The 57,484-nt window shown below is 64.5% G+C and carries 47 protein-coding genes and 1 riboswitch (1 of these 48 running past the window's edge); of the genes, 20 read left to right on the top strand and 27 right to left on the bottom strand.

What is annotated here, in order from left to right:
- Both BM382_RS03600 and BM382_RS03605 read right to left on the bottom strand, forming a co-directional pair.
- Positions 1 to 725, bottom strand: the 5' portion of a protein-coding gene (locus BM382_RS03600; protein WP_015635589.1) for a bifunctional glycoside hydrolase/polysaccharide deacetylase family protein. 2,086 nt of this gene lie to the left of the window's left edge; 725 of the gene's 2,811 nt are visible here — the first part of the coding sequence; the start codon lies at positions 723 to 725; its stop codon lies beyond the left edge, outside the window.
- Between the two features lie 80 nt (positions 726 to 805).
- Complete coding sequence (locus tag BM382_RS03605; RefSeq protein WP_072441871.1) at positions 806 to 1,738, bottom strand: NAD-dependent epimerase/dehydratase family protein; 933 nt, start codon at positions 1,736 to 1,738, stop codon at positions 806 to 808.
- A gap of 362 nt (positions 1,739 to 2,100) precedes the next feature.
- Positions 2,101 to 2,306: riboswitch (cobalamin riboswitch) on the top strand.
- Between the two features lie 109 nt (positions 2,307 to 2,415).
- Here BM382_RS03605 and BM382_RS03610 point away from each other — a divergent pair.
- A complete protein-coding gene (locus BM382_RS03610) occupies positions 2,416 to 4,566 on the top strand; it encodes a TonB-dependent receptor (protein ID WP_083541064.1) in 2,151 nt (716 codons plus the stop codon).
- A gap of 165 nt (positions 4,567 to 4,731) precedes the next feature.
- On the top strand, positions 4,732 to 5,031 hold the full coding sequence (locus BM382_RS03615; protein WP_011061257.1) for a DUF7693 family protein: 300 nt from the start codon (positions 4,732 to 4,734) through the stop codon (positions 5,029 to 5,031).
- Positions 5,032 to 5,040: 9 nt separating this feature from the next.
- Here BM382_RS03615 and BM382_RS03620 read toward each other — a convergent pair whose 3' ends face one another.
- Entirely contained in the window at positions 5,041 to 5,382 is a 342-nt protein-coding gene (locus BM382_RS03620; RefSeq protein WP_015635586.1) for a lipoprotein, read from the bottom strand.
- 218 nt (positions 5,383 to 5,600) lie between these two features.
- Here BM382_RS03620 and BM382_RS03625 point away from each other — a divergent pair, with 218 nt between their 5' ends.
- Together BM382_RS03625 and BM382_RS03630 are read left to right on the top strand one after the other, a co-directional pair.
- Positions 5,601 to 5,864, top strand: a complete 264-nt coding sequence (locus BM382_RS03625; RefSeq protein WP_019095540.1) for a hypothetical protein — start codon at positions 5,601 to 5,603, stop codon at positions 5,862 to 5,864.
- Between the two features lie 127 nt (positions 5,865 to 5,991).
- On the top strand, positions 5,992 to 6,552 hold the full coding sequence (locus BM382_RS03630; RefSeq protein WP_047336765.1) for a TetR/AcrR family transcriptional regulator: 561 nt from the start codon (positions 5,992 to 5,994) through the stop codon (positions 6,550 to 6,552).
- Between the two features lie 108 nt (positions 6,553 to 6,660).
- On the opposite strand, the gene BM382_RS03635 is transcribed toward BM382_RS03630, so the two are convergent.
- Genes BM382_RS03635 through BM382_RS03645 form a run of 3 tightly spaced genes read right to left on the bottom strand, consistent with a single transcriptional unit; the run spans position 6,661 to position 12,377 of the window.
- Positions 6,661 to 8,067, bottom strand: coding sequence for an efflux transporter outer membrane subunit (locus tag BM382_RS03635; protein WP_072441875.1), 1,407 nt, complete (start codon positions 8,065 to 8,067; stop codon positions 6,661 to 6,663).
- Between the two features lie 5 nt (positions 8,068 to 8,072).
- Positions 8,073 to 11,204: an efflux RND transporter permease subunit gene (locus BM382_RS03640; RefSeq protein WP_072441877.1), complete on the bottom strand. Its 3,132-nt coding sequence runs from the start codon at positions 11,202 to 11,204 to the stop codon at positions 8,073 to 8,075.
- Between the two features lie 27 nt (positions 11,205 to 11,231).
- A complete protein-coding gene (locus BM382_RS03645) occupies positions 11,232 to 12,377 on the bottom strand; it encodes a MexC family multidrug efflux RND transporter periplasmic adaptor subunit (RefSeq protein WP_072441884.1) in 1,146 nt (381 codons plus the stop codon).
- Positions 12,378 to 12,626: 249 nt separating this feature from the next.
- Here BM382_RS03645 and BM382_RS03650 point away from each other — a divergent pair, with 249 nt between their 5' ends.
- On the top strand, positions 12,627 to 13,007 hold the full coding sequence (locus BM382_RS03650; RefSeq protein WP_015635583.1) for a RidA family protein: 381 nt from the start codon (positions 12,627 to 12,629) through the stop codon (positions 13,005 to 13,007).
- A gap of 123 nt (positions 13,008 to 13,130) precedes the next feature.
- A complete protein-coding gene (locus tag BM382_RS03655; RefSeq protein WP_011061249.1) occupies positions 13,131 to 15,131 on the top strand; it encodes a peptidase U32 family protein in 2,001 nt (666 codons plus the stop codon).
- Positions 15,132 to 15,246: 115 nt separating this feature from the next.
- Here the strand turns inward: BM382_RS03655 and BM382_RS03660 are convergent, their stop codons facing one another.
- Together BM382_RS03660 and BM382_RS03665 are read right to left on the bottom strand one after the other, a co-directional pair.
- Positions 15,247 to 15,783 carry a hypothetical protein gene (locus tag BM382_RS03660; RefSeq protein WP_011061248.1) on the bottom strand — a complete coding sequence of 179 codons (537 nt, stop codon included), beginning with the start codon at positions 15,781 to 15,783 and terminating at the stop codon, positions 15,247 to 15,249.
- 37 nt (positions 15,784 to 15,820) lie between these two features.
- Positions 15,821 to 16,039, bottom strand: a complete 219-nt coding sequence (locus BM382_RS03665; RefSeq protein ID WP_015635581.1) for a PLDc N-terminal domain-containing protein — start codon at positions 16,037 to 16,039, stop codon at positions 15,821 to 15,823.
- Positions 16,040 to 16,285: 246 nt separating this feature from the next.
- Between BM382_RS03665 and BM382_RS03670 the strand changes: the two genes are divergently transcribed.
- On the top strand, positions 16,286 to 16,981 hold the full coding sequence (locus BM382_RS03670) for a peptidoglycan DD-metalloendopeptidase family protein (RefSeq protein ID WP_026020258.1): 696 nt from the start codon (positions 16,286 to 16,288) through the stop codon (positions 16,979 to 16,981).
- A gap of 220 nt (positions 16,982 to 17,201) precedes the next feature.
- Here the strand turns inward: BM382_RS03670 and BM382_RS03675 are convergent, their stop codons facing one another.
- Positions 17,202 to 17,957, bottom strand: coding sequence for a response regulator transcription factor (locus BM382_RS03675; RefSeq protein WP_011061246.1), 756 nt, complete (start codon positions 17,955 to 17,957; stop codon positions 17,202 to 17,204).
- Positions 17,958 to 18,179: 222 nt separating this feature from the next.
- Positions 18,180 to 18,605, bottom strand: a complete 426-nt coding sequence (locus BM382_RS03680) for a response regulator transcription factor (protein WP_072441886.1) — start codon at positions 18,603 to 18,605, stop codon at positions 18,180 to 18,182.
- 435 nt (positions 18,606 to 19,040) lie between these two features.
- Between BM382_RS03680 and BM382_RS03685 the strand changes: the two genes are divergently transcribed.
- The gene (locus BM382_RS03685; RefSeq protein WP_011061244.1) at positions 19,041 to 19,667 is read left to right on the top strand and encodes a response regulator transcription factor; all 627 of its coding nucleotides are present in this window, start codon (positions 19,041 to 19,043) and stop codon (positions 19,665 to 19,667) included.
- Between the two features lie 85 nt (positions 19,668 to 19,752).
- Positions 19,753 to 22,884 (top strand): ATP-binding protein, encoded by a 3,132-nt coding sequence (locus BM382_RS03690; protein ID WP_239690385.1) that lies wholly within the window; start codon positions 19,753 to 19,755, stop codon positions 22,882 to 22,884.
- A 30-nt stretch (positions 22,885 to 22,914) separates the two neighbouring features.
- Here the strand turns inward: BM382_RS03690 and BM382_RS03695 are convergent, their stop codons facing one another.
- A complete protein-coding gene (locus tag BM382_RS03695) occupies positions 22,915 to 23,829 on the bottom strand; it encodes a helix-turn-helix domain-containing protein (RefSeq protein ID WP_011061242.1) in 915 nt (304 codons plus the stop codon).
- A 163-nt stretch (positions 23,830 to 23,992) separates the two neighbouring features.
- On the opposite strand from BM382_RS03695, the gene BM382_RS03700 reads away from it, so the two are divergent.
- From BM382_RS03700 to BM382_RS03710, 3 genes are read left to right on the top strand one after another with little or no spacing between them, the layout of a single operon-like run.
- Positions 23,993 to 25,351, top strand: a complete 1,359-nt coding sequence (locus tag BM382_RS03700; protein ID WP_011061241.1) for a glutamine synthetase family protein — start codon at positions 23,993 to 23,995, stop codon at positions 25,349 to 25,351.
- Between the two features lie 47 nt (positions 25,352 to 25,398).
- Entirely contained in the window at positions 25,399 to 26,487 is a 1,089-nt protein-coding gene (locus BM382_RS03705) for a polyamine ABC transporter substrate-binding protein (RefSeq protein WP_015635574.1), read from the top strand.
- A complete protein-coding gene (locus BM382_RS03710) occupies positions 26,484 to 27,797 on the top strand; it encodes an NAD(P)/FAD-dependent oxidoreductase (RefSeq protein WP_065364021.1) in 1,314 nt (437 codons plus the stop codon). The genes BM382_RS03705 and BM382_RS03710 overlap by 4 nt, the downstream gene beginning before the upstream one ends.
- 118 nt (positions 27,798 to 27,915) lie before the next feature.
- Here the strand turns inward: BM382_RS03710 and BM382_RS03715 are convergent, their stop codons facing one another.
- Positions 27,916 to 28,863, bottom strand: coding sequence for an alpha/beta fold hydrolase (locus tag BM382_RS03715; RefSeq protein WP_065364020.1), 948 nt, complete (start codon positions 28,861 to 28,863; stop codon positions 27,916 to 27,918).
- A 122-nt stretch (positions 28,864 to 28,985) separates the two neighbouring features.
- Positions 28,986 to 29,729, bottom strand: a complete 744-nt coding sequence (locus tag BM382_RS03720) for a TetR/AcrR family transcriptional regulator (protein WP_011061237.1) — start codon at positions 29,727 to 29,729, stop codon at positions 28,986 to 28,988.
- A gap of 355 nt (positions 29,730 to 30,084) precedes the next feature.
- Here BM382_RS03720 and BM382_RS03725 point away from each other — a divergent pair, with 355 nt between their 5' ends.
- The 4 genes from BM382_RS03725 to BM382_RS03740 are packed head-to-tail and all read left to right on the top strand — an operon-like array spanning position 30,085 to position 34,753.
- Entirely contained in the window at positions 30,085 to 30,789 is a 705-nt protein-coding gene (locus tag BM382_RS03725) for an ABC transporter ATP-binding protein (protein ID WP_011061236.1), read from the top strand.
- Entirely contained in the window at positions 30,786 to 31,985 is a 1,200-nt protein-coding gene (locus tag BM382_RS03730) for an ABC transporter permease (protein WP_072441890.1), read from the top strand. The genes BM382_RS03725 and BM382_RS03730 overlap by 4 nt, the downstream gene beginning before the upstream one ends.
- Positions 31,978 to 33,468, top strand: a complete 1,491-nt coding sequence (locus BM382_RS03735; protein WP_011061234.1) for a TolC family protein — start codon at positions 31,978 to 31,980, stop codon at positions 33,466 to 33,468. The genes BM382_RS03730 and BM382_RS03735 overlap by 8 nt, the downstream gene beginning before the upstream one ends.
- Positions 33,458 to 34,753, top strand: a complete 1,296-nt coding sequence (locus BM382_RS03740; RefSeq protein WP_015635570.1) for an efflux RND transporter periplasmic adaptor subunit — start codon at positions 33,458 to 33,460, stop codon at positions 34,751 to 34,753. Before BM382_RS03735 ends, BM382_RS03740 begins: the two co-directional genes overlap by 11 nt.
- A gap of 81 nt (positions 34,754 to 34,834) precedes the next feature.
- On the opposite strand, the gene BM382_RS03745 is transcribed toward BM382_RS03740, so the two are convergent.
- The 10 genes from BM382_RS03745 to BM382_RS03790 form a co-directional block, all read right to left on the bottom strand.
- Positions 34,835 to 36,538, bottom strand: a complete 1,704-nt coding sequence (locus BM382_RS03745; protein ID WP_015635569.1) for a long-chain-fatty-acid--CoA ligase — start codon at positions 36,536 to 36,538, stop codon at positions 34,835 to 34,837.
- A gap of 19 nt (positions 36,539 to 36,557) precedes the next feature.
- The gene (locus BM382_RS03750) at positions 36,558 to 37,856 is read right to left on the bottom strand and encodes an acetyl-CoA C-acetyltransferase (protein ID WP_011061231.1); all 1,299 of its coding nucleotides are present in this window, start codon (positions 37,854 to 37,856) and stop codon (positions 36,558 to 36,560) included.
- Positions 37,856 to 38,746, bottom strand: a complete 891-nt coding sequence (locus BM382_RS03755) for a MaoC family dehydratase (RefSeq protein ID WP_011061230.1) — start codon at positions 38,744 to 38,746, stop codon at positions 37,856 to 37,858. Before BM382_RS03755 ends, BM382_RS03750 begins: the two co-directional genes overlap by 1 nt.
- Positions 38,747 to 38,749: 3 nt before the next feature.
- Positions 38,750 to 40,102: a 3-oxoacyl-ACP reductase gene (locus tag BM382_RS03760; RefSeq protein WP_011061229.1), complete on the bottom strand. Its 1,353-nt coding sequence runs from the start codon at positions 40,100 to 40,102 to the stop codon at positions 38,750 to 38,752.
- Positions 40,103 to 40,132: 30 nt separating this feature from the next.
- Positions 40,133 to 42,682, bottom strand: a complete 2,550-nt coding sequence (locus BM382_RS03765; protein WP_072441892.1) for an acyl-CoA dehydrogenase — start codon at positions 42,680 to 42,682, stop codon at positions 40,133 to 40,135.
- A 278-nt stretch (positions 42,683 to 42,960) separates the two neighbouring features.
- Positions 42,961 to 44,409 carry an outer membrane protein transport protein gene (locus BM382_RS03770; protein WP_072441894.1) on the bottom strand — a complete coding sequence of 483 codons (1,449 nt, stop codon included), beginning with the start codon at positions 44,407 to 44,409 and terminating at the stop codon, positions 42,961 to 42,963.
- Between the two features lie 122 nt (positions 44,410 to 44,531).
- Entirely contained in the window at positions 44,532 to 45,038 is a 507-nt protein-coding gene (gene praB, locus BM382_RS03775) for an alkane oxidation protein activator PraB (protein ID WP_011061226.1), read from the bottom strand.
- A 132-nt stretch (positions 45,039 to 45,170) separates the two neighbouring features.
- Entirely contained in the window at positions 45,171 to 45,662 is a 492-nt protein-coding gene (gene praA / locus BM382_RS03780; protein ID WP_015635562.1) for an alkane oxidation protein activator PraA, read from the bottom strand.
- 141 nt (positions 45,663 to 45,803) lie between these two features.
- The gene (locus BM382_RS03785; protein WP_072441896.1) at positions 45,804 to 47,096 is read right to left on the bottom strand and encodes an alkane 1-monooxygenase; all 1,293 of its coding nucleotides are present in this window, start codon (positions 47,094 to 47,096) and stop codon (positions 45,804 to 45,806) included.
- Positions 47,097 to 47,391: 295 nt separating this feature from the next.
- On the bottom strand, positions 47,392 to 48,387 hold the full coding sequence (locus BM382_RS03790) for an alpha/beta fold hydrolase (RefSeq protein WP_072441899.1): 996 nt from the start codon (positions 48,385 to 48,387) through the stop codon (positions 47,392 to 47,394).
- 268 nt (positions 48,388 to 48,655) lie between these two features.
- Here BM382_RS03790 and BM382_RS03795 point away from each other — a divergent pair, with 268 nt between their 5' ends.
- From BM382_RS03795 to BM382_RS03810, 4 genes are all read left to right on the top strand, one after another.
- Positions 48,656 to 50,224, top strand: coding sequence for a flavin-containing monooxygenase (locus BM382_RS03795; protein WP_072441901.1), 1,569 nt, complete (start codon positions 48,656 to 48,658; stop codon positions 50,222 to 50,224).
- On the top strand, positions 50,211 to 51,110 hold the full coding sequence (locus tag BM382_RS03800; RefSeq protein WP_011061221.1) for an SDR family NAD(P)-dependent oxidoreductase: 900 nt from the start codon (positions 50,211 to 50,213) through the stop codon (positions 51,108 to 51,110). Before BM382_RS03795 ends, BM382_RS03800 begins: the two co-directional genes overlap by 14 nt.
- Before the next feature lie 39 nt (positions 51,111 to 51,149).
- A complete protein-coding gene (locus BM382_RS03805; protein WP_019095520.1) occupies positions 51,150 to 51,989 on the top strand; it encodes a metal-dependent hydrolase in 840 nt (279 codons plus the stop codon).
- A 90-nt stretch (positions 51,990 to 52,079) separates the two neighbouring features.
- Positions 52,080 to 52,865 carry a type 1 glutamine amidotransferase domain-containing protein gene (locus tag BM382_RS03810; protein WP_019095519.1) on the top strand — a complete coding sequence of 262 codons (786 nt, stop codon included), beginning with the start codon at positions 52,080 to 52,082 and terminating at the stop codon, positions 52,863 to 52,865.
- Here the strand turns inward: BM382_RS03810 and BM382_RS03815 are convergent.
- From BM382_RS03815 to BM382_RS03830, 4 genes are all read right to left on the bottom strand, one after another.
- On the bottom strand, positions 52,841 to 54,043 hold the full coding sequence (locus BM382_RS03815) for an MFS transporter (RefSeq protein ID WP_065364012.1): 1,203 nt from the start codon (positions 54,041 to 54,043) through the stop codon (positions 52,841 to 52,843). The two genes, BM382_RS03810 and BM382_RS03815, sit on opposite strands and share 25 nt — an antisense overlap.
- A 357-nt stretch (positions 54,044 to 54,400) precedes the next feature.
- Positions 54,401 to 55,261, bottom strand: coding sequence for an NAD(P)-dependent oxidoreductase (locus BM382_RS03820; RefSeq protein ID WP_015635555.1), 861 nt, complete (start codon positions 55,259 to 55,261; stop codon positions 54,401 to 54,403).
- 149 nt (positions 55,262 to 55,410) lie between these two features.
- Positions 55,411 to 55,992, bottom strand: coding sequence for a TetR/AcrR family transcriptional regulator (locus BM382_RS03825; protein WP_011061216.1), 582 nt, complete (start codon positions 55,990 to 55,992; stop codon positions 55,411 to 55,413).
- A 164-nt stretch (positions 55,993 to 56,156) separates the two neighbouring features.
- The gene (locus tag BM382_RS03830; protein ID WP_011061215.1) at positions 56,157 to 57,233 is read right to left on the bottom strand and encodes a sigma-54 interaction domain-containing protein; all 1,077 of its coding nucleotides are present in this window, start codon (positions 57,231 to 57,233) and stop codon (positions 56,157 to 56,159) included.
- Positions 57,234 to 57,484 lie beyond the last annotated feature (251 nt).

Below are 57,484 nucleotides of genomic sequence, written 5' to 3' on the forward strand. Positions count from 1 at the left end.
ATGTTGCGTGCGCGCAGCGGCTTGAGTTCGCCTTCAAGCCAGGTGCGGTCGGCTTCGGAAACCGGGCGGTAACGCTTGGCCGAGGCATCCCAGCCGGCGTGGATGGATTCCACCGCCACGGCCGAGGCGACGCCATCGAGCTCGCCCAGTACCTCGAAGCCCCGGTTGAAGAACAGCTTGAGGTTGGGCAGCCGGCTGTGCAGTTCCCGCAGGAACGAGGCCAGGGCCTTGCGTTGCGGTTCGCGATCGGCCTCGGGGAGCAACTGGAAACTGTCCAGGGTGTCCAGGAACAGGCCGGCGTAGCCCTGGTCCTGCAGCGCCTTGGCACGCTTGAACAGGTGTTCGCGCCAGGCCGGGGTGGCGATGTCCATCACCTGGCTGTCCCAGGCCTTGTTGCGCACGGGGCTCGCGCCCTGGGCCAGGGCCTGCTTGGCCAGGGCAGCGCGGTTGCCGTCGAACTCCCCTACCGACAGGTAGGCGAACGGCTGGCTGCCGAGCTTGCGCAAGGTGGCGACATCGGCGCTGGCCATATGGCCGGGCTCGACCACTGCCCATTCGAACTGCGCCAGCTCCTGCAAGGGTGGCTGCTCGGCGTACCAGAACCCGACACTGGCGGGCGCCGCGGGCGCGGCCTGCACCAGGGTGTTGGTGGCACACAAGGCCAATGCGGTAAACAGGCGTCGAACCACTTTGCAGACATGCCCCCTGCGAAACTCGATATCCATAACTCACTCTTCAGTAGATCAATCTGCACAACATCAGGCTCTAGGGCAGCCGCCATGGCGGGCGCCCCTAAGGCAACGAACTAAAGGCTGCGGTAAAGCCGTTCCAGGCCCTCGGCCAGGCTGCTGGGCGTGCTCAGGTCGAAGCGCTCGCGCAAGCGGCGGTTGTCGGCCTTGGAATGGCGGATATCCCCGGAGCGGGTCGCGCCGTGGCTCACCTGCAGCGGCTTGCCGCTGATCTGCTGCAGGGCGCCAATCAGATCGTTGAGGGTGGTCACCCCGCCGAGCCCGACATTGGTGGCATCGGCTGCCGGCGCGGGGCATTCCAGGCCCTGCACCAGGATCTTCACCAGGTCCGCGACATAGACGAAGTCGCGGGTCTGCCCGCCATCGCCGAACAGGGTGATGGGCCGCCCGGCCTTGGCCCGCTCGCTGAAAATGCTGATCACCCCGGAGTACGGCGATGAAGGGTCCTGGCGCGGGCCGAAGATATTGAAAAAGCGCAGGATCACCGGTTCCAGCCCATGCTGGCGGCGGTAGAAGTCCAGGTAGTACTCGCTGGCGAGCTTGTCCGCCGCGTAGGGCGTGAGGGGAGATTTGGGGGTGTCTTCGGCAATCGGCGTGCCCTCGCCGTTATTGCCATAGACCGCCGCACTGGAGGCGAACACCACGCGGCGGATACCGGCCGCGGTCATCGCCTCGCACAGGCGCAGGGTGGCGATGAAATTGCTCTGGTGGGTGGCCACCGGGTCTTCGACCGAAGCCTGGACCGACGCCACAGCAGCCAGATGCACCACGGCATCGCAGCCCTGAACGGCATCCGCCAGGAGTGCCGCATCGGCGGCATCCCCCACCAGCAGTTCCAGGCCAGCATCGCCCATGGGCAGATTGCCGACCTTGCCCGTGGAAAGGTCGTCCAGAACCCGCACCGCATAACCCTTGGCCAGCAGTGCATCCACGAGGTGAGAACCGATAAAACCAGCGCCCCCAGTAACCAGTATCCGTTCGGCAGACATAGATCATTCCAAAGAGAAATATCGCGGCTACGCCGTCTGAAGCCAGCACAGCCAACGGATCAGCCCTGGCTACTTGCCATCCTGGCCGTCATGTTTTTAGTGGCTGCTCTGCGCCATAGGCTGTTTCGCCTATTTTCGGAGCAGAGTTCAGCGCTTTGGCGTCAAAAAAAACTCAAGATAATCAATCGCTCAGCGCCGACATACTGGGTCAGAAAAGCAAAATCGTCAATAATGCGTCGATATTTGTTGATTATTTAAGCGCCAGGAAAAATAGGTCAATATATTGACTTGCCTGGCATAAAGCGCTGAAACCGCCGCCGTAGCTGGCCACATGCCATTGACGCAAGGGCTCGGCAGTGCTCATATGCGCGCCAGTTTCAGGTGTCCCATGCCGCCGTGCATGGGGTTAAACGGGAAGCCGGTGCGTCATTTCGATGATCAGTCCGGCGCTGCCCCCGCAACGGTAAGCGAGCGAAGCATTCGACAGACCACTGTGCCAAGGCATGGGAAGGTGAATGCCTCATGACCCTCGCAAGCCCGGAGACCGGCCTGCAACTTCGTTTGACAACCCCGCGGTGGGCGGGCGCAGTCCGGTTTTCGTGGGCGCGGCTGCCCGCGATTCCCTATGCGTTGTTCCCTCCGGGATTCATTCATTCCTTACAAGTAGTAGGAATCGCATGTCCCGCACCTCCTTGCTGCAACACCTGGCGAGCCCCTCGCTGTGTTTCACCCTCCTGCCTTGCATGACCTACCCGGCCCTGGCACTGGCTGACCAGAAAACCTCCCTGGTCTTGCCCGAGGCCCAAGTGAGCGGAGTCTCCAGCGCCCCGCAAACCTCTCTGGACACGCCCCTGCCCGCCGGCTCGCGGCTGAACCTCACGGCCCTGGAGACTCCGGCCAGCACCAGCAGCCTGGGCAACGACGCCATCAGCAACCGCAACAACCTCACGGTGCAGGATGCCGTCACCCGCTCCCCCGGCATCACCAGCATCGCCACCCCGGGCAACGGCAATACCGCACTGTCGGCCCGCGGCTTTACTGGGCACTCCTCGGTGATGACCCTGTTCGACGGCGCGCGCCTGTACACCGGCGCCGGCAGCCAGACCTTCCCGGTGGACCCGTGGATGGTCGAGCGCATCGACGTGATCCGCGGCCCGGCCTCGGTGCTGTACGGGGAAGGCGCCACCGGCGCGGTGATCAACGTGATTGCCAAGAAGCCCTTCGACGGTGAGATCCACAACCGCCTGCGCCTGGGCTATGGCTCCCATGATCGCCAGCAACTGGGCCTGGACAGCGGCGGCTCGCTGACCGACACCCTGAGCTACCGCCTGACCCTGAACCAGCAGCAGAGCAATGGCTGGGTCGACCAGGGCCAGTCACGCAGCCTGGCACTCAGCGCGGCGCTACGCTGGCAAGCCACCGACGACCTCGGTTTCACCCTGGCCCATGAACGCGGTGAAAGCGAACCCGCCAGCTATTTCGGCACGCCGCTGATTGCCGGCCAATACCGCGACAGCCTGCGGGACAAGAACTACAACCTGCGCAACGCCGTGCAGCGCTACAACGACGAATGGACCCGGCTCAACACCGACTGGACCCTGAGCGACAACCTCAGCGCCAGCAACCAGCTCTACTACATCAAGAGCCGCCGCCACTGGCGCAACGCCGAAGCCTACAACTGGGTCAGCTCCCGGGAGCAGTTGCTGCGCGGCGACTACCTGGAGATCAAGCACGATCAGGAGCAGATCGGCGATCGCCAGAGCTTCACCTTCAACCACTCGCTGTTCGGCCTGGACAGCAGGACCGTGATCGGCCTGGAGTACAACAGGATTCGCTTCGGCGTGGCCAACAACTCGCCCTACAAGGATATCGGTAGCGACTATATCGACCCGTGGAACCCTGCACCGGGCTACTTCCAGAGCCGCTCGCCCTTCTCGCCCCAGACCGACAGCAGCACCCGCACTTTCGCCCTGTTTGCGGAAAACCGCCTGCAACTGTCGGAGCGCTGGTCGCTGGTGACCGGCATCCGCCGCGACCAGAACCATATCGATCGCAGTGATCTGCGCGCCGGCACCCGCACCGATCGCAGCCTCACCGGCGGCAACTGGCGCGCCGGCCTGGTGTTCGCGGTCACCGATCAACTGTCGCTGTACGGCCAGTACTCCACCAGTGAAGACGGGGTCAGCAACCTGATCAGCCTCAATCCGAGCCAGTTACAGATGGACCTGACCGAAGCCAAGCAGACCGAGTTCGGGCTCAAGCAGCAGTTCTGGAACGGCCGTGGCGAATGGACCCTGGCGGCCTACCACATCGTCAAGAAAAAGCTCTTGACCACCGATCCGGTGACCCGCCTGGCGCAGCAGGTCGGCCAGCAATCCGCCGACGGCCTGGAAACCTCACTGGAGCTGGCCCTGGATCACGGCTGGCAAGTCTCGGCCAACGCCTCGGTGGTGCGCGCCGAGTACGACGACTTCGATGAGGTGGTCTCTGGCAAAGCGGTGTCCCGGGCCGGCAATCGCCCCACCAACGTGCCGCGACGCACCGCCAACCTGTGGCTGAACAAGGCCCTGGCCCCGAGCCTGGAAGCCGGCATGGGCCTGCGCTACGTCGATGCGCGTTATGCCAACACCGCCAATAGCGTCGATGTACCCGGCTACACGGTGCTGGATGCCAACCTCGGCTGGCAGGCCCTGCCCGACGTGCGCCTGGGCCTGCAGGTGAACAACCTGCTGGACCGGCGTTATGCCGCGGCGCAACAGAACAGCGGCCAGCAATGGCTGATGGGTGAACCGCGCTCGTTGTTCGTCACCGCCGACTACAGCTTCTGATCGAGGGGTTGCCGCAAGGCCCTGGGCTTTGCGGCGCCATTTCAGGCGTGCAGTGAGTTCGCCAGCCACTGGCCCGGGCCAGCACAGCGACCAATCGGCACTTGCACCCACGCAGTCGATGGATATCCTGAGCGCCTTTGTCCCTGCACTGCCCGCGAGAGCCCCATGCCCTGCCTGAATGCCCGAGATGTCTGCCAGCGCCTGCGCGATGCCGCCCTTGGCGTTTACCCTCTACAGCCCGGCGCAAGCTATTCGGGCGCTGGCCAGGTGCAGGTGGATATCGAGGGTTGGCAGTTGCTGCTGGATTTCGATGGCCGGCATCTGCATCACTGCCAGAGCTGCCGCAGCGCCGAAGGCGATGTCTGGCAGCTCGATACGCGGCAACGCTTCGGCACCGACCCGGTGAGCCTGCTCAGTACCTGGGAGCTGGCGCAGATCGAAAAGTTACTGAAAGAGGCGGTTTAACACGGCTGGCTACAGGCATTCCTGGGCCGCGCGTTCGAAGCTCGACGGGGCGAAGCTGGAGGCCAGCAAGTGCCGCTCGTAGAGGAACACCTTGCCGCCATTGGGCGCCTTGTAGGCTTCCAGTACGTTGTCTGCCGCCACCTTGCTGGCAACGACAATGCGAAAACCGCGCTGGGTCTGGGAAACCGTCGGGCTCTGGGCGTTGCCTTGCAGCTTGGGCACCACGCACTCGGCATATTCGGCCGGGGTTTTCCGGGTCTGCATGACCAGGGTCGGGTCGTTGGGCGCGGTGGCGCAACCGGCCAGCAGCAAGGTGGCCAGGGTCATGGCGGGAGCAAATAGAGGGCGCATCGGTAAGTCCTGAAAATGTACAGCCTGGTTCGGTGCGCAACGGTTCAGCGTCACGGGCGCTGCCGTTGCGGTCATGGTTTTGGGTCGGGGGCGATTGTCCATGGTTGGCGCCCAAAGCAGAACTTGCGTTGCTTGATTGTCACTATTACTTGAACCGATAGTTGCCCCCCGGGCAGACTGCCCGGCAGCCCGACTACAACTAAAAAAAGGATTTCCCCATGCGCACCTTTGACTTGATTCGCGACGCCGTCCTCCCGGAATTCCGTGAGCGGGTGGCGGACTACCTGGTGGAGTACGAACAGGTGCTGGGTGACAGCAGCGCCGACCCGCAAAGCCTGCGGATCGCCGCCTATCAATTGCGTGGCTACCTGCGTGGCCTGAACACCACCCGGGTCCTGGGCATGGCCGACTGGGAAGAGCTGGACCGGCGGGTGCTGGCGACATGGCTAGGGGATCCGGCCCAAGTCCTTGGGGAGGATTGAAACTTTTTAGCCTCAGATGAGCTAGAATCGCATCATTTGAAACCTTTTTTGTAAAACCGGTCATGCTCATTGAAGCCTTCGGCTGCTTCGACACCATGCCCGGCCCACACTGATCCGAGGCCCACTGATGTCCCTGACTGCCCAAGAGGAACGACTTATCAAGGCGCTGGCCCTGGCCATCGTCGACCGCCCGCGGGCAACACTCAAGGAACTGGCCGAGGCCGCTGGCGTCAGCAAGGCCACGCTGCATCGCTTCTGCGGCACACGGGACAAGCTGCTGCAGATGATGGAAGACCATGCCGAAACGGTGCTCAATCGCATCGTCGAGGCCATCGAGCCGGAGCAGGACGAACCTGTCGCGACCCTGCGCGGCCTGATCAGCGAGCACCTGGCGCACCGCGAAATGCTGGTGTTCCTGCTGTTCCAGTACCGCCCCGACATGCTCGGCTGCGAAGACGAACGCTGGGAGCCCTACACCCGGGCACTGGACACCTTCTTTCTGCGGGGCCAGCAACTGGGGACCTTCCGTATCGACATCACTGCCGCGGTGTTTACCGAGCTGTTCCTGACCATGATCTTCGGCATCGTCGATGCCGAACGCCGGGGCCGCGCCGCCAGCGCCAACTCGGCCAAGGTGCTGGAGCAGATGTTCCTCCACGGCGCCGCCGCCCCGGCCCTGGCGCTATAGCGCCCCGTTCCCCGGCCCTCTGGCCGGATAAAAAAAGCCCCGTGGCCCAGAGGACCACGGAGCCAAGTACCGGCCGGATGCGCCAGCCGGTAGTGCCCTGCCCCCGGGTTACTGCTGCGCCGCAGCCGGCCAGCCGCCACCCAGGGAGCGGAACAGGTCCACCAGGGCAATCTGCCGCTGGGTACTGACCTCGATAAGCGCCGACTGATCGACAAAGCTGCTGCGCTGGGCATCGAGGTAGCGCAGGTGGCTGTCGACACCCCCTTCGTAACGTGCCCTGGCCAGTTTCAGCGACTCACGGCTGGTGGCCGCCAGGGCGCGGCGCGCAGTCTCTTCCCGGCGCAGGGTGTCGGTCGCGGCCAGGGCATCGGCCACCTCGCGAAAGGCGGTCTGGATGCGCCCTTCGTACTCCGCCACCGCGGCGTCCTTGCGTGCCTCGGCCAGGCTCAGGCCGGCGCTGTTGCGCCCGCCATCGAACAAGGGCACGGACAGGGTCGGCACGAAGCTCCAGGAGCGCGAACCGCCGTCGAACAGGCCCGACATCTGCGCGCTGGAAGTGCCCAGGCTGCCAGTCAGGCTGATGCGCGGGAAAAACGCCGCCCGTGCCGCGCCGATATCGGCGTTGCGCGCACGCAGCCGGTGTTCGGCGGCGAGAATGTCCGGACGGCGCTCGATCAGGGTCGAAGGGCTGCCGGCGGCGATGTCCTGGACCAGCAGCGGGCGCTCGGGTGCCGGCGGCCCTATGGTCTTCACCGACTCCGGGGTGCCGAGCAACAGCACCAGGGCGTTGAACGCCTGCTGCTGATTGCGCAGGGTGTTTTCCTGATCCGCGCGGGACTGCTCCACCAGCCCCAGGGCTTCCTGATAGTCCAGGGCCGCGGCGCTGCCTACCTGGCGGCGCTGGCTGATCAGCGCCAGGGACTGCTCGCGGCTGGCCAGGGTTTGCCGGGTGAGGGCCAGGCGTCGCTGGGCGCCGTCATGCAGCAGATAGGCCTGGCTGACTTCGGCAATCAGAGCGATGCGCGCCGCCCGCGCCGCCTCCTCGGTGGCCAGATATTGCTGCAGCGCAGCGTCGCTCAGGCTCTTGACCCGACCAAACAGGTCCAGCTCGTACTCTGGCAACGCCAGGCCCACCTGGTAGCTGCTGGCAACCTGCGAACGGCCACTGTTGGACAGGTCCGCCGGCAGCCGCTGGCGATTGCCCGAGGCGGCGGCGTTCAAGCCCGGCACGCGGTCAGCGCGCTGGATACGGTACAGCGACCGGGCCTGCTCGATGTCCAGCAGGGTCTGGCGCAACGAGCGGTTGTTGTCCAGGGCTCTGGTGATCAGGCGCCGCAGCTGCGGGTCAAGCACAAAACCCTGCCAGTCCAGCTCACTCGCTTGCGGGCCGGGCTGGACCGAAAGGCCGCCGAAGCTGTTGGCCACCGGCGCCGCGGGACGCTCATAGGTAGGTGCCAGGGAGCAGCCCCCCAGCGCCAGGACCAGCAGCGCCAGTGAAAGTCTACGAATAGGCATGGGCATCACTCCTGGGCCTGGGCAAGGTGTCGGGCGGTGGCCAGCCGCTTGCGCAGCAACGACAGCACCCAGACAAAGCAGATAGGTACGAACACCACGCCGAGCAAGGTGGCGCTGAGCATGCCGCCGATCACCCCGGTGCCGATCGCACGCTGGCTGGCGGCGCCGGCGCCGGTGGCCAGGGCCAGGGGCACCACGCCGAGAATGAAGGCCATGGACGTCATGACGATCGGGCGAAAGCGCAGGCGCGCGGCCTCAAGCGCGGCGTCCTTCAGGCTGTAGCCCTTCTCCAGCAGCTCCTTGGCGAATTCGACGATAAGGATCGCGTTCTTGGCGGCCAAGCCGATGATGGTGATCAGCCCGACCTTGAAATACACATCGTTGGGCATGCCGACAGACATCACTGCCAGCACCGCGCCAAGGGCACCGATCGGCACGATCAGCATCACCGTCAGTGGGATCGACCAGCTCTCGTACAGCGCTACCAGCAGCAGGAACACCACCAGAATGGCCAGGGCAAAAAGCTGCGACGCCTGGCCACTGGAGACCTTCTCCTGATAGGACAGGCCGGTCCATGCGTAACCGATGCCCGCGGGCAGCTCGGCCGCCAGGCGCTCCATCTCCGCCATGGCCTGGCCGGTACTGAACCCCGGTGCGGCGTCGCCGGAGATCCGTATCGACGGATAGCCGTTGTAGCGCACGATCTGTACCGGGCCTTCCTCCCAGCGCAGGCTGACGAACGCACTGAGCGGCACCTGCTCGCCGCGGCTGTTGGCGACAAACAGCTTGAGCACGCTCTCGGGCGTCATCCGCTGGCCCTGCTCGGCCTGCACGACCACGCGCTGCTGGCGCCCGGCGTTGGAGAAGTCATTGATCACCGCCGACCCGAAGGCCGTGGACAAGGCGTTGTTGATCGACTCGAAGGCCACCCCCAGGGCACGGGCCTGTTCCCGATCGATGTCGACTCGCAACTGCGGCGCTTCGGCCAGGCCTTCCATCATCGCGTAGAGGATCTTCGGGTTGCTGTTGGCCTGTTGCAGCAGGTGATCACGGGCCTCGAGCAATGCCTGGCGCCCCAGCCCGCCACGGTCCTGCAGGCGCAGGGCGAAACCACCGGAGTTGCCCAGGCCATCGATGGGCGGAGGCATCACCGCGGTGACGGTACCATCGCCATAGCCGGCAAACGCCTGGTTCACCGCCGCGGCCTCGGCGGCCGCCGATTGGTCCTTGCCCCGCAGCGACCAGTCCTTGAAGGTAGGAAAGGCCAGAGCGGCGTTCTCGCCCATGCCGGAAAAGCTGAAGCCGGTGACCATGAAGGTCGCGGCGCCCGCCTCCCGGGAGATCAGGAAGCGTTCCAGGTCCTGGGCGGTGCTGGCGGTGCGCGTGCGGCTGGCCCCGGGCGGCAGTTGCACATCCACCATGGTGTAACCCTGGTCTTCCACCGGCACGAAAGACTCCGGAAGCCGCAGGTAGAAGAAGCCCAGCAGGACGATCATGCCCAGGTACACCAGCATGTAGCGGCCCGCCCTGCTCACCAGCCGCGAGTTCATCTGCGAGTAGCCCTGGGTCAGGCGGGCAAAGCCTCTGTTGAAGGCACCGAAGAAACCGCGCTTCTCATGATGGCCCAGGGCAACTGGCTTGAGCAGGGTTGCGCACAGGGCCGGGGTGAAGGTCAAGGCCAGGAAGCCCGAGAACAGAATCGACACCGCCAGGGACAGGGAGAACTGCTGGTAGATCACTCCCACCGAACCGGACATGAAGGCCAGTGGCATGAACACCGCCGACAGCACCAGGGTGATGCCGACAATGGCCCCGGATACCTGGCCCATGGCCTTGACCGTGGCCGCCGCCGGCGACAGGCCTTCTTCAGCCATGATCCGCTCGACGTTCTCCACCACCACGATGGCATCGTCCACCAGGATGCCGATGGCCAGCACCATGCCGAACATGGTCATCATGTTCACCGAGAAGCCCAGCAGGTACATCACCGCCAGGGTTCCGGCCAGGCACACCGGCACCACGATCGTGGGGATCAGGGTATAGCGCACGTTCTGCAGGAACAGGAACATCACCAGGAACACCAGCACCATGGCTTCCACCAGGGTGTAGATCACTTTCTCGATGGCCACTTCGACAAAGCGCGAGGTGTCATAGGGCACCGAGTACTCCACACCCTCGGGGAAGTAGGCGGATAGCTCCGCCAGCCGCTGCTTGACCGCCGCGGCGGTCTGGATGGCGTTGGCCCCTGGCGACAACTGGATGGCACCGGCCACCGCCGGCTTGCCGTCCAGGCGCGAGGAGAAGTTGTAGCTTTCGCTGCCGACTTCCAGGCGCGCCACATCCGCCAGCTTGACCATGGAGCCGTCCTGATTGGCCCGCAAGACAATCCGCCCGAACTCCTGCGGATCGTCCAGGGTGCCCTTGACCGCCAGGGTCGCGGTCAGCTCCTGCTCGGAACTGCCGGGAGAGGCGCCGAAACTGCCGGCCGGCACCTGCACGTTCTGCCCGCGGATGGCGTTGCTCACGTCATCGATGGACAGGCCGTAGCCCACCAGCTTCTGCGGGTCGATCCAGACCCGCATCGCCGCTTCCGAGGAGAAGAACTGCAGCTTGCCTACGCCGGGCACCCGGCGCAGTTCGTTGTTGATGTTGCGCGCGGCGTAGTCCCCCAGGAGCGTGGTGTCCGGGTTCTGCGCACCGTCCTTGTAGCTCAGGGCATAGATCAGCAGGAAGCCGGCGCTGGTCTGCTCCACCTCGATCCCCTGGGTGGTCACGGCCTGGGGCATGCGCGCCTCGGCTTTCTTCAGGCGGTTCTGCACATCCACCTGGGCCAGTTGCGGATCGGTGCCCGGCTCGAACGTGACCAGCACTTCGGCGATGCCGTTGGAGTTGTTGGTCGACTCGAAGTACAACAGGTTCTTGGCGCCGTTGAGCGACTCCTCGATCACGCTGGTGACCGAATCCACCAGGACCTTCGCCGAAGCGCCGGGATAGGTGGCGGTCACCGTGATCTGCGGCGGCGCCACGTTGGGGTACTGGGCCACTGGCAGGGCTGGAATCACCAGCAGGCCGGCCAGGGTAATGAACAGCGCCATCACCCAGGAGAAGTTCGGGCGCTTGATAAAAAACAGAGACATTGCTAATCCTCGCGGCGCATTCAGGCCTTAATGACCCTTGGCCTGTTGCTCTTGCGCCGGCTGTGGCGCGACCTTGGTACCGGGCTGCAAACCCGCCAGGCCACCGACTATGACCTGCTCGCCAGCCTGCAGCCCCTCGCTGACCTGCCAGCGCGAACCCTGCATGGTCCCGGTGCGCACGCTGCGCGATTGCGCCCGCCCGTCCGCACCGACCACCAATACCCTGGCGTTACCATCACTGGTGCGCTGCACGGCCCGCTGCGGTACCAGGATGGCCCGCTGGTCCGTACCCTGCGGGGCCCTGACACGCACATACATGCCCGGCAACAGCATGCCGTCGGCGTTATCGAACTTGCCGCGCAAGGCCACCTGGCCGGTGCCGCGATCCACGGCCACATCGGTGAACATCAGCGTTCCCTGGCGTTCGTAGGACGTGCCTTCGACACGAATCGACAGTGCCTGGTCATCCGTCGCCGCCAGGCTGCCGTCCTTGAGCGACTCGCGCAGGCGCAGGGCGTCGGCCGCCGACTGGTTGAAGTCGACATAGATGGGATCAAGCTGCTGGATCCGCGCCATCAGGGTGGCGTCGCCCTGCCCTACCAGCGCCCCTTCGGTGACCAGCGCCCGGCCGACCCGGCCGGATATCGGTGCGGTGACGGTGGCATAACCCAGGTTCAGGCGGGCCGTTTCCACGTCGGCCTGGGCTGTGCGCGTCGCTGCCAGCGCGCTGCGCAGATCGGCGTTGGCACTGTCGTAGTCCTGCTGGCTGACCGCTTCGATCTTCACCAGCGGCCCATAGCGATCGACCCGCGCCTGAGCCTCGAACACCACCGAGCGAGCCCGTGCCAGCTCGCCCTCGGCCCGCGCCAGCGCAGCCTTGAGCGGCGCCGGATCGATCTGGAACAGCAGGTCGCCGGCCTTCACATCGGCGCCTTCTTCGAAGCGCTGGTGCAGGACGATCCCTGCTACCCGTGCACGCACCTCTGCCACCCGCATGGGTTCGACCCGGCCCGGCAACTCCGATGCCAGGGCCAGGGGTTCGGCAACCACGGCCATGACCTGGACCGGATGCGGCGCCTCGGCCACCTGTTGCTCGTCCGCGGGGCCACACCCGGCCAGCAGCATGGCTGCCGCCAATGAACCGGCCATTTTTACTGCACGCAAATTGCCCATGAATCACCCGAGCCTGATGGAAAACGCTGCGGACGATACTTTTAAAGAGCAAATGAGTCAATTTAGTCTCATATGAAATTGTTTCGATCTATTGAAATCGTCCGCCGCGAGAGCCTGCCGAGCTTTCCCCGGCCTGGTGATAGGCAGGCTTGCGCAGGATTGTTAACCTCGGCGCACCGCGGCGGCGGCGCCTACGGGGCAAGAGCCCAATGACCGCCGCCTGTTCCACTCCTCCTGCAAGAGAGCCCCATGGCCAACCAAGACCTGAGCTTCACCCCCGACCCGGACGCCGATTCCATCTCCTCCGACGTGGTCGGTTTCAACGGCATCCTGGTCTCCACCCAGATCCCCACCCGCGCCGACGGCAGCCTGGAACTGGGGGACATCACCCTGCAGAGCGAGTGCACGCTGCAGGCGCTGAAAGTGGCCCTGGAGCGCGCCGGCAGTTCCATGGACCGGGTCATGCACCTGACCATCTACCTCACCGACATGGCCGATCGTGCGGCATTCAATGCGGTCTACCAGCGTTTCTTCGCCAAGCCCTGGCCGGTACGTGCCGCGGTTGGCGTGGCCGCCCTGGCGGTGGAAGGCATGCGCGTGGAAGTCACGGCAATGGCCGCAAAGGCCTGAGGCAGCGCTTCAATCGGCGGCTACGCGCAAGGCGTGGCCGCCACCTGGCAGCGCACGGGTGCCGGGCAAGCGTTTCGCCGCTACAATGCGCGCCTTGACCCTGATAAGCCTGACTAAAAAAACATGTCCTTGCCCAAACATCACCTGGAACTGCTCAGCCCTGCCCGCGATGTGAGCATCGCCCGCGAAGCCATCCTGCATGGCGCCGATGCGGTGTACATCGGCGGCCCGAGCTTCGGCGCCCGCCACAACGCCAGCAACGAGGTGGGCGAGATCGCCCAGTTGGTGGAGTTCGCCCGCCGCTATCACGCCCGGGTGTTCACCACCCTCAACACCATCCTCCACGACAACGAGCTGGAACCGGCGCGCAAGCTGATCCACCAGCTGTATGACGCGGGGGTCGATGCGCTGATCGTCCAGGACCTGGGGGTGATGGAGCTGGATATTCCGCCCATCGAGCTGCACGCCAGCACCCAGACCGACATCCGCACCCTGGAGCGGGCGAAGTTCCTCGACCAGGCCGGTTTCTCCCAGCTGGTCCTGGCCCGCGAGCTGAACCTCAAGGAAATCAGTGCCATCGCCGCCGAAACCGATGCCGCCATCGAGTTCTTCATTCACGGCGCTTTGTGCGTGGCCTTCTCCGGCCAATGCAACATTTCCCACGCCCAGACCGGCCGCAGCGCCAACCGTGGCGACTGCTCCCAGGCCTGCCGCCTGCCCTACACCCTGAAAGACGAGCACGGCGGCGTGATCGCCTATGAAAAACACCTGCTGTCGATGAAGGACAACAACCAGAGCGCCAACATCCGCGCCCTGGTCGAAGCCGGCGTGCGCTCGTTCAAGATCGAGGGGCGCTACAAGGACATGGCCTATGTGAAGAACATCACGGCCTACTACCGCCAGCGCCTGGACGCGGTTCTGGAAGATCGCCCAGATCTGGCTCGCGCCTCCAGCGGCCGTACCGCGCATTTCTTCGTGCCCGACCCGGACAAGACGTTCCACCGCGGCAGCACCGACTACTTTGTCAGCGAGCGCAAGATCGACATCGGCGCCTTCGACTCGCCGACTTTCACCGGGCTGCCGGTAGGCACCGTGGAAAAGGTCGGCAAGCGCGACCTGCAGGTGGTGACCTTCGAGCCGTTGTCCAATGGCGATGGCCTGAACCTGCTGGTCAAGCGTGAGGTGGTGGGTTTCCGCGCCAACATCGCCGAGGCCCGTGGCGAGTTCGAAGAAGATGGCGAGAAACGCTACCGCTATCGGGTCGAACCCAACGAGATGCCCGAAGCCCTGAGCCGTCTGCGGCCCAACCACCCGCTGAGCCGCAACCTCGACCACAACTGGCAGCAAGCCTTGACCCGCACTTCCGCCGAGCGGCGCATCGGCCTGTCCTGGCTGGCACGCCTGAGCGAAGCACGGCTGGAACTGACCGCCACCAGCGAGGAAGGCATCAGCGCCAGCGTCGCCCTGGATGGCCCGTTCGGTGTGGCCAACAAGCCGGAACAGGCCCTGGGGCAACTGCAGGATCTGCTGGGCCAGCTGGGCACCACCCATTACCACGCCACCAGCATCAAGCTGGACGCGCCCCAGGCTTACTTCATCCCCAACTCCCAGCTCAAGGCCCTGCGCCGGGAAGTCATCGAAGCCCTGGACGCCGCACGCATCGCTGCCCACCCACGGGGCTCGCGCAAGGCCGAAAGCAGCCCGCCGCCGGTCTACCCGGAATCGCATCTCTCATTCCTGGCCAACGTCTACAACCAGAAGGCCCGGGATTTCTACCACCGTCACGGGGTGCAACTGATCGACGCGGCCTTCGAGGCCCATGAAGAGCACGGCGACGTGCCGGTGATGATCACCAAGCACTGCCTGCGCTTCTCCTTCAACCTGTGCCCCAAGCAGGCCAAGGGCGTGACTGGCGTGCGCACCAAGGTGGCACCGATGCAACTGGTACACGGCGATGAAGTGCTGACCCTGAAATTCGACTGCAAGCCGTGCGAAATGCATGTGGTGGGCAAGATCAAGGGTCATATCCTCGACCTGCCGCTACCGGGCAGCGCCGCCGAGGCCGTGGTCGGCCATATCAGCCCCGAAGACCTGCTCAAGACCATTCCCCGCGCTCCGCACTGAGTGACCGGCGAGCGTGGCACCCAGGTGCCGCGTTCGCGTGCGCGGCACACCGGCCAGCTGGCGCCCATAAGCCGGTAGCGTTGCGTCCCGCAGCGCAGGCAGCGAACCTGCGCCCTCAGGAGCCCGGATTGGTCACCTGGATATACACCGCCCAAATCCCCAGCAGCAGCCAGAACGCCGCGAACAACCAGGGCGAACGCATGGAAAACAGCAACGACTTGCGATAGCCCTTGTGGCTCGACTCGCTTTCGCAGAACAGCGGCGATTCGTCATAGGCCAGGCCCATCACCGGTTCGCTGTGCAGCAGGTGGCTCTGCTTGAAATGCCAGTGATCGATGATCTCGTAGGCGGCCCTGATGCCAGGCCAGGCATTGAGAGAGCTGAGGATCCCCAGCAACGCCAGGAAAGGCGGCACGGACAGGGTAAACAGCTTGCCCCATTCCGGATTGAGGTTGGCCATGCACGAAGCGAAGGCGATTACCAGGAATGCCTGGGCCGTCAGGTAGGCATCGGTGCGGTTGGCCAGGATGCTGGTTTCGTATTGGATCTCCCGGCGATAGAAGTCCAGCCGTTCCTTGGGCGAGCCGAACATCTTGGCGTTGTGCTCGGTCAGCTCGGCTTCGTCCACATGGGATGTAAGAATTCTTGGCATGTCGTGATCAACCCTTCAGCGGGTTTGCCCCCCGTTTTCAGCTTCTGCCGCGCTCGGCCGGCGCGTCCCGGTTCAGGGCCTTGGGGCCGACCATCAGCCAGAGCAACAGCCCTAACAGCGGCACGAAGATGATCACCACGATCCACAGCCCCTTGTTTTCTGCCCGCGCACCGCTGCGCAGCAGGCTTCTGATGGCCCAGATCTCGGCCAGCAGCACGATCACGGCCAGTACGATCAACAGGTATTGCACTTGCATAAGATTCCTCCCGGTCTGTACTGCCTTAGTGCGGTGCAGGCGACGAGGGTTCACAAAGATTGCCGTGGGCGTTCATGGCGCAGGAAAGATCAGCGTCCTGTGACATCCGGATTGAATTTAACCGCTGTGGCAGCGGTCTATAACGCGCCTCTTCATCGGCAAACAGGTATAGTTGCCGGCTTTATCGGCCTGGCTAATGCCGAAGTTTCGGGCCCCTTGGCCCCGTCAAGACATAGTGGATGTCGCGTGTTCGCAAGATTGCTTTTCATCGCATTGCTCCTGACCCTGTCAGCCTGCAGCTCCAGCCCTTCCAACTCCGGCCCCCTCAAGGCCGGCGAGTACCGGGTCAAGCGCGGCGACACGCTGTATTCCATTGCCAGCCGCAACGGCACCAACTGGAAGGAGGTGGCGCGGCTCAACGGCCTCAAGGCGCCTTATACCGTGGAGGTCGGCCAGGTGCTGCGGGTAGGCGGCGCGGCCAGGACCACCCGGGTGGTCAGCAGCAAGTCGCGAACCACCGCCAGCAAGGGCCGAACAGCGCCCCCGGCCCCTGCCCCCATGCCCAAGGTCACCCTCAAGGGCTGGAGCTGGCCGTTGCGCGGAGTGCTGATCGGGCGCTTCTCCCCCACCGGCAAGCTCAACCAGGGCATCCGCATCGCCACCACCCAGGGCCAGCCGATCCACGCCACCCTGGGCGGCAAGGTGGCGTTCGCCGGCTACATGCGCGGTTACGGCAACCTGATGATTCTCCAGCACGGCCCCTCCTACACCAGCACCTACGCCTACAACAGCCGGCTGCTGGTCAAGGAAGGGCAGATGGTGATCAAGGGCCAGAAGATCGCCGAAGCCGGTTCCCAGGACACCGACCGCGCCCAGCTTTACTTCGAGATCCGCGCCAACGGCGTGCCGGTGGATCCGCTGCGCTTGCTGCCGCCGGGCTGAGCGAGTGACTGGCCTCGCAGCGCTCCTGCCCTCGATGTCCTCGAAAACCGCGCCCGCGCTGAATGCTGGGGTTTAGCAGGATGGTGAGCGCAACCTTCTTGATGCTTGCCATAGCGGCTCTGTAGTGGCCGATGACTTCGGCGCAAGCAATTGACGCGGGGCGCGTCAATAGCTCAAGGCCTGGAAACGAGCATCAGTGCTCACGCCTGTCACTGCCGCTCTAGATGGTGCTGCGGGTCGGCGGCAGCGTCGGCTCGCTGGCCTCATCATGAAAGGCGTCCTCTGCCGGCTCGCGGGAAGCAATATGCAGGTCCAGCTTGCGCTGCACCTTGAACAGCTCGGCGTCGGTCCGGATCCCCAGCTTTCTGAACGCGGCCTGCTTCTGACCGCTGATGGTCTTGATGCTGCGGGAAAACTTGCTGGCGATCTGCGAGATCCGCAGGCCATCCAGAAAGCAGCGCAAGACTTCGTTCTCCTTGGGGGACAGGGTCTCAAGGCTGGTCAATGGCGGGCTGCCCGGCTCGGCGGCGGGGCCGATTGGCGGGTGCTGCACGGCGAAAGCCAGCAACGGCGACAGATAGAGCCGCTTGCTGGCTACCGTGCGGATAGCTGGAATCAGGTCGTCCAGGGATTGTGATTTGCCGAGAAAGCCATTGGCTCCGATATCGATGATCTGCTTGACGAAAAACGGCGTCTCGGTGGCCGAGGACACCAGGATCAGCAAATGCGGGTATTTGTTGCGCAACAGGCGGATCAGGCGCAGGCCATCCAGGTCGCATTCCTGCAGCTGGTAATCGAGCACCAGCAGGTCCAGTTCGGTATCACGCAGGGCCGAGATCAGCTCGCCGCTGCTGGCATACAAACCCACCAGCTGGAAATCCGCCACGCTCTGCAGCTGTAGCTGCATTGCCATGCGAATCAATGCGTGATCGTCCAGCACTGCGATGCGCAAGGGCTTGTTCACGGCAAGTGACATAGCGCCTCCAGAACGTTCGATGGTGGTCTTCAGAACTGGATTTTCCATCCTCTCAAGCCTCTCGTCCAAGTGGTCCTGGCCCACCGACTGTCACGGCCTTGCGACAGTCTTTCAGGTCACCAGTGCCGGGTACTCTAGAGCGCCGGCCGCCTAGCCATAACAAGAAACGTCTTGAAGTTTTCCAAAGAAAATCTTGAATCGAGGGCGACGCGGCCTGTTCGGCTAGGCGTCGTAGAGTGGCTTTTCCATGCTTGCCCGGCCATCGCCGAGCATGGCATAGCGTTCGCCGCGAGCCAGGCTTCGCAGCGCATCAGCGTAGTCCGGCAAAGACTGCGTCTTGGACATCACCCCATGTGCGCCCACGGCCTGCAGCTGCGAGGCAATTACAGGATCGGGACGGTTCAGCAGCACGAGTATTTTCAGACCGGGGTAGCGGGTGATCAAGTTTCGTACCAGATGAACCGGGTCGCGATCCATCAGGTGGCCGATCATCAGCACGTCCAACTGCTCTTGTTCCAGGGCCTCCAACATGTCGGCGAAATTGAAGAACTCGCTCAGGCACAGAACCGACTGCCTGGACAGATGCTTGTACAGACCGTGGCGGACAATATTATGTTGCTCCAGTACCCCTACCCTTAACTTCAACATCGCTTGGTTCGACCTCAGGAAAATAGTGGGCCGTCACACTGCTGGCACAGTGCACTAGAATGCTGCCCGCCACTCAGGCTCGCCCTGTGCCTGGCTGAATGACAGGGCAAGATAAGCTCTGCGCTGTGGGTGGGATGTAGGAATAGTCTTGAATTGCATTCATCTAGTCGAGATCGCTGCCAAGAGCCCGTCAACCCGAAGGAATGGATTCGAAAACAGGAATTTTCTTGGCAGTACTCAGGTTGCTTCCTGCTAGCCTGCCAGTGACATTCTGATGACCCTGGGGGGCTTATTCGGCATCATTTTCTTATTTGAGCTTTCCGCAAATCCACCCTGGGTCAGAGAAAAATCTCAACCAGCCTCAGATTTCATCAAGGCGCTGACCGTTGTTGGCTCACTTAATTACCTAGATATTTTGATTCTGGATAACCTGGCATGAGTAAAAGTGTACTGATCGTCGATGATCACCCGGTAGTCTGTGAGGCGATTCGCAAAACCCTGGAGTCCCAGGGCTACACCATTGTTGGCGAAACTGCCGACGGTATCAGCGCCCTGAACATGATCCTGTCGCTGAGGCCGGACATCGTGATCCTGGACGTCAGCCTGGAAAAAATGGACGGTCTCACCGTGCTCAAGCGCATCGCCCAGGCGAACCTGGATGTGCGGGTGCTGGTGTTCACCGCCCAATCCGTCGACACCTACGCCATGCGCTGCCTGCAGGCCGGAGCCAGTGGTTTCGTGAGCAAGAACGAACCCCTGACCAAACTGCTCAAGGCAGTGGACACCATCGTCGAGGGCTATGTGTTCTTCCCAAAGAAGTCGATGCCGTTCAGCGATGGCGGCCGCGGCAAACACAGCAGCGACGTCCTGGCGGCGTTGACCAATCGCGAACTGGAAGTCCTCAAGCTGCTCGCTGAAGGTCTGACCAATCTTGAGATCGCCGAGAAACTGCACCTGAGCAACAAGACCGTCAGCGGCCACAAGATCAATATCTTGAGCAAGCTTGGGGTCACTTCGGTGGTGGATCTGGTGAACATCGCCAGGCAGAACGAACTGGTCTGAGTAACCTGATGTGAGGTTACCGCCGCGCCCGCTGTTTTTCGTACTGATATTGTGGTTGGCCCTGCCGGTATTCGCGCAGGACAGGGTGAAGATCCGTGCCCGCCAGCCGCTGGACTTCCTCGATATTCGCCCCAGCATCGATGAACAGACCTGGCTGCGTAACAAAGAGGCCCTGTTGGTCGGCATCGTCAGTGGCGACCTGCCCCCCTACCGGGAAATCAATCAGCGCCATGAACTCGAAGGCATAGGGGCCGACTACCTGGGGGCCTTGCAGCGCGAGCTGGCGATCCCCGTGGAAGTCCGCACCTACCCCAATACGGATGCCGCCTATCACGCCTTGCGCAGTGGTGAGGTCGACCTGGTAGACAGCGCTACCCAGGTGGAAGCCGAGGATTACCAGGTCCGGCTGAGCCCGAGCTACGCGGTCACCGAACTGGCCCTGTATGCCGAGAGCGGTGACCTGCGGGACTACCGCGCGAACATCTCCAGGACACGGATCGCCGCCACCCGCGGCATGGCCCTGGAGCTCTATCTGCGCACCGGTGGACGGGGCCTGATCCAGCTGTATGACTCCCCCCGCGCCGCCATGGGCTCGGTACTCGATGGCGACGCAGATATCTACCTGGGGGACTCGCTGTCTACCGGCTATCTATCCAGCCAATTGTTCAGCGACCAGTTGGTGATCAGCCACAGTGCACGGTTGCCGGAAATCCAGGTCGGGTTTGCCGTGGCCCGTGACAATACCCACCTGCAACAGTTGCTCGAGCGAGCCCTGGGCGGCATCAAGCGCTGCCAGGTGATATCGGCGCTGCAGATGTGGGGCGGTACGGGTAACTGCGACTCCAACAGCTTTCGCGAACGCCTGGACGCCGATCAGCGTCTCTGGCTGGAGCATGCACCGCCGGTGCGGCTGGTGATCAGCGACGACCTGGCGCCCTATGCGTTTTTCAACAGCCGCGGGCTGTTCAACGGCATTGCTTCGGACCTTCTGGACCTCATCCGGCGCAAGAGCGGGCTGCGCTTCGAGGTCTCCCGGGTCGGTTCGCTCAAGCAGGTCGACACCCGCCTGCGCGAAGGCCGTGGGGACCTCAGCATAATGGCCCGCGCCAACCCTAGGCGTGCGTCCTACCTGTACACCCGGCCGATCGTCACCACGCCCTATGTGATTGTGCGCAAGACCGACGCACCGCCCCTGGCACCGCTGAACCGCGACTCCATCGGCTCCGTGGCGCTCGCCTCCGGCTACCTGCAGAGCGAGGACCTGCGCGAGCGCTATCCACGGCTATGGGTCCAGCAGACGTCTACCGTTGCCGAGGCCCTCAACCGGGTGCGCCAAGGCAAGGCGGACTTCACCCTGGCACCGGCCAACCTGGCCAACTACTACCTGTCCTTCAGGCTCCAGAACAGCCTGAAGATTCACGGCATGATGCAAGGCCTGGAAGCCCGGATCGCCTTCGCCGCACCGCAAAGCCAGCAGCAACTGATCGCCATCATCGACCAGGCCATGGCCGAGATCAGCCCTCAGGAATACCTGCAGATCCTGGGTCGCTGGCGCGCCAGCGGCAGCACCGACGACAGCTACTGGAAAGGTGTGACGGCCTTCACCTGGAAAATCCTGGGCAGCCTGGGCCTGATGCTGATGCTGGCGGCCTGGTGGATTCTGAGCCAGCGACGACGGATCATTCGCAAGCGCCTGGACCTGCTGCAGCGCCAGTTGATCCTCGACCAGTTGCGCGATGCCAAAGAAGCCGCCGAGCATGCCAGCCGCAGCAAGACCGTGTTCCTGACCACCATGAGCCATGAGATCCGTACCCCCCTGAGCGCCATCGTCGGCATGCTGGAGCTGGTGCTGACCCGTGACAACGACCGCGAACTCAATACCCGCTCCGTGCATATCGCCTACGAGTCGGCGCAGAACCTGCTGGCGCTGATCGGCCATATCCTGGATATCTCGCGGATCGAATCCGGGCGCCTGACCCTGCGCCCGGAAGCCGCCAGCCTCAAGGACCTGATCGAATCGGTGGCCAATGTCTTCGATGGCCTGGCCCGCCAGAAGCACCTGGACATCCACCTGCAGTTCGATGCCTGGGCCACCGCGCAAGTGTGGATCGATGGCCTGAAGTTCAAGCAGATCATCTCCAACCTGCTGAGTAACGCGATCAAGTTCACCGAACAGGGCGAGATCCATATCCGTTGCCTGGGCCAGGTGAAAGATGAACACTTTCTCGACTTCCATGTCGAAGTGATCGACACCGGTCCGGGCATTCCGGCTTCGCAGATCCAGAAGATCTTCACCCCGTTCTTCGAGGTCGACAGCGTGGTCAGCAACCCCAACGCCGGGTCGGGGCTGGGCCTGTCCATCAGTCATTCGCTGACCCAGTTGATGAACGGCAGCCTGCAAGTCCAGAGCGAACTTGGCGTAGGTACCCGCATGACCTTCAAGGCCTGTTTTCAGCGCGTTGCCGACGAGCGCAGCAGCACCACCGACAGCGCAGAACAAACGGTGCTCAACAGCACCGACCAGCCCCTGTGCGTGTTGATCGTCGAGGACCACCTGCCCAGCCAGTACCTGCTCAACCAGCAGATCAACTACCTGGGACACGAGGCCCTGATCGCCTACAACGGCCTGGAAGGCCTGGCCATGTGGCAGGAGCATGACGTGGATATCATCATCACCGACTGCAACATGCCGCAGATGAGCGGCCATGAGATGAGCCAGGCGATCCGGCGCATGGAGGGCCAGATGGGGGTGCGCCCCTGCACCATCATCGGCCTGACCGCCAGCGCCCAGCTTGAGGAACTGGAGCGCTGCCTGGCTTCGGGCATGGACAGTGCCCTGGCCAAGCCGATCAGCCTTGCCGGGCTGAACCGCCTGATCCCCAAGCTGAGCCTGACGCCCCCCCAGGCGCAGAGCGCGGTGCCGTCATTGAACGGCGACATCCACGCCGCTCTGGCCGAGCACGTGATCAACAGCAACAACGAGGAACTGCAGGCCTTGAGCAAGGCCCTGGCCAGTGGCAATCGCCAGGCCCTGAAAGCCATCGCCCACAAGCTCAAGGGCACGGCCTACCTGCTCAATGCCCAAGGTTTGCTGGAGCTGTGCGTCAGCCTGGAAGAGCTGGTGGCCGACGCGGCCCAGGAGCAGCAATTGTCCACCGCCGTGGCCCGGCTGGATCAGGCCCTGCGCGACCTCAACCAGTCATTGCAAGTGTACTGAGGGCTTGCCCGCAAGGCCCGGGCGCTCGCCCTAGCGACGCGCCACGGCACTGCGTTTCAAGGTCTGGCTCGGCAGCTCCTTGAACAGCGCCCGGTAACTGCTGGAAAACCGCCCCAGGTGCCAGAACGACCAGTGCATCGCCACCTCGGCCACCGTGGTCTCAGTCGGCCCTCGGCTGAGCAGTTCGCGGTGCGCGCTGTTGAGCCGGCGCAGGCGCAGCCATTGGCTGGGGGCCATCCCGGTAAAGGCCTTGAACGCACTCTGCAACTGGCGCAGGGACACTCCGGCTACCTGGGACAGCTCCAGCAGGTTGAGGGTTTCCTCGGGCACGTCGGCGGCCCACTGCGCTACCCGTTGCATGATCCCCCGCTCCTCGCTGCGCCGTTGCAGGCCGCCGCGGTCCAGGCGCACGCAGGCGTTGTCGAGGATGTACAGGCAGTCCTCCAGGAGTTGCTGGGTCAGGGCTTCGCGGCTGGGTGGGTCGAGGGTCTGGGACAGGCGGGTCAGGGTCGAACTCAGCCAGCGGCAGAACAAGGCGTTCTGCTGGCTGTTGAGGGGCGCCATGAACAGCCCGTCGAGGCGCTCCACACCCAGGCCGTGGCCGCGGACGAACTCGGGGCCGAACACCACCGCCACTTCCTGGTAGTTCTCCGGGGTGATCCAGATATTGCGGCTCTCGCCATTGAGCACGTACAGCGCGTTGTCGCTGCGGTCGAAACAGAACGCCAGGGCGCCTTGGGGGGCACTGAAATTCTGCTCGACCCGGGTGTTCATGCATTCCTCGTAGATCTCCACGCCCTGCAGGTCCAGGTAGCGCACCAGGCCGTTGAAATGGCCAGGGGACATCTGCTGGTAATGCTGGACCCAACCCGGGGTGGCACGGATCTGATCGGCGACATCGAAGGTGTTGAACGCTTGGACCTGAAGCGGATTGGACGCTGTCATCGGGGGACCTTACGCACTCGTTTGGTGCGTTTTGGTTCTGCTTAAAGTGGATAGATGGAACAACAAGGCTCGCCCAAGATAGTCGCCAATGCGCCGCAGGGGAAGCCTTGCCGGGATACTCCCGCTCACCTCGGAGCAGATAAAACCAATCATCGAGGTCTTTATGAACGCCCCTTTCGATCAGCTTTCCTCCTGGCTGAAAGATCACAAGATTACCGAAGTAGAGTGCGTGGTCAGCGACCTGACCGGCATTGCCCGCGGCAAGATCGCACCCACCAACAAGTTCCTGCATGAGCGAGGCATGCGCCTGCCGGAAAGTGTCCTGCTGCAAACGGTAACCGGGGATTTTGTCGACGACGACCTGTACTACGAACTGCTGGACCCGGCCGATATCGACATGGTCTGCCGCCCCGACTCGTCATCGATCTACCTGGTGCCCTGGGCCATCGAACCCACCGCCATCGTCATCCACGACACCTTCGACAAATTCGGCAACCCCATCGAACTGTCGCCGCGCAACGTGTTGAAGAAAGTGCTGCAGCTGTACACCGACAAGGGCTGGAAGCCGATCGTCGCCCCGGAAATGGAGTTCTACCTGACCCAGCGCTGCGAAGACCCGGACCTGCCGCTCAAGGCTCCCCTGGGCCGCTCCGGCCGAGCGGAAAGCGGTCGCCAGTCGTTCTCCATCGATGCCGCCAACGAATTCGACCCGCTGTTCGAAGATGTCTACGACTGGTGCGAAGCCCAGGGCCTGGACCTGGACACGCTGATCCACGAAGACGGCCCGGCGCAGATGGAAATCAACTTCCGCCACGGCGACGCCCTGGACCTGGCGGACCAGATCACCGTGTTCAAGCGCACCCTGCGCGAGGCGGCGCTCAAGCACAACGTCACCGCCACCTTCATGGCCAAGCCGGTGGCCGACGAGCCCGGCAGCGCCATGCACCTGCACCAGAGCGTGGTGGACATCGACACCGGCAAGCCGATCTTCGTCGATGCCAACGGTGAGAAAAGCAAGCTGTTCCTGCACCACATCGGCGGCCTGCAGAAGTACATCCCCAAATTGCTGCCGATGTTCGCCCCCAACGTCAACTCGTTCCGCCGCTTCCTGCCGGACACCTCGGCCCCGGTGAACGTCGAATGGGGTGAGGAAAACCGCACCGTGGGCCTGCGGGTTCCGACCGCAAGCCCCGACGCCATGCGCGTGGAAAACCGCCTGCCCGGCGCCGACGCCAACCCCTACCTGGCCATTGCCGCCAGCCTGCTGTGCGGCTACCTGGGCATGGTCGAGGGCATCGAGCCCAGCGCCGCGGTGGAAGGCCGGGCCTACGAGCGGCGCAACCTGCGCCTGCCGATCACCATCGAGGACGCCCTGGCACACATGGAGGACTGCCCGACCATCGAGCAGTACCTGGGGCGCAAGTTCGTGCGCGGCTACGTGGCGGTCAAGCGTGCCGAACACGAGAACTTCAAGCGCGTGATCAGCTCCTGGGAACGCGAGTTCCTGCTGCTCAGCGTCTGAAAACCCGCATTCTGCAATCAACAAAAACAACCCGAAGAGGTGTCGATATGCGTCTTTTGAAAGCAGTGGTCCCGGCAGCATTGGCGGTCTTGTGCAGCACCGCCGTCCAGGCACAACCCAGTGTCAGCGTGTACAACTGGACCGACTACATCGGCCAGACCACCCTCGCCGACTTCCAGGGCAAGACCGGAGTCAAGGTGATCTACGACGTCTTCGACTCCAACGAAACCCTGGAGGGCAAACTGCTGGCCGGGCGCACCGGCTACGACGTGGTAGTGCCCTCCAACCACTTCCTGGCGCGCCAGGTGAAGGCCGGCGCGTTCCTCAAGCTCGACCGCTCGCAGTTGCCCAACTGGAAGAACCTGGACCCCAAGCTGCTGGCCCTGCTGGAGCAGAACGACCCCGGCAACCAGTACTCGGTGCCCTACCTCTGGGGCACCAACGGCATCGGCTACAACGTCGACAAGGTCAAGCAGGTACTGGGCATCGACCACATCGACTCCTGGGCGGTGCTGCTGGAGCCTGAGAACCTCAAGAAGCTGCAGCAGTGCGGGGTGTCGATGATGGACTCGCCGGATGAAGTGTTCCCGGCGGTGCTCAACTACCTGGGCCTGGACCCGCGCAGCGAGAACCCCGAGGACTACAAGAAGGCCGAGGCCAAGCTGCTGACCCTGCGCCCCTACATCACCTACTTCCACTCCTCCAAGTACGTTTCGGACCTGGCCAACGGTGATATCTGCATCGCCTTCGGTTACTCCGGCGACGTGTTCCAGGCCGCCAACCGGGCCAAGGAAGCCAAGAACGGGGTGAACATCGCCTATTCGATTCCCAAGGAAGGCAGCAACCTGTGGTTCGACCTGCTGGCGATTCCCGCCGATGCCGGCAACGTCAAGGAAGCCCACGCCTTCATCAACTACCTGCTGGACCCGCAAGTGATCGCCAAGGTCAGCGCCTATGTCGGCTACGCCAACCCCAACCCGGCTTCCCAGCAGTACATGGAGGCCGACCTGGTGAACAACCCCGAGGTCTATCCACCTCAGGCCGTGCTCGACAAGCTGTACATCTCCACCACCCAGTCGCCGGCCATCATGCGCTTGATGACCCGCTCCTGGAGCAAAGTGAAGTCCAACAAATGATTCAGCCAAACCTTTCGGGCAGCGCCAACGGGCATGCCCGCTCCTACTACGCCGCCTCGGCCGGCAGCCTGCCCGGCTACCCATCGCTGGAGGGCCAACCGAGCGCCGACGTCTGCGTGATCGGCGGCGGTTTCACCGGGGTCAACACCGCCATCGAGCTGGCCCGGCGCGGGCTCTCGGTGATCCTCCTGGAAGCCCGGCGCATCGGCTGGGGCGCCAGCGGGCGCAACGGCGGCCAACTGATCCGCGGCATTGGCCACGAGGTCACAGGCTTTGCCCGCTACGTCGGCCAGGAAGGGGTGAAATACCTCGAGCAGGCCGGCATCGACTCGGTGGAGGTGGTACGCCAGCGCATCAGCGAACATGCCATCGACTGCGACCTGCGCTGGGGCTTCTGTGAGCTGGCCAACACCCCGGCCCAGTTCGCCGCCTTCCAGGCCGAGCAGGACAGCCTGGTCAGGCTGGGCTACCGCCACCCCACTCGGCTGGTGGCGCCCCAGGACATGCAGCAGGTGGTGGCCTCCTCGGTGTATGCCGGGGGGCTGGTGGACATGGGCTCTGGGCACTTGCACCCGCTCAAGCTGGTGCTGGGCGAAGCGCGGCTGGCAGCGTCCCTGGGGGTAAGGATCTTCGAGCAGAGCCCGGTGCTGGAACTGACCCACGGCGACAGTGTGAAGGTGCGCTGCGCAACCGGCACCGTCACTGCCGGGCACCTGGTGCTGGCCTGCAATGCCCACCTGGAAGACCTCGAGCCGCGGCTCAGTGGCAAGGTGCTGCCGGCGGGCAGCTACATCATCACCACCGAGCCGCTGGCCGAGGCCCGGGCCAGGCAACTGATCCCGGACAACCTGGCGCTGTGCGACCAGAAAGTCGGCCTGGACTACTACCGACTGACCGCGGACCGGCGCTTGCTGTTCGGCGGTGCCTGCCACTATTCGGGGCGTGATCCGGCGGATATTGCCGGCTACATGCGACCCAAGATGCTCAAGGTCTTCCCGCAGTTGCAGGATGTGGCGATCGACTTCCAGTGGGGCGGCAAGATCGGTATCACCGCCAATCGCTTCCCCCAGGTCGGGCGCCTGTCGCATTACCCCAATGTGTACTACGCCCAGGGCTATTCCGGGCATGGCCTGAACGTCACCCACTGGACTGCGCGGCTACTGGCCGAAGCCATCCATGCCGGCCACAGTCGCGGCCTGGACGTGTTCAGCGGCGTGCCGCACATGACCTTCCCCGGCGGCCCGGCCCTGCGGGCACCACTGCTGGCCCTGGGCATGCTCTGGCACCGGATGCGGGAAATGCTCGGTTGATCGGCCCCCTTCGCTGGCACCACCCGGCCTCGTAGCAGCCGGCTTGCCGGCGAACACCTTGCGCCGCACCTGCTGGCGCGTTCGCTGGCACGCCAGCTCCTACGGGGCGGCGGGCTCCCTAGGTGAACCGGCGCTGCAGGAAATCCAGCAACAGGGCATTGACCTGCTGCGGCCGTTCGTTCTGGATCCAGTGCCCGCAGTCCGCCAGCAGGTGCTGCTCAAGGTCCGCCACCTTGCCCGGCATGCGCTTGAGGGTATGGGCTTCCAGTACACCCACCGGGTCCTGGTCGCCCAGCAGGAACAAGGTCGGTTGCTGGACCTGGGCATCGGCCAGGAACTCGGTGCGCTTCCAGGTCCGCTCGAAATTGCGGTACCAGTTCAGGGCACCGCGAAAGCCGCGCCCGGCGAAGGTCTGGCGATAGGCCTGGAAATCCTCCTCGCTGCACCACTGCGGCAACCCTGCGGGCACCGTCACCCCGTCGAACAACCGGGCATCGGCCGGCTTGGGTTGCAGCAATGCACCGACATTGCCCATGAACAGGCGCAGGCTGGCGTCTATATCGGCGTCCAGTTCCACCTCGGCCACTCCCGGCTGCTGGAAGTAGAGGATGTAGTTGAAATGCTCGCCGTGCACCTGGCGCATGATCTCGCTGGCCGGGCGTTTCGGCCGCCCGGCAAAGGGCACCGACAGGGTCACCAGCGCCGCCACCCGCTGCGGCTCCAGCAGCGCCAGGTGCCAGGCCACGGGGGCGCCCCAGTCGTGGCCGACGATGCACACCCGCTGCTGGCCGAAGGCGTGCATGGCCTGCTGGATATCGGCGCACAGGGTCAGCAGGTCGTAGGCCTGCACCGCCTCGGGAGCCGAGCTGCGGCCATAGCCACGCATTTCCGGGACGAACACCCGGAACCCCGCTGCCACCAGGGCCGGCACTTGATGGCGCCAGGAATGCCAGCACTCGGGAAAACCGTGCAGCAGCCATACCGGCTGCCCGTGTTCCGGGCCGCTGACCCGCACACTGAGTTCGATGCCGTTGACGGCCAGAACATGCTGTTGGGAGGAACTCATGGCGAATGCTCCAAGGCAGATGCAAGGAGCAGAACCTAGCAGATGTGGGCACCTGCCCCGAGAATCATTGACGCTCCGAATGATCCTGCTGCGCTGTCGGGGCCGGGCGGCTCAGCCGGGAATCAGCCGGCCAGGGAATGGGATTGCTGACGGATCAGGCGCTGGGTATCGAGGACTTTCTCCAGGGCCTGCTCGGAATCGGGGTCCTGCATGGGGGCGCGAATCGCTGCCGACACCAGGCTGATGAGCTTGGCCATGACTTCAGCATCGGTGGCCGGGCGTCCAAGGCTCATGGCCTGCATCAGCAGGCGCAGCTCGGTGCCGGCCATGACGCCGGAAATTGCCTTGAGGGCAAATTGCAGGCGCACCCCCAGCTCGTTGCGCGGCAGGTCCGGCAAAGCCAGGGCAAAGGCCTTGAAGAAGCGCTCGAACACCGGCTGGTAATGCTCCTTGAGGTATTCCTGGATAAAGGGCGAAGTATCACTGTAGACCCGGCCAAGGAAGCGAATGAACGAGCGCCCTTCCACGCCGCCACTCTCGTCGCTGCGCTCAAGGCCCATGGCCGGGGCGAACAGCACCCCCAGCAGGGTTTCGCAGTCCAGCGGGCCCTCGGCCTGTTCCTCGCACTTGGCCAGCAGTTCCAGGCGCTGATCATTGAGTGGCCCCAGGCGCTGCATCAACAGGGCCTTCATCAGCGAATCCTTGTCGCCGAAGTGGTAGTTCACCGCCGCCAGGTTGACCTTGGCCCGCTCGGTGATCTGGCGCAGCAGCACCGCGTCGTAGCCGTACTTGATAAATAATGCCTCGGTCGCTTCCAGCAGTCGGGTCTTGGTGACATTGGGGGCACTGAGTTTCTTGGCGACCATGGAGGACTAACCTTTGCTGGGATGAAAAACTGACCGTTCGAACAGTGTTTTAAAAAAAAATTTGATTTTTTATACCTGCGAGAAGCCCTAAAAGCAAGCGCCCGAGGGACCGTCACGGTGGCCACCGGCCTTTTTGTGACCCACGGGTTTCTCCGCAAAAAAACCTGGAAAAAGCCCTCAATTACCCGGTTCAGACAGCTGGCGTGGCAGGATGAACGCAGTTACTATTCAAACAATGTTTTTAAAATAATAAATAAAACCAGAGCTTGGCCCTGCCCCTGAATACCCCTGTTGCGTGATCCCTGCGCCCCGTGGTTGTTCAAGCAGCCAGTCGAGCCAGCCGGCGCGGTAAGCGATGACAGAGACGATAATCGAGCAAGGTTTTATCTCCCTGCAGGGCATAGGCAAGAGCTATCGGCTGGCGGAGCAACCGCTCCACATTCTCAAGAACGTCTCCCTTTGCATCGACGCCGGTGAAAGCTGCGCCATCCTGGGTGCCTCCGGTTCCGGCAAAAGTACCCTGCTGAACATTCTCGGCCTGCTGGATCTGCCCGACAGCGGCGACTACCACTTTGCCGGCCACGATATCTTCCGCGCCAGCCCCGACCAGTTGGCGGCGATCCGCAACCAGCAGATCGGCTTCGTGTTCCAGAGCTTCAACCTGCTGCCGCGTCTCAGCGCCCTGGACAACGTCGCCCTGCCCCTGAGCTACCGCGGCGTGGCCCGGCGTGATTCCCTGGAGCGGGCCATGCACATGCTCGACCAGGTAGGCCTCGGGCAACGCGCCGACCACCGCCCGGCGGACCTTTCCGGCGGCCAGCGCCAGCGGGTGGCGATCGCCCGGGCCCTGGTGGGCGAACCCTCGGTGATCCTCGCCGACGAACCCACCGGCAACCTCGACAGCCACACTGCCCAGGACATCATGGACCTGCTGCTGGCGCTGAACCGCGAGCGCCGGGTGACCCTGATCATCGTCACCCACGACCCCAATATCGCCCAGCGCCTGGAACGGCAGATCCGTGTCACCAATGGCGTGGTGCAGGAGGTCTGCCCGGCATGAGCCTCAAGGTCGAGCAAAGCGCCAGCCAGTTGCTGCACGAAGCCTTCGTCAGCCTGCGCACCCTGGGCAAGCGTTCGATCCTGGCCCTGCTGGGCATCGTCATCGGCAGTTCCTCGGTGGTGGCACTGATCAACATCGGCCACAACGCCGCCGAGGACGCCGCGGCGATCTTCCAGAACATGGGCACCGACACCCTGGTGGCCCGCTTTCCCGCCAGCGCCGACAGCCGCACGCCGCTGCCCGCGGCCCTGGACACCCGGGCGCTGAGCCAGGCGGTGCCTAGCCTGGTCAACATTGCCCCGACGGTGTTGCTCAGCGCCACGCTTATTCGCAATGGCCGCTCCGCCAACGCCAGCGTGGTGGGCGCGACCGCCGAGCTGGCGCCGGCCATGCGCCTGCAGTTGCGTGAGGGGCGCTTTCTCTCGGACTTCGATCAGAACGAAATCTATGCGGTGGTCGGCCATCAGGTGGCTCAGACCCTGGGCGCCGCCGGGGCCCCGCTGCAACTGGGGGACCGGGTGCGGATCAACGACTACCTGTTCCTGGTCATAGGTATCCTGCAGAACCAGCCCAGCGCGGTGCTGGTTCCAATCCAGGCCAATGACTCGGTGTTCCTGCCCCAGGGCAGCATGCGGCGGATTTTCCCTTCGCCACAGATCGACAACGTGGTGACCCGGGTCGCCGGTGGCCAGAACATGGAGCAGGTCGCCGCCGCCATGACCCAGGCCTTGAAAAAGATCCTGCGCGGACGTGAGGTGGAAGTGCAGGTACCGCAGCAGATCATCGACGGCATGACCCGGCAGAGCCGCACCTTTGGCTACCTGCTGATGGCCCTGGGCGGCATTTCCCTGGTGGGGGGTGGCGTGGGGGTGATGAACGTGATGCTGATGAATGTCTCGGAGCGCCGCCGCGAGATCGGCATCCGCATGGCCCTGGGCGCCCGGCAAAAGGACATCCGCAACCTGTTCCTGCTGGAGGCGGTCAGCCTGACCGCAGTCGGCGCCCTGTCGGGGGCGATACTGGGGGTCGCCTCGGCCTTTATCTACGCCCGGATGTCCGGCTGGCACTTCTCCCTGGCGGGAGCCGCACTGCCGCTGGGGATCGGGAGCACCCTGCTGGTGGGCCTGTTTTTCGGCCTGTACCCGGCCATTTCGGCATCCAGACTGCAACCGGTGGAGGCGTTGCGCGATGAATGACTGGCGCCTGCGAACACTCGCCTGCCTGTGCCTTTTGTACTTGCCGGCGCTCAGCGCCGATGAGCGGGTGGATCGCCCTTCCGCTCCCACCATGCGCAGCGACTACTCGCGCAGCGCCCTGCTCAGCCAGCAGGTCACCGACCTGACCCTGGGGGACGCGGTCTACCTGGGCTTGCGCAACAACCGCAGCATCCGCAGTTCGTACCTGCAGCGGGTGGCGCAGAAGTTCGACCTGCGGGTGGCCGAGGATGTGTTCAACCCCAAGCTGCTGATCACCGGCAACTACCGCACCACCCGGGGCAGCAGCGACACCACGCAGAACCTCAACATGGCCCCGGCCACCAGCCTGTTGAGCGAGTACGGCACGCGCCTGAGCATGGCCTGGATCCAGGACCTGAACAAAGCCGATCGGGCCGGCCGCCAGCGCAGCGACGGCCTGGACCTGGCGATCATCCAGCCATTGCTGCGCGGCGCCGGCTGGGACGTGACCACCGCGCCGTTGCGCCTGGCGCGCATCACCGAACAAAGCAACCGCCTCAACCTCAAGGCCGGGGTCGCCCAGACCATCACCGCGATCATTACCACCTACCGCGAGCTGCTGCGTTCCCAGGAACAGCTGACCATCGCCCAGGAAGCCCTCAAGCGCGCCAATGCCCTGCTGGAAGTCAACCGCGCGCTGATCAGCGCCGGGCGCATGGCCGAGTTCGAGATCGTGCAGACCGAAGCCGACATCGCCAGCCAGGAGCTGGGGGTGGAGGAAGCGCGCAACCAGGTGGACGTCAACCGCCTGTCGCTGCTGCGTCTGCTGGCCCTGGACATGTCCAGCCGGATCCACGCCAGCGAGGCCCTGCAGGCGGCCAAGATCAGCATCGACCAGCGCGAGGCCCTGCGCCTTGCGCAGATCCAGCAGCCCGAATACCTGGCTACCCTGCTGGGCAGCCAGCAGGCCGATCTGAACCTGGTGATCGCCAAGGACCAGTCGCGCTGGGACGTATCCCTGGTGGCCGGGGCCAACCAGACCCGCAGCCGCTATGACAATGACACCAGCAACGGTTCGGACCGGCGCTGGGACAGCTACGCCGGGGTCCAGGTGCAGATTCCCATTGGCGACCTGAGTACCCGCCAGGCCGAGGTCCACGCCCGGGTCAATGTGGAGAACCAGGAAATCCTCCTGGCCGATGCCCGCCAGGTGCTGGAGCGTGACGTCAACAACGTGGTGCGCGACCTGGGCACCCGCTGGCGCCAGTACGAGATTGCCCAGCGCGCCAGCGAACTGTCCAAGCGCAAGCTGGACATCGAACGGGAAAAGCTCAGTGCCGGCCGTTCCAGCAACTTCCAGGTGCTGAGTTTCGAGGGTGACCTGCGCAACGCCGAGAATGCCCGGCTCAATGCGCTGATCGCCTACCTGAACGCCCAGACGCAACTGGACCTGACCCTGGGCATGACTTTGGAGAGCTGGGACATTGCGCTCAATGACTTCTGACAAGCCGCAGGCGAGCAAGCGCCGTCGCCATACCCTGCAAGCGCTGGCCCTGGCCGTCGCCCTCGCCGTGGGCGCCGCTGCCCTGGTCACCCTCCAGTCCCCCGCCAGCACTCCGGCCAGCGAGGCCCGCTGGGTCAGCGTGCAAGGCACGGTACTGACTCACCAGATCGGCCTGGTGGGCAAGATCGAACCCCAAAAGACCGTGGTCCTCACCGCCCCGTTCGAAGGCAATGTGCAGGCCAGCCTGGTGGAACAGGGCCAGCGCGTAGAGGCCGGCCAGGTCCTTTTGCAGATGGACCCGGGGCTGGTGGAGATCCAGTCGCGCGAAGCCCTTTCCACCTTGCTCAAGGCCCGCCGCACCGTCCAGGAGCTGCAGGACTGGAACAACGGCGCCGTGGTCACCCGGGCCCGCCGTACCCTGCGCAACTCGCAGATGTCCCTGGCCAATACCGAACGCAAGCTGCGGGAAAGCCAGAACCTGTTCCAGCGCGGAATCATTCCGCGCAACGAGCTCAACGATCAGGAGCAACAGGCACAGATGCAGCGCCTGGACCTGGCCGCCGCCCAGAGTGAATTGCAGCAGGCGCTGAACCAGGGCACAGGGGAATACCGGCAGATTGCCGAAATGGAGTTGACCAACGCCACGGTCAAGTACGACGCCCTGCGCAAGCTGCTGGAGCACAAGAACGTGGTCGCCCCCTTTGCCGGCATCGTGGTGCCGCCACCCAATGGTGGCGCGGGCCCGAACACCGCCGGTGCCGCCAACGGTCCGGTGCAGACCGGTTCACGCCTGAGCCCGGGGCAAGTGCTGTTCGGCCTGGCCAACATCGAACAGCTGAAGATCGTCAGCAAGGTGTCGGAGCTGGACATCAACCAACTGCACCAGGGGCAGCGCGTGGAAATTCTCGGTGACGGCTTTGATGGTGAACGCCTGGAAGGCGTGGTGGATATCGTCAGCAGCCTGGCCCTGCCCAACGAAACCGCAGGTGCCGGAGCGCAATTCCCGGTGACCCTGTCGGTGCCCAAGCTCAGCCGCGAACAACTGCAACGGGTGCGCCTGGGCATGAGCGCGCGGCTGACTATCGTCACCTACCGCAACGACCAGGCCATCGTGCTGCCGCCTGCGGCGATCCAGCGCGACGCCGACGGCATGAGCGTGGAATACCGGGCAACGGCCGATCAACCAGGCCAGCGGGTGCCGGTGACCGTGGGCCAATCGACCCCGGAGGGCGTGGAAGTGTTTGGCCTGCAACCGGGCCAGGTCCGCCTGCCCAACGCCTTGTAGGCGCTGGCCTGCCAGCGAAGGCGCCCTTGGGAACGGCGCAAGGCCCAGGGGCCTCTTCGCCGGCAAGCCGGCTCCTGCGGGTCAGCGCAGGGCGCGGCGCAGGACTTTGCCCACGGTGGTCTTGGGCAGCTCTTGGGTACGGAACTCTACATAGCGCGGCACTTTGTAGCCGGTGAGGTATTCCCGGCAGTGGGCCAGCAACTGGTCCTGGGTCAGCGCCGGGTCCTTGCGCACGACGAAGATCTTCACTTTCTCGCCGGTCACATCATCCTCGACGCCAATCGCCGCCACTTCCGCCACCCCGGGGTGCAGGGCCACCACATCCTCGATCTCGTTGGGGTACACGTTGAAACCGGAGACCAGGATCATGTCCTTCTTGCGGTCCACCAGGCGAATGAAGCCCTGCTCGTTCATCACCCCGACATCCCCGGTGGACAGCCAGCCGTGGCGGTCCAGAACCTTGGCGGTTTCCTCCGGGCGCTGCCAGTAGCCCTTCATCACCTGCGGCCCGCGTACCTGCAGCTCGCCCTCCTCGCCCAGCTCGGCCAGTTGGCCGTCCTCGCGCACGAAGCGCACCCAGGTCGAAGGCAGCGGTACGCCGATGGTCCCGGTGAAATCGCCTTCGCGCATGCGCGCAATGTCGATCGGGCTGATGCTCACCACCGGCGAGCACTCGGTCAGGCCGTAGCCTTCGATGATCGGCACCCCGGTGACTTCCTTCCAGCGCCGGGCCACTGAGGTGTGGGTGGCCATGCCGCCCGCAATCGCCAGCTTCAGGTCGGAGAAATCCCGGCCGCGAAACTCTTCGTTCTCCAGCAGGCCATTGAACAGGGTGTTGACCCCGACGATGCCGCTGAACTTTTCCTTGCGCAGGATCATCTGCACCCGTTTCACATCACGCGGGTTGGCGATGAGGATGTTGCGCCCGCCCAGGCACATGAACATCAGGCAGTTCACCGTCAGCGACAGCACGTGGTACAGCGGCAACAGGGTGACGTTGGTTTCCTGCTGGTTCTCGTCCAGCTGGTCACCGACCCAGGCCTTGGCCTGCATCAGGTTGGCGAGGATGTTGCGGTGCGTGAGCATGGCGCCCTTGGCATCGCCGGTGGTGCCGCCGGTGTATTGCAGGAAGGCGATGTCGTCCTGCTTGAGTTCCACCGGGCGGTGCTCCAGCACGCTGGCCAGCTTCATCATCGCCGGAAAGCGGATGGCCCCCGGCAGGTTGAATTTCGGCACCTGCTTTTGCACATGGCGCAAGGCGAAGTTCAGGGCTGCGCCCTTGAAGGTGCCCAGCAGGTCACCGATGGCGGCCACCACGATGTTCTTCAATTGGCTGCCCGGCATCGCCTGTTCCAGGGTGTGGGCGAAATTCTCGAAGATCACCACGGTCTCGGCGCCGCTGTCCTTGAGCAGGTGCCGCAGTTCGTGAGCCGTGTACAGCGGGTTGACGTTGACCACCACGGCCCCCACCAGCAGGGTGCCGAACAGGCAGATCGGGTATTGCAGGCAGTTGGGCATCATCAACGCCACCCGGTCGCCCTTCTTCACCCCCTTGGACTGCAACCAGGCGGCGAAAGCGAATACCCGCTTCTCCCACAGGTCGTAGCCCATCTCGGTGCCGATGCTCACATAGGCCACCCGTTGGCGATACTTGTCCACGTGTTCGAGGAACACTTCCCGCAGCGACGGGTAACGGTCGATCTCGGCTTCGATATCGCTGGGCACTCCCGGCAGGTAAGCGTTCAGCCAGATACGCTCGACGGGTTGCAGGCTCACGACACTCATTGGCAGTCTCCTTGTTATTTTATTTTTCGACGATGGCGGTTACGCCCAGCCCGCCTGCTGCACAGATGGAAATCAGCCCGCGGCCGCCGCCGCGCTCATGGATCGCCTTGGCCAGGGTCGCCAGTTGCCGCCCACCGGTGGCGGCGAACGGATGCCCGCAGCCCAGGGAGCCGCCGTTGACGTTGAGCTTGCTGCGCTCGATGCTGCCCAGCGGTCCGTCGAGGCCGAGCTTGTCCCGGCAGTAATCAGCGTCCTCCCAGGCCTTGAGGGTGCACAGCACCTGGGCGGCAAAGGCTTCGTGGATCTCGTAGAAGTCGAAATCCTCCAGGCTCAGGCCCTCCCGGGCGAGCATGCGCGGCACGGCATAGGCCGGGGCCATCAGCAGCCCTTCACTGCCGTCGACAAAGTTCACCGCGGCGGTTTCCCCGGTACGCAGGTAGGCCAGCACCGGCAGGTTGTTGGCCGCCGCCCAGTCTTCGCTGGCCAGCAGCACCACCGAGGCGCCATCGGTGAGCGGGGTCGAGTTGCCGGCGGTCAGGGTGCCGTTGTGCCGGTCGTAGGCCGGACCCAGGCCGGCGAGCTTCTCCAGGCTCGCGTCGGCCCGCAGGTTGTTATCGCGTTTCAGGCCGCGGTACGGGGTGATCAGGTCATCGAAGAAGCCGCGCTGGTAGGCCGCATTCAACTGGTGGTGGCTGGTGAGGGCCAGTTCATCCTGGGCCAGGCGCTTGATCTGCCAGCGCTTGGCCATTTCTTCGCAGTGCTCGCCCATGGACAGCCCGGTGCGCGGCTCGCCGTTGCGTGGCAGCAACGGCTTGAAGAACATCCCCGGGCGCACCTTGAGCAGGCTGCGCAGCTTGTTGCCGGTGCCCTTGGCGCGATTGGCCTGGAGCAAGGTGCGGCGCAGGCCTTCGTTAATGCCGATGGGCGCGTCGGAGGTGGTGTCGGCGCCCCCGGCAATGCCCACTTCGATCTGCCCCAGGGCGATCTTGTTGGCCACCAGCAGCGCCGCCTCAAGCCCGGTGCCGCAGGCCTGCTGCAGGTCATAGGCCGGGGTCTGCGGCGACAGGGTGGTGGACAAGAGACTTTCCCGGGCCAGGTTGAAATCCCGCGAATGCTTGATCACCGCCCCCGCGGCGAACTCCCCCAGGCGCTGGCCCGACAGGCCGTAGCGATCCACCAGGCCCTGCAACGCCGCCACCAGCAGGTCCTGGTTGCTGTCATTGGCATATACCGTGTTGGAACGGGCGAACGGAATCCGGTTACCGCCCAGGATCGCCACCCGGCGTACCGGCGCCGGATTGAAACTGTACTCAGCCATCAACGAGCTCCCCAGATAAATAGACCGCGCATGTGGGGCTTGTCCCCCGCGTTGTTGCGCACTTCGAACTCATGGCGCGGGCCGTCCGGCAGGCGATTCCACAGGGTCACCGCCGCCGGCAGGAAGATCGGCAGCTTGAACTCGCAGTCCAGCTGGGCTGCCGCCAGAGGATGGGGCGGTTGCTGGGCCGCCAGGGCCCGGCCCAGGGTCCACATGCCGTGGGCAATGGGCCGGCGGAAGCCGAACAGCCGGGCGCCCAGCCATGAGGTATGGATCGGGTTGAAGTCGCCGCTGACCTGGGCAAAGCGGCGGCCCAGGTCGCCCCCCAGGCTCCAGCGCTGAGTGCGCACCAAGGCCTGCTCATCCCATTGCAACGAGCCCTCCCAGGGCTCGCCGATGGGCCCGGCTACACCGCGGCGCAGGTACAGGCTGTCGCTTTCCCAGACCAGGCTGCCACCGCTGTGGGCACGGGTGGCAATCGACAGGGCCTGGCCCTTGGGATGGGCCAACCAACGCTCGGCGAACACTTCCAGGCGCAGGGCCTGGCCCTCCTCCAGCCGTTGGTACTGGCGGATGCGGTTGGCCAGGTGGACCATGCCGCTGGCCGGATAGGGAAACGTCGGGCGGGTCAGCAGCAACAGGTGCAGCGGGAACGCCAGGGTGTGGGGAAACGCCAGCGGCACCCCATGTTCCCGGCGAAAGCCGCAGGCCCGGGCGTAGCGGGCTATTTCGTCGGCCTTGAGCTCTACCGCCGGGCGCACCAGGCGCTCCGTCGGCAGTTGGGGCGCGGCGTCCGGCTTGGGCTTGCGCAGGCTGCGGATGCCGTCGTAAAGCAGCTGCCCCCGGGAGGGCGGCGGCTCGATGATGCGAATTGCGGTATCAGCATTCATGGCTCAGGCCCCCAACAGGCTTTGCCCGCAGACGCGGACCACCTGTCCATTGATCCCGCCGGAGGCCGGATGGGCCAGCCAGGCGATGGTTTCCGCCACATCCACGGCCTGCCCGCCCTGGTTCATGGAGTTCATGCGCCGCCCGGCCTCGCGGATCATCAGCGGGATCTTCGCGGTCATCTGGGTTTCGATAAAACCCGGGGCCACGCCATTGACCGTGATCTGCTGGCGCGCCGCCAAAGGGGCGAGGTTCTGCACCAGGCCGATGACCCCGGCCTTGGACGTGGCGTAGTTGCTCTGCCCGAGGTTGCCGGCGATCCCGGAAATCGACGAGACGCAGACGATGCGCCCGCCGGGATTCAGGCCCTGGCCTTCCAGCAGCGCCTGGCTGAGCAGCAGCGGCGCTTCCAGGTTGACCGCCATGACCTTGCGCCACGCTGCCTCGGTCATCTTCGCCAGGGTCTTGTCCTGGGTGATGCCGGCGTTGTGCACCACGATATCGAAGGCGCCGTGCTCGCCGACGAACTCCAGCAAGCGTTGCCCGGCGTTGGCCGCGGTGATGTCCAGGGCCAGGGCGCTGCCCTTGATCCCGGCAGCCGCCTGCTGCAGCTCGGCCTCGCTCTGGGGAATGTCCAGGCACACCACCTGGGCGCCCTCCCGGGCCAGGACCTTGGCAATGGCCAGGCCGATGCCGCGGCAGGCCCCGGTGACCAGTGCCCGGCGCCCGCCCAGGGGCTGTTGCCAATCGATGTGCCGGGGCACTTCCACCGGCTCGCCGATGCGCACCACCTGCCCCGATACATAGGCCGAGCGGCGCGACAGGAAGAACCGCAGGCTGCTGTCCAGCTCGGCTTCGGCGCCGGGCTCGACGTACAGCAACTGCACCGTGATGGCCCGACGCAGCTCCTTGCCCAGGGAACGCACGAAGCCTTCCAGGGCCCGTTGCGCCACCGCCTGGGCCAGTTCCTTGCAGTGCTCCGGCGGCGTACCCAGCACCAGCACCCGGCCGTGGGCTGTCAGGCGCCGCACATTGGCGTGGAAGAAGCGGTACAGCTCGTCCAGCTGGGCGATGTCGGCCACCCCACTGGCATCGAACACCAGGCCCTGGACCTTCACCGTAGAAGGCGCGGTGATGCTTGCGGCCTGGGCCGCCACGGTGTCGGTGGCGGCGAAGATCCGTTGCAGCTCGCCCAGCAGGCGCCCCTCGGGCGCTGCGGCGAGGACCACCGGGTTGAGCAGGTTGCCGCCCTGCCCCTCGCGGTGCCGTTGCAGCGGCACCGGTTGCGGCAGGCCGGTGCGCTGGGCCAGCCAGCGGCCCCAGCCGGAATTGACGAACGAAAGATAACCGTCAGACATAAAGAGATCCCGATCCAATCCAGTAGAGGGTCAATAGGCCGAATCGCTGGCGGCCACCGCGTCTTCGCTGCTGGCCGCGCGTTTGCGCGAGGCCGGCTTGGCGCTTTGCTCGAAGTGCGCCTGACGCTGTTGCAGGGCTTCGAGCAGACCGAAGTCCTGGGGGAAGTCGTCGACCTGGATCGCGTGGTCGCCGTATTCCACATAGCGCCCCAGCAGCTCGTCCTCGTCCGGGCTGATCAGCTGCAGCTCCAGGGCCTTGACCCGCCAGATCACGAAGGCCTCGCGGGAGATCGGCAACGGCGCCAGGCTGCCCTGCTTGATCGCCGGCTTGAGCCGCGCCTCGATCAGGTCCACCTGTGGCTGCAGGCGGAACGCCAGTTCGCCATAGGCCAGCTTGTCGATGTCCGGCTGCGGGATGTAGGAGTCGGCCAGCAGGCGGTCGCGGGTCGGGCCCGGGGTCTGCACCAGTTCGGCGACTTGCGCCAGCAGGCGGTCCGACGGCTTGCGCTGGGGAATGCCCAGGGGAAAGCTCAGGCCACGGATGATCCGCGCGGCAGCCTTGGACGGATAGTTGTCCAGCACTTCGGCCAGGGCTTCATGGGCCCGCAGCAGGCAGTCCTGGGCGGCCCAGTGCACCAGCGGCAGGTCGGCCTGCGGCCGGCCATCGTCCTCGAAACGCTTCAACACGCAGGACAGGATGTACAGCTGGGACAGAATGTCCCCCAGGCGCCCGGTGATGCTTTCCTTGCGCTTGAGGGCACCGCCCAGCACGCCCATGGAAATGTCCGAGGCCAGGGCCAGCACCACCGACAGACGCTGGATCTGCCGGTAGTAGCCGGCCAGGGCCTTGTCGGTGTTGCTCGGGGCCTTGATCAGGCGCCCGCCAGTGACCGCATGCACCGCGGCGCGCACGGTGTTGGCGAAGACGAAGCTGATGTGGCCGAACATCGCGCTGTCGAACGCTTCCAGGCCCTTGCGCCCGGTATCCCGGGCCGCTTCCATCTCGCGAAAGACATAGGGATGGCAACGGATCAGCCCCTGGCCGTAGATGATCAGGCAGCGGGTCATGATGTTCGCGCCTTCCACGGTGATGGCGATCGGGCTTTGCTGGTAGGCCCGGGCCAGGAAGTTGTTGGGCCCCATGCAGATGCCCTTGCCGGCAACGATGTCCATGCCGTCATTGACCATGGCCCGGGCGCGCTCGGTGACGTGGTACTTGGCGATGGCCGAGATCACCGAGGGCTTCTCGCCGGCATCCAGGGACGCCACCGAGACCTTGCGCACCGCGTCGCAGGCATACAGGTGCCCGGCCATGCGGGCCAGGGGCGCCTGCACCCCTTCGAACTTGCCGATGGGCAGGCCGAACTGCTTGCGCATCGCCGCGTAGGCCGTGGTGCCGCGCACCGCCACCTTGCCCAGGCCGACGTTGGCCGAGGGCAGGGAAATGGCGCGCCCGGCGGCCAGGCATTCCATCAGCATGCGCCAGCCGTTGCCCACCTGGTCGCCACCGCCGATCACCCATTCCAGGGGGATGAACACATCCTTGCCGGTGGTCGGGCCATTCTGGAACACCGCGTTCAGCGGCCAGTGGCGACGCCCGGTATTGACCCCGGGATGAGTGGTGGGAATCAGCGCGCAGGTGATCCCCAGGCTGCCCTGGGTGCCCAGCAGGCCGTCCGGGTCCTCGGCGCGAAACGCCAGGCCCAGCACCGTGGCGATCGGGCCCAGGGTGATGTAGCGCTTGTCCCAGGTAACCCGGAAGCCCAGCACTTCCTGGCCCTCGAACTGGCCTTTGCAGACCACGCCGGTATCGGGAATGGCCCCGGCGTCGGAGCCGGCATAGGGGCTGGTCAGGGCGAAGCAGGGAATGTCTTCGCCCCGGGCCAGGCGCGGCAGGTAATGCTGGCGTTGGGCCTCGGTACCGTAGTGCAGCAGCAGTTCGGCCGGGCCCAGGGAGTTGGGCACCATCACCGAGATCGCCGCCGCCGAGCAGCGGGTGGAGAGTTTCATCACCACTTGGGAGTGAGCGTAATGGGAGAAGCCTTTGCCGCCGTACTGCTTGGGAATGATCATCCCCAGGAAACCCGCGTCCTTGGTGTATTGCCAGGCCTTGGGCGAGAGGTCCTGCCAGACCTGGGTGGTTTCCCAGTCGTTGGCCATGTCGCACAGGGTTTCCACTTCGTTGTCCATGAACGCCTGCTCTTCGGCGCTCAGGCTGGCCGGCGCGGCGCCTATCAGGCGCGACCAGTCGGGCTTGCCGCTGAACAGCTCGGCATCCCACCAGACCGTGCCGGATTCGATGGCCGCGCGCTCGGTGTCGGACATGGCCGGCATGATCTTGCGGAACATGACCAGGGCACGACGGGTGAGCAAGGCCCGACGCAGCGGCTTGACGCTCAGCAGCGCAGCCGGCAGCACCACCAGCAGCACCGCGAGGCTGATGCCCAGCGAGCCCACCAGGCCCAACCAGTGCCCTGCCCCCAGCCAGACCAGGGCCGAGCCCAGCCACCAGGATGCCGGGGCCTGCCGATAGGCCAGTGCGAACGCAGCGGCGAGTCCCACCAATAACCAGACAATCATGGAATACCTCTCTTGTTCTATGCAGACGACCACTTGGAGCCTGGGCGTTGTGCCGGCCCCTCGAAGATCACCCTACAAAGGAAACTGCCTCGTTTCAAATTTTATTTTTAAATATTGTTTTGAGTGATTTCAGCAACGCACAACGGCCGAACGATGTCAGCCAGGGCTTGGGGAAATGGCAGGTCAAGACGGGTCCTGAGGTGACCCGTCCCGCCGACGGCAGTAGCACAATCCCTTTGTACTGCCGTTATCTCGAGGCGTGGGTAAAGCCTTTACCCTCAGAAGTGATAGGTCGCGGAGAGGCTCACCACCTCGCCCTTGGCGTCGGCCTTGCCATCCAGGCGCGAGGCACCGAGACGGTCCACGTTCTGGGTCTTGATCTTGGCTTCCTTGACGAATTGCCGGGAATAGGCGCCGTCGATGGTCAGGCCGGGGATCGCCCTGATGTCATAGCCGAAGCCCAGGGAAGTGAACCAGCGATCGTTGTCGGGAATCCGCGGGTCACGTGTGCTGTTACGGGTTGGTGTCTGGTCGTACGCCACACCGGCCCGCAGAGTCAGCTGGTCGGTGAAGCGGTAGTCGCCACCCAGGGAATACATCATGGTGTCTTTGTACTTGTACGGGATGGAGACCAGGGTATTGCCATCGGACTTCAGGGTCAGGTCCTTGAACGACGACCATTGGGTCCACAGCATGCTGGCACCCAGGGTGAAGCGGTCATCGAACACGTGCACCCAGTCCAGCCCGGCGGAGGCTGGAATGTCCAGCTGGGCACTGGCGTTGGCGCCATCCGGGTTCAGCTTCAGGCCGGGATAGGCCAGTTCCACCAGGCTTTCACCATTGGGCCCGGCCGGTTGGGTCATGTACTGGCGACCTACCGCGTCGGCACGCACGTTGTACTTGCCGTCCATCTTGTTCTTGATCTTGGCGTGGTAGTTCAGGCCCAGGGTGTCGCGGTCGGTGGGTTTCCAGACCACGCCGGTGAACCAGCCTACCGAGGTATTGTCCACCTTGACCCGCATCAGGTTCGCCCCGACGCCGGATGGCAGCGGGATCCCGCCCAGGCCGGGAGATACCGCCGCGGCACCGGTCAGGTTGAGGTTCTGGCTGACAAAGCCCTTGCTGTGCTGGACGATGACCCCGGCACCCAGGGAGAAGTCGTCATTGACCTTGAACGACAGCGAGCCGGTCAGGCCCACGGTCTCGATCTTGGTATCCACCGAAAAGTCGCGGATCTTGGAATTGTCGTTATCCCAGGTGCTGCGCATGCCCATGGGCACCACCTGGCTCAGGCCGAAGGCAAACTGATCGTTGATCGGCATTACCATGAAGCCGGTCGGCAACCAGGCGGTGAAGCCGCCCTGGCCACCATTGCCCTCCAGGGGCACCGGACCGCTGGTGGGGACGCCGGATGCATCCACCGGCAAGGTGGTGGCCGGATTCCCTTGATAATCGTAGGCATCGCCTTTGTATTTCATCTTGATGCGGGCGTAGTCGACCGTCATCTGTGCCACGTTCTGATCGATAAACGCCATGGCCGCCGGGTTGTTGTAAGCCGCACTGGGGTCGTTCTTGAACAACGAACCACCACCGAAGGCCCGGCCCCATCCGGGAGCGCCGTAGGTAGGCGTGGTGAAGCCGCCTGCCTGAACAGTGCCGATCGCACCAAAGCCCCCCAACAGGGCGAGTGCCACCGCGATCTGCAACTGTTGTTTCTTATTATTCATGCCCCACTCCTTATTATTATCGATAGCAACCGACACTACAGGGCCCTCCTGATCTGCAGATCACCGCCTCTTGCGAGGCGGTGTCCTTCAGCGGGTGATCAGCCCTTGGTTCCAGATAACGCTTAAATCACGCTGACCTGTGGCGACGGCTTGGCGTTCAGCACATCCACGGAGCAGCCACCGCTCAGGGTCTGAGGCGTGCTCAGGCTCAGCGAGTGAGTCACGTTGCTCCAGGCCACGTTGATGGTGGTCGGACCGCAGTTGGTGGCAGGGAAGAAGGAAATGGTGTAACCCACGTTGGTCACGGTACCTGCGGTGGTGCTAGAGGCACTCAGGGTCCATGGCAAGCCAGTGATCTTCGGCAGGTTGCACAGCGCGTTGCTGCCGCTGACGGTGGCGCCGGTGATGCTGGCCACGCCGCCGGCGATGTTGCCGCTGAAGTTGATGTTGCAGGTCACGGGCTGGTTGAACGAGGACGGCGAGCGCACGGTGATAGTGCCGCCAGGGGTAGTGAACGGACCATCCGGGTTCGCACCATCAATGGCGATGGATGCAGCGCTGGCCATGGAAGCAGCTCCCAAGCAGGCAACGATGGCGGTGGCGGACACGAGAGTTTTGATGCCTTTCATTGTTGTTTTTCCTCACATGTATGGCGATTCATTTCGCCGGGGTAATGGCCTTGAGCGAGACGACACGGAGAACAGCGACCGAGCTTCCCTTTCCAGCCAAATCTTCAATTCGATAAAGGTGTGACGTGCGCGTCAGGGTGCAACCCGGAACGTGGGTGGCATCTGGATCGATACGGTCTTGATGGTGCAGCCACCGTCGAGGCTGACCTGGGCCGCTTCGAGTTTTCCGGTGCTGTTGTTCCAACTGCCTTCGGCGGTGGACGGCCCGCAGTCGCCGCCCACCAGGGGCGCGTGCACGGTGACCTGGATACCCGACATGGCGCCGCTGGTTTCGTCCTTGGCGATCAGCTTCCAGGGCAGGTGCGTGGCTTCCACCTGGCCGCACTTGAGGCCGCCGCTGAAGTCGACTTTCTCGACGCTGGCGAAGCTGCCGTCGGGGCTGACCTTGCCGCTGACCTGGATGGTGCAGTCGGCATTGATGATGCTCTTGGCAAAGCTGATGGGGCCCTTGGCGGTGAACTCGGTATTGGCCGGTTCAATGCGCGCGGCTTCGGCGGCGCCCATCAGGGAGATCCCCACCAGGACCACGAACAACTGGGCAGTGAATAGCGGTGAAATAGACATCCGTGACTTCCTTACAGTTGCTTATTGTTGTTGTCGGTCAACTTGCTTAAGGACTGCCTACTGCGTTGCTCACCCTTCAAGCGGGCACATCACAGGCGAACACGACCGGTTCACCAGCACTTGAAGGGGTGAGCGGTACAACTAAAGAGCAGTGTCTGAATCGGTGTTGCTGAAGCCGTAGCGCTTGAGCAGCTCGTCACGCTTGGCCGGGTGCATGTTGGCCAGGCGTACATCACCCGAGTAGTGCGCCAGCACCCGGTGGTCCATCAGGCGCCGCCAGAGGGCCGGCACATAGGCCCAGACGATCATGGTGGCGTAGCCATAGGGCAGCTGTGGCGACTCGTCGAAGTGACGCAAGGCCTGATACGCACGGGTCGGGTTGGCGTGGTGGTCGGAGTGGCGCTGCAACTGGAACAGGAAGATGTTGGTGACGATCCGGTTGCTGTTCCAGGAGTGGCGCGGCGAGCAGCGTTCATAGCGGCCGTTGGGCTGTTTCTGGCGCAGCAGACCGTAGTGCTCGACGTAGTTGACCACCTCCAGCAGAGAGAAGCCGTAGATCCCCTGGATCACCAGGAAGGGAATCACCGCCGCCCCCAGCCAGGCGATCAGCACGCCCCACAGCACCACGCTGTACAACCAGGCGCTGATCACGCCGTTCTTCCAGTGCAGGGTCGGCAGGCCGAGTTTTTCCAGGCGCTGGCTTTCCAGATGCCAGGCCGAACTCAGGCTGAACCACACGGTGCGCGGCAGGAAACTCCAGAAGGATTCGCCCAGGCGCGAACTGGCCGGGTCCTCCGGGGTGGCCACCCGCACATGGTGGCCGCGGTTGTGCTCGACGAAGAAGTGCCCGTAGAAGGTCGAAGCCAGGGCCAGCTTGGCCAGGAACTTGGCCATCCCGCGGTTCTTGTGCCCCAGCTCATGAGCGATGTTGATGGCAATGCCGGTGGCCGCGCCAGTGGACATCGCCATGCCCAGGTAGGTGAACCAGCCGATACTGCCGTGCAGTTGCGCACGCTCGGTGAGGAAGGCGGCGAAACTCGCCAGGCTGCCTTGCAGGTGCAGTTGTTCACTCAGTTGCAGCAGGCCGCCGGCGATGATCCAGTCCACCCCGCTGATGGCCATCCAGGCGGTCACCACCAAAGACAGTACCGAGAGCACGGCACAGCTGTAGACGATAAAGCGGTAGTAGGGTTGTTTTTCCAGATCGGGAACGGCGGATTCAGGCGGGTTGCTGGCATCTTCCCCCATCAGGCCGTCAATCAGCGGGATCAGGCCGAAGATCACCAGGACCCCGCTCCACCAGAACACTTGCACCCCGGTGGTGAGGGCGAAGATCCCCGACAGCAGAGGGGTGATCATGGGCAAGGTACCCAGCCACCACAGGTGACGCTTGCTATCGGTCCAGACGCCGGGTGCCGCCACGGAAACAGTCATGGCAGCCTCCGCAGGATGGCAGTCGAAACAGGTGCTATAAAGGACAGCGCGGCTGCGCTGTGCAGAGCGTGAAGGGATGAAAAAACAAAAGCGTGAAATGGCGTTATTTTCATTATTTTTAATCGCTCAATTGCACTTTCAAAAAAAACATTCAAAACATTTTTTTAAAAAAATAGCTCGGGTTCGTTAGCTCGTCAACTATTTTTTCGGCTTGTTTCGAATGTCGCCCGTGAAGCATTTACAGCTGCTGTCGACGCCGCGGCAGGGGCGCTCGAAACCGCCCCCCGCCACGCCCTCAACTTGCTCTTGAAGCCGCGAACGGCGGGTGCAGGATGGTTGCGCTGCGTTGTGGCGCAGCCTGGGAAGCGACGTGCTGGACCATGGCCACCACCCGCTCGACTGCGCTAATGGGCAACATGTGGCCCCGGCCCTGGACGATCTCCAGGGACAGCCCCGGCACCTTGCCGACCATTGACTCACCGTGCCGGCGGTAACTGAGCACCGGGTCCGCCGAGCCATAGATCAGCCCTACCGGAAGCTTCAGGCTGGGGTAATGCTTGACCATGCCCGGCAGCGAACGGTTGACCACGGCGATTTCGCTGGAGGCGTTGTAGAAGCTGTCCGAACGCATCCCCAGCAACCCGCCGCCACGCTCGGCGAAATCCTCGGGCACCGGGTCCGGGGCGAACACCGACTTGACCAGGCCACGGCGCCCGAGCATGGCCATGGGCGCCGCCAGGGTCAGGGACATCCAGCGCCGCAGCAAAGCCGGGCGCACTGCCAGGGACAGGAACACCAGCGGCAACATGCGCTGCGGATGGGTCAAGGGGGCCACCAGGATCAGTCCGGACACCGATTGCCGATGGTCCAGGGCCAGGGACAGCGCCACCGCACCGCCCAGGGAATGCCCCAGCACCAGCGGCTGGCCCAGGTCCAGGGTGCGAATGAACCTGGCCACCAGGCTGGCCTGGGCCGGCAGGTCTGCCGCGGCGCCCCGGGCCCGGGTGGAATAGCCCGAACCGGGACGATCGATGGTGATCACTCGGAAGCGTTCGCGCAGCTGCGGGGCCAGGGAGTGGGTCAGGTTGCGCCCGCAGCCGGTCAGGCCATGGATCATCAATAGCGCCGGGCCCCTGCCCTCATCGGTGTAGTGAATGCGCTCGCCACCGACCTCGAGAAAGCGTCCGTTGATCGGAACCTGGCTTTCAATCCGGCGGTTGATACGAAAACTCACCACCCAGAGCACCGCACTGACCGCCAGGAATACCGCTGCCGCTACCAGCCACTCCATAACCCGCCCCCTCAGCTTCCCTGCGCCGTTCGCCCGTGATCGGAATGACCTGGCGGTGTGGCGTGTCGCCCTGGCCTGGTGCCGCCTGTGACGCCTCACCCATGGCCTGGATGAGCCCCGCAAAATCCACAGGCGACCAGCGCAGGTGACATTTTCAGGTAATTTATTTAAATTAATTTTTAAAACATTATTTTAAATTGTGCAATCCTGAGTTTTCACCCACTGACGAAAGTCACCCAGCAGCATCATTACAATCGAGGTACACACCATGAATGCGTACTCGCCACCCAACGACCCCGAGGTCGTTGACATCGCCATCATCGGCGCCGGCTTCGCCGGGCTGTGCATGGCGATCAAGCTCAAGCAAGCGGGGATAGAGGATTTCTTCGTCGCCGAACACGCCGCGTCCCTGGGGGGCACCTGGCGCGACAATCACTACCCCGGCTGCGCCTGCGACGTGCAATCCCACGTTTATTCCTTCTCTTTTGCGCCCAACCCGAACTGGACCCGGCAGTTCGCGCCCCAGCCGGAAATCCGCGAATACCTGGAAAACTGCGCCCGGGATTTCGCCCTGGCGCCCTACCTGCACTTCAACATGGGCCTGCAACAGGCGGTCTTCGATGAAGCCCGGGAGCGCTGGCACCTGCGCTTCAGCAATGGTCGGGAAGTCAGTGCGCGGGTACTGATCTCCGGCATGGGTGGCCTGTCGCGCCCGGCGATACCGGACATCCCCGGGCTCGACACTTTCACCGGCAAGCGGTTTCACTCCCAGCAGTGGGATCACCGCTACGCCCTGCAAGGCAAGCGGGTGGCGGTGATCGGCACCGGCGCCAGCGCCATCCAGTTCGTGCCGAAAATCGCCCCGCGGGTAGCTCAACTCAAGCTGTTCCAGCGCACCCCGCCGTGGATCATGCCCAAGCCCGACCGCGAGCTCAGCGCGGTGGAACGCTGGGCCTTCAAGCACCTGCCCTTCACCCAGCGGCTGGTGCGCTCGGCGCTGTACTGGGCCCTGGAAAGCCGGGTGATCGCCTTCGCCCGCCGGCCCAGACTGATGAAGGTGGTGCAGCGCGTGGCCCTGCGTCATCTGCGCAAACAGGTGCCCGACCCGGTGCTGCGCCAGCGCCTGACCCCGGACTACACCATCGGCTGCAAGCGCATCCTGATCTCCAACGACTACTACCCGGCCCTGACCCGGGGCAACGTGCGGCTGATCACTGATGACATCCAGCGCATCGACGGCGACGCGGTGATCACTGCAGACGGCAACCGCCACCCCGTGGACTGCATCATCTTCGGCACCGGTTTCCAGGCCACCGACCCGATCCCCCGGGGCCTGCTGTTCGGCCGCCATGGCCAGGACCTGATGGACAGCTGGGCTCGGGGGGCCCACGCCTACCTGGGCACCTGCCTGCCGGGCTTCCCGAACTTCTTCATGATCGTCGGCCCCAACACCGGCCTGGGGCACAACTCGATGATCCTGATGATCGAGGCCCAGGTGGACTACATCCTCAAGGCCCTGGGCCAGATGCAGCGCGAACGTATCGCCAGCATCGAAGTCCGGCCCCAGGTCGAAAGCCAGTACAACCAGCGCCTGCAGCAGCGCCTGGCCGGGGCCATCTGGTCCACCGGGGGCTGCCGCAGCTGGTACCTGGACCCGCGCAGCGGGCAGAACACCACCCTCTGGCCGGGCTCCACCTGGAGCTTCAAGAAGACCTTGCAGCACTTCGAACTGCAGGACTACCAGGCCAGCCACCTGCCCCACACCCAGCCCGCCGCCGCACCGGCCGCCGCGCGCCCCCTGCACCTTGAAGAGGCCGCTCTCAATGAAAAACTTTAACGGTAAAGTCGCCGCCATCACCGGCGCCGCCTCCGGCATGGGCCGCGCCCTGGCCGTCGCCCTGGCCCGTGAGGGCTGTCACCTGGCCCTGGCCGACAAGAACCCCCAGGGCCTGGCACAGACCGTGGCCCAGGCCCGGGCCGCGACCCTGTTGCCGCTGCGCATCAGCAGCCAGGAACTGGACGTCGGCGACCGCGAGGCGATGTTCGCCTGGGCCGCCGCCAGCGCCGCCGAACACGGCCAGATCAACCTGATCTTCAACAACGCCGGAGTGGCGCTGTCGAGCACCGTGGAAGGTTCGAGCCTGGCGGACCTGGAGTGGATAGTGGACGTCAACTTCTGGGGCGTGGTCCACGGCACCCAGGCCTTCCTGCCCTACCTCAGGCAATCCGGCGACGGCCATATCATCAACACCTCCAGCGTCTTCGGGCTGTTCTCCCAGCCTGGCATGAGCGGCTACAACGCCACCAAGTTCGCCGTGCGCGGATTTACCGAATCCCTGCGCCAGGAGCTGGACCTGCAAGGCCACGGGGTCTCCGCCACCTGCGTGCACCCGGGGGGCATCCGCACGGATATCGCCCGCACCAGCCGCATCAGCGACAACGTCAAGGGTTTCCTGATCGACAACGAACAGCAGGCCCGGGACGACTTCGAAAAACTCTTCATCACCTCCGCCGAAACCGCCGCCAAGGTGATCCTGCTGGGGGTGCGCAAGAACAAGCGCCGGGTGCTGATCGGCCGCGACGCGCACTTGCTCGACCTGTTCATCCGCTTGCTGCCCAGTGCCTACCAGGCCCTGGTGGTATGGGCCAGCCGGCGCATGGCGCCCAAGCCGGGCAAGACGCGGCCGGCGGTCTACGAGCCCCAGGACGAACGCGGCCTGTAGTGCCGCCCACCCTTTTTCATGTCTAGAGGAGCGACAGCCATGCTGCCCATCCGCCGCGACATCAAGGTCGAACTGCCTGCCGAACGCGCCTGCGACTGGCACGAGCAAGGCAGCCACGTGACCCACTTCTTCAATGCGTTGTCCCTGCTGTTTCCTTCCGGCGAGCTGTTCTTCATGGACAGCGTGCGCCACTACCGCGAACAGATTCACGACCCCGAGCTCAAGCGCCAGATCCAGGGTTTCATCGGCCAGGAAGCCATGCACAGCCGCGAGCACCTGCGCTACAACGACCTGCTGCAGGACGCCGGGCTGCCGGCCCATCTGCTGGACCGGCGGTTGCGCTTCTTCCTCGATTTCCAGAAGAAGCACTTCCCGCCGGCCTTCAACCTCGCGATCACCGTAGCCCTGGAACACTACACGGCAATCCTCGCCGACCTGCTGCTGCGCGACCCCAGCCGCTTCGGCAATTCGGTGGCGGGCTACCGGCAGATGTGGCTGTGGCACGCCCTGGAGGAAACCGAGCACAAGGCCGTGTCCTACGACGTCTGGAACAGCGTGATCAAGCCCGGGCCCAAGCGTTACCTGATCCGCACCGGGAGCATGCTGTTCACCACCCTGGGCTTCTGGCTGGTGGTGTTCGACTTCCATGTGCGCATGCTGATCGCCGACCGCCGTCGCGGCGGCCACTGGCGCGGGTTGTGGCAGGTGGTCAAGTACCTCTACGGCCCCAAGGGGGTGTTCCCGCGGATCGCCCTGCCCTGGCTGCAGTTCTTCAAGCCGGGCTTTCACCCCTGGAACCACGACAACCGCGAGCAACTGCAACGCATCGACGGCCTGGTGCAGGACATCGAACGCACCCGCGCCGCCGCGGCCAAGTGACAAATGCCGACACGGCGAACAGCGGCGTGCCGGCATCCCCTGGCGGGCTGCTAACCTGCAACGCACCCTTAGGTGCTGCGAGCCCGCGCGATGATCCTGATTCTGCTGCCCCACGCCGACTACGACCCCAGCGAAAGCAGCCTGCCCTGGCAGGCTGCCCGGGACGCCGGTTTTGCCGCGCAGTTCGCCACCCCCCTGGGGATGCCGGCCTACGCCGATTCGCGCCTGGTGAGCCTGGGGTTCGGCCCGCTCAACCCGTTGTTGATGACCCCGGCGGCCGACCTGGCCCGCTACCACGCCATGACCCGCGACCCGGCCTTTTGCAGTCCTCTGCCCTATGCCGGGGTCGACCCGGCGGCCTACGAGGGCTTGCTGATTCCCGGCGGCCACGCCCGGGGCATGCGCAGCCTGTTGGAATCCGAGGAGGTGCGGCGGATCATCCTGGCCTTCTTCCAGGCCGACAACCCCGTGGCCGCGGTGTGCCACGGCCCCCTGGCCCTGGCACGCTGCATCGATCCGGCCAGCGGGCGCTCGGTGCTCCATGGGCGCAAGGTCACCGCCCTGCTGGCCGGGCCCATGGAGCTGGCGGCCTGGCTGGTCACCGCGCCGTGGCTGGGGCGCTACTACCGCACCTACGACCACAGCGTCGAGCAAGAGATCAAGGCGGCCCTGGCCAGCCCGGCGGATTTTCTGCCCGGGCCCTGGCTGCCCCGGCGGGATTCGGCAGAGCACCCCGAGCGCGGTTTTGTGGTCCGCGACCGCAATCTATTGACCGCGCGCTGGCCCGGGGACTGCCACCGCTTCGCCAATGAATGGGCGAGCCTGCTGCAACAGGCTCGCGACGCCCAACCTCAGGCGCAGCAGGCAGAGCGCTGACCCGGCTTGAAGGCATGGCTGCGCGCGCCCCAGACCAGCATCAGGCCCACCAGCGCCAGGGCGGCCATGGCCCAGGGAAAAGACGCCGCGCCATAGCGTTGCAAGAGCAGGCCGCCGACCATACCCCCGCAGGCAATGCCCAGGTTGAAGATGGTCACCAGCATCGATTGCGCGACATCCGCCCCCTCCCCGGCCACATCCGCCACGGCGGTCTGGAGCAAGGTCGGGGCGCCACCGAAGGTCAGGCCCCAGGCGCCAATGCCGAGCCAGGCCAGCCAGGGCTGGCTGGCAGCGATCCCCAGCAGCAGGCACGCCAGGGCGAAACCGGCGAGGCTGCACAGGGTCAGCCCGCGCAGCCAGCGGTCGACCCCGAGCCCGGTGAACCAGATCCCCACCAGGGAGGCCAGGCCGAACACCAGCAGCGCCCGGTCGAGAGAGGCCGCCAGGCCCAGGGACGCGAGGAACGGCGCGATATAGGTGTAGAGAATGTTGTGGGCCAAGATCCACACGAAGATCACCAGCAGCGCCTGGGGCAGGCCCCGGGTGAGAAAGATCCGCGCGATCGGCTGGCGCTGGTGGGCCGGCTGGCCGGGGTAGTCCGGCACTGCCAGGCGCACCCAGAACCACAGCAGCAGAGCCAGTAGCGACAGCCCCCAGAAGATCTGCGGCCAATCCATGCGGGTGCCCAGCCAGGCCCCCAGGGGCACCCCCAGGCACAGCGCGATCGGCTGGCCCACGCCCACCACCGCCAGGGCCCGGCCCTGCAACTCGGGCACCACCAGACGCCGGGCATAGCCGGCCAGCAGGCCCCAGACCAGCCCCGCCGCCATGCCCGCGGCAAAGCGCGCGGCCAGGGTCAGCAGGTAGTGGGTCGACAACGCGGTCAGGCTGTTGAACAGCAACAGGCCGCCGATAGCCAGCAACAGCAGGGGCCTACGGCGCCAACTGCGAGTGGCGGCGATCAGCGGAATCGCCGCCGCCACCGAGCCCAGGGCATACAGGCTGATCAACTGCCCGGCCATGGCCTCGCTGATGCCCAGGCCCTGGCTGATCTGCGGCAACAGCCCGGCAGGCAGCGTCTCAGTGACGATGGCGATGAAACCGGCCAGGGTAAAGGCCAGCAGGCGCCAGACCGGCAACCTACTGGAGGCGGTCGGCAAAGGTACGCAAATGTTCATGAAAGAATGCTCACACAAGAAGACCAGAAATCACCGCAGGAACCGGCTTGCCGGCGAATGGGCCTCAGACCCTGCGCCCGACTCACGGGCGCCTTCGCTGGCAAGCCAGCTCCTACAACAGGCAGATACACCGCGCAGGCTCCCGCAGGAGCCGGCTTGCCGGCGAAAAGGCCCTCAGACCCTGCGCCCGACTCACGGGCGCCTTCGCTGGCAAGCCAGCTCCTACAGCAGGCAGATACACCGCGCAGGCTCCCGTAGGAGCCGGCTTGCCGGCGAAAAGGCCCTCAGCCCCTGCGCCCGACTCACGGGCACCTTCGCTGGCAAGCCAGCGCCTGCATCAGCGCGAGAAGAAACCGCTCAGCCGAGGTAGGAGGCCGCCATGTCCTTGTCGCCATGGCCCTGCTCCAGGGCGCGCTGGAAACGCTGGATTCCGGCCTCGGCCAGATCCAGCCGGACCCCGGCTCTGGCGGCCGCCGCTACCATCAATTCGGCGTCTTTCAGGGCGTTGGCCAGGGTAAAGCTCGGGCTGTAGTCGCCACTGAGCATGGCCCGGGTCTTGGCCTGGAAATAGCCGCTGTCCAGGGGCCCGCCGCTGACCAGTTCCACCACCAGCGCCGGGTCCAGCCCCAGCCCCTTGGCCAGGGCCAGGCTTTCCGCGGCGCCGTGGGTCAGGGCCAGCACCCAGCTGTTGAGGGCCAGCTTCAGGCGGCTGCCGGCTCCCGGCTGTTCGGCAACCCAGAGCACACGCTTGGCGATGGCCTCCAGCAGCGACTGCAACGCCGGCCGATGAGCCTCGGGGCCCGCGCCCAATACCACCAACTGGCCCTGCTCCGCAGGCTGGCGCGTGCCCAGCACCGGGGCATCGTAGAAGACCAGCCCGCCATCCCGGGCAAAGCCTTGCAGTTCGTCGTTGGCCTCGATCCCCACGGTGGCCATCTGCAGCCAGAGCGCCCCAGGCTCGAAACCGTCCCGTGCCTGCTGCATGGCTTGCAGCACGGCGGCGCCGTCCTTGCCCAGGGTGATGATCACTTGCGCCCCGCGTACCGCCTCGGCGGGCTCGGCAAATACCTGGATATCGTCCGCGATCAGCGCCTGGGCCCGTTGCAGCGTGCGGTTCCAGGCCCGTACCGCAAAGCCCTTGCGCCGCAGATTGCGCGCCACTGCGGCGCCCATGATGCCGATGCCTAATACCGCAATGGATCCTGGTTGCTTGGCCATCTGTGTCTCTCCCGTGTTGAATCAATTATGGAATGATCATTCCAATAAAAAGCAAAAAAAAGCCCAGCCCTATAGGCGCTGGCTTGCCAGCGAAGACGCCCTGGAACCTGATGCAGATTGTGAGGGGCCCTTCGCCGGCACGCCGGCTGCTACAGGCTGGCCAGGACCACCTCGACCACATCCAGCAGGCGCTGGCGTCGTTGCTCCGCCAGGCTGCCCTTGGCCAGCACCCGCAAGCCCTGCACGGTGCACACCACAAAGCTGGCCAGGGCCCGGGGATTCTTCTGCGGGTCGATCTCCCCCTGCTCCTGGCCGCGACGCAGCACCTGCTCCAGGGCCGCCTCGATACGCTGGAAATTCTGCGCCACGAGTTGAGCCACCGCCGCGTCCTGCCCGGCCATTTCCAGGGAGGCATTGGCCGCCAGGCAGCCCAGGCGCCGGGTGTCTTCCAGCTCGTTGTCGACGATGCGCATCAGCAATCGCCGGACCAGTTCCCTGGCGGGTGCGTCGGCGCCCAGCAGCTCGATATTGGCGCTGGTCATCTGCTGGTAGCGCTTGAGGGCACAGGTGTACAGGCCGTGCTTGCTGTCGAAGGCGTTGTACAGGCTGCTGCGGCTCAGGCCGGTGCCTTCCACCAGGTCCTGAATGGACGTGGCGGCGTAACCGCGCTGCCAGAACACCTGCATGGCCGCATCGGCAATCTGCTCGGGGTCGAACTCCTTGGGACGCACGGCTATTACCTTTCTGGAATGATCGTTCCAAAGACTAAAGATCAAGCCGGCAGGCGTCAACCGCCCCGGGCAAAAAAAGCCCCGGGCCGGTTCTCGGGTCCAGGAAGCGGATCTAGGAAGCGGATCTAGGAAGCGGATCTAGGAAGCGGATCTAGGAAGCGGATCTAGGAAGCGGAAGTCGCCAGGGGCTTGTTCAACTCGCCGATCTTTTCCAGCCGGGCGCGCACGATGTTGCGGCTGATGTTGAGCAGGCGCCCGGTCTGCAACTGGTTGCCATGGCAGTAGCGATAGGCCTCGCGAAAGATCGTTTCCTCGATGTGCTCGTACAGGTCGGGAATGTTCTGCTCGAACAGCGCCTGCAAGGCCCGGCCCAGGTCTGCCGGCGCCTGAGGCCCGGGGACGGCCAGGGGCGCCTGTTCCTGGCGGATGCCGGAGGAGCGCATGTCCACCAGGTGCAGATCCCCCGGTGCCACCCGTTGCTGGCGGCACACCAGCAAGGCGTGGTGGATGGCATTTTCCAGTTCGCGAATGTTGCCCGGCCAGCTGTGCTCCAGCAGCTTGCGTTCAGCCTCTTCGGTCAGCGAGGCACGGTTGTAGCCCAGGCGCTGGCAGTGTTCCTCAAGGAAGAATTCGGCCAGGGGCAGGATGTCCCCCGGGCGCTCGCGCAGCGGCGGCAGGCGGATGGTGGCCACGTGCAGGCGGTAGAACAGGTCTTCACGAAAATGCCCGGCCACCACCGCATCGGCGAGGTTGACGTTGGTGGCCGCCACCAGCCGCACATTGATCGGGATCGGCGTGCGCGAGCCCAGGCGCACCACCTCTCGCTCCTGCAGCACCCGCAGCAGCTTGACCTGCATGTTCAGCGGCAAGTCGCCGATCTCGTCGAGAAACAGCGTGCCGCCGTTGGCCGCTTCGAACCAGCCGGCCTTATGGGTGGTGGCACCGGTAAAGGCGCCTTTCTCATGGCCGAAGAGTTCGCTTTCCACCAGGGTTTCGGCAAAGGCCCCGCAGTTCACCGCGACAAAGGGCTCGCGCCCGCGGCGGCTCAGGTGATGGATGTGGCGCGCCACCAGTTCCTTGCCGGTGCCGGTCTCGCCAATGATCAGGGTATTGGCCTCACTGGGGGCCAGGCGCTCGATGCGACTGAGCAATTCCTGGGAGCGCGGGTCCTTGAACACCAGAACGGTGGCCCGTACCGACTTGGTCAATTCACGGGCGTTTGGATGAGTGATCAGCGACATGGTGCATTCCTGGCAGTAAAAGCGCGGGCTCAATAGTGCACGAAGATATTTAGACTAAATAATTATTAATTAATATTTAGATATTCCTTTTATGAATATATCTGGAGGGTGCTCCCCACCTGCTGCTGGAGCAGCAATCGGCCAGCACCTGCCTGTTCGCAGATCAGCAGCGGCGGCTTGGGCCAGGGCCTGTCGATCTGCCTGAAGCCCTTGCCAGGCAAGGCCTGCAGCGCTTTGTAGCGGCCCTGGCA

The organism is Pseudomonas sp. NFPP25 (genome assembly GCF_900116505.1).
GTDB classification, from domain to species: Bacteria; Pseudomonadota; Gammaproteobacteria; order Pseudomonadales; family Pseudomonadaceae; genus Aquipseudomonas; species Aquipseudomonas protegens.

What these genes read in the sequence shown, in the direction of transcription:
- BM382_RS03635 (WP_072441875.1), bottom strand. Translation starts at nt 8,067, where the DNA reads ATGCCTATTCGTAGACTTTCACTGGCGCTGCTGGTCCTGGCGCTGGGG.
- BM382_RS03770 (WP_072441894.1), bottom strand. Translation starts at nt 44,409, where the DNA reads ATGAATAATAAGAAACAACAGTTGCAGATCGCGGTGGCACTCGCCCTG.
- BM382_RS03755 (WP_011061230.1), bottom strand. Translation starts at nt 38,746, where the DNA reads ATGAATGCTGATACCGCAATTCGCATCATCGAGCCGCCGCCCTCCCGG.
- BM382_RS03740 (WP_015635570.1), top strand. Translation starts at nt 33,458, where the DNA reads ATGACTTCTGACAAGCCGCAGGCGAGCAAGCGCCGTCGCCATACCCTG.
- BM382_RS03625 (WP_019095540.1), top strand. Translation starts at nt 5,601, where the DNA reads ATGCGCACCTTTGACTTGATTCGCGACGCCGTCCTCCCGGAATTCCGT.
- BM382_RS03790 (WP_072441899.1), bottom strand. Translation starts at nt 48,387, where the DNA reads ATGGAGTGGCTGGTAGCGGCAGCGGTATTCCTGGCGGTCAGTGCGGTG.
- BM382_RS03655 (WP_011061249.1), top strand. Translation starts at nt 13,131, where the DNA reads ATGTCCTTGCCCAAACATCACCTGGAACTGCTCAGCCCTGCCCGCGAT.
- BM382_RS03630 (WP_047336765.1), top strand. Translation starts at nt 5,992, where the DNA reads ATGTCCCTGACTGCCCAAGAGGAACGACTTATCAAGGCGCTGGCCCTG.
- BM382_RS03680 (WP_072441886.1), bottom strand. Translation starts at nt 18,605, where the DNA reads ATGTTGAAGTTAAGGGTAGGGGTACTGGAGCAACATAATATTGTCCGC.
- BM382_RS03675 (WP_011061246.1), bottom strand. Translation starts at nt 17,957, where the DNA reads ATGTCACTTGCCGTGAACAAGCCCTTGCGCATCGCAGTGCTGGACGAT.
- BM382_RS03615 (WP_011061257.1), top strand. Translation starts at nt 4,732, where the DNA reads ATGCCCTGCCTGAATGCCCGAGATGTCTGCCAGCGCCTGCGCGATGCC.
- BM382_RS03805 (WP_019095520.1), top strand. Translation starts at nt 51,150, where the DNA reads ATGCTGCCCATCCGCCGCGACATCAAGGTCGAACTGCCTGCCGAACGC.
- BM382_RS03695 (WP_011061242.1), bottom strand. Translation starts at nt 23,829, where the DNA reads ATGACAGCGTCCAATCCGCTTCAGGTCCAAGCGTTCAACACCTTCGAT.
- BM382_RS03725 (WP_011061236.1), top strand. Translation starts at nt 30,085, where the DNA reads ATGACAGAGACGATAATCGAGCAAGGTTTTATCTCCCTGCAGGGCATA.
- BM382_RS03730 (WP_072441890.1), top strand. Translation starts at nt 30,786, where the DNA reads ATGAGCCTCAAGGTCGAGCAAAGCGCCAGCCAGTTGCTGCACGAAGCC.
- BM382_RS03820 (WP_015635555.1), bottom strand. Translation starts at nt 55,261, where the DNA reads ATGGCCAAGCAACCAGGATCCATTGCGGTATTAGGCATCGGCATCATG.
- BM382_RS03710 (WP_065364021.1), top strand. Translation starts at nt 26,484, where the DNA reads ATGATTCAGCCAAACCTTTCGGGCAGCGCCAACGGGCATGCCCGCTCC.
- BM382_RS03720 (WP_011061237.1), bottom strand. Translation starts at nt 29,729, where the DNA reads ATGGTCGCCAAGAAACTCAGTGCCCCCAATGTCACCAAGACCCGACTG.
- BM382_RS03750 (WP_011061231.1), bottom strand. Translation starts at nt 37,856, where the DNA reads ATGGCTGAGTACAGTTTCAATCCGGCGCCGGTACGCCGGGTGGCGATC.
- BM382_RS03830 (WP_011061215.1), bottom strand. Translation starts at nt 57,233, where the DNA reads ATGTCGCTGATCACTCATCCAAACGCCCGTGAATTGACCAAGTCGGTA.
- praA (WP_015635562.1), bottom strand. Translation starts at nt 45,662, where the DNA reads ATGTCTATTTCACCGCTATTCACTGCCCAGTTGTTCGTGGTCCTGGTG.
- BM382_RS03685 (WP_011061244.1), top strand. Translation starts at nt 19,041, where the DNA reads ATGAGTAAAAGTGTACTGATCGTCGATGATCACCCGGTAGTCTGTGAG.
- BM382_RS03645 (WP_072441884.1), bottom strand. Translation starts at nt 12,377, where the DNA reads ATGGGCAATTTGCGTGCAGTAAAAATGGCCGGTTCATTGGCGGCAGCC.
- BM382_RS03640 (WP_072441877.1), bottom strand. Translation starts at nt 11,204, where the DNA reads ATGTCTCTGTTTTTTATCAAGCGCCCGAACTTCTCCTGGGTGATGGCG.
- BM382_RS03760 (WP_011061229.1), bottom strand. Translation starts at nt 40,102, where the DNA reads ATGTCTGACGGTTATCTTTCGTTCGTCAATTCCGGCTGGGGCCGCTGG.
- BM382_RS03700 (WP_011061241.1), top strand. Translation starts at nt 23,993, where the DNA reads ATGAACGCCCCTTTCGATCAGCTTTCCTCCTGGCTGAAAGATCACAAG.
- BM382_RS03660 (WP_011061248.1), bottom strand. Translation starts at nt 15,783, where the DNA reads ATGCCAAGAATTCTTACATCCCATGTGGACGAAGCCGAGCTGACCGAG.
- BM382_RS03735 (WP_011061234.1), top strand. Translation starts at nt 31,978, where the DNA reads ATGAATGACTGGCGCCTGCGAACACTCGCCTGCCTGTGCCTTTTGTAC.
- BM382_RS03650 (WP_015635583.1), top strand. Translation starts at nt 12,627, where the DNA reads ATGGCCAACCAAGACCTGAGCTTCACCCCCGACCCGGACGCCGATTCC.
- BM382_RS03810 (WP_019095519.1), top strand. Translation starts at nt 52,080, where the DNA reads ATGATCCTGATTCTGCTGCCCCACGCCGACTACGACCCCAGCGAAAGC.
- BM382_RS03605 (WP_072441871.1), bottom strand. Translation starts at nt 1,738, where the DNA reads ATGTCTGCCGAACGGATACTGGTTACTGGGGGCGCTGGTTTTATCGGT.
- BM382_RS03815 (WP_065364012.1), bottom strand. Translation starts at nt 54,043, where the DNA reads ATGAACATTTGCGTACCTTTGCCGACCGCCTCCAGTAGGTTGCCGGTC.
- BM382_RS03785 (WP_072441896.1), bottom strand. Translation starts at nt 47,096, where the DNA reads ATGACTGTTTCCGTGGCGGCACCCGGCGTCTGGACCGATAGCAAGCGT.
- BM382_RS03800 (WP_011061221.1), top strand. Translation starts at nt 50,211, where the DNA reads ATGAAAAACTTTAACGGTAAAGTCGCCGCCATCACCGGCGCCGCCTCC.
- BM382_RS03610 (WP_083541064.1), top strand. Translation starts at nt 2,416, where the DNA reads ATGTCCCGCACCTCCTTGCTGCAACACCTGGCGAGCCCCTCGCTGTGT.
- BM382_RS03795 (WP_072441901.1), top strand. Translation starts at nt 48,656, where the DNA reads ATGAATGCGTACTCGCCACCCAACGACCCCGAGGTCGTTGACATCGCC.
- BM382_RS03620 (WP_015635586.1), bottom strand. Translation starts at nt 5,382, where the DNA reads ATGCGCCCTCTATTTGCTCCCGCCATGACCCTGGCCACCTTGCTGCTG.
- BM382_RS03765 (WP_072441892.1), bottom strand. Translation starts at nt 42,682, where the DNA reads ATGATTGTCTGGTTATTGGTGGGACTCGCCGCTGCGTTCGCACTGGCC.
- praB (WP_011061226.1), bottom strand. Translation starts at nt 45,038, where the DNA reads ATGAAAGGCATCAAAACTCTCGTGTCCGCCACCGCCATCGTTGCCTGC.
- BM382_RS03705 (WP_015635574.1), top strand. Translation starts at nt 25,399, where the DNA reads ATGCGTCTTTTGAAAGCAGTGGTCCCGGCAGCATTGGCGGTCTTGTGC.
- BM382_RS03665 (WP_015635581.1), bottom strand. Translation starts at nt 16,039, where the DNA reads ATGCAAGTGCAATACCTGTTGATCGTACTGGCCGTGATCGTGCTGCTG.
- BM382_RS03715 (WP_065364020.1), bottom strand. Translation starts at nt 28,863, where the DNA reads ATGAGTTCCTCCCAACAGCATGTTCTGGCCGTCAACGGCATCGAACTC.
- BM382_RS03745 (WP_015635569.1), bottom strand. Translation starts at nt 36,538, where the DNA reads ATGAGTGTCGTGAGCCTGCAACCCGTCGAGCGTATCTGGCTGAACGCT.